52 protein-coding genes, 1 pseudogene and 1 riboswitch (1 of these 54 cut by a window edge) are annotated in these 55,690 nt (G+C 71.7%); of the genes and pseudogenes, 31 read left to right on the top strand and 22 right to left on the bottom strand.

Translation table 11 applies throughout. The features are described 5' to 3' along the window. A protein-coding gene (locus ACGFIW_RS23925; protein WP_393319622.1) for an enolase C-terminal domain-like protein crosses the window boundary here: on the bottom strand, window positions 1-1,307 show its 5' portion. Its footprint begins 88 nt before the window's first position; only the first 1,307 of its 1,395 coding nucleotides appear in the window; it begins with the start codon at window positions 1,305-1,307; its stop codon lies off the left edge, out of view. A gap of 559 nt (window positions 1,308-1,866) precedes the next feature. Beyond that, window positions 1,867-2,084, top strand: a riboswitch (cobalamin riboswitch). 194 nt (window positions 2,085-2,278) lie between these two features. Between ACGFIW_RS23925 and ACGFIW_RS23920 the strand changes: the two are divergent. Then, window positions 2,279-4,597, top strand: a pseudogene (locus ACGFIW_RS23920) (ribonucleoside-diphosphate reductase subunit alpha). A gap of 53 nt (window positions 4,598-4,650) precedes the next feature. Then, complete coding sequence (locus ACGFIW_RS23915) at window positions 4,651-5,646, top strand: ribonucleotide-diphosphate reductase subunit beta (RefSeq protein WP_357559711.1); 996 nt, start codon at window positions 4,651-4,653, stop codon at window positions 5,644-5,646. A gap of 86 nt (window positions 5,647-5,732) precedes the next feature. Here the strand turns inward: ACGFIW_RS23915 and ACGFIW_RS23910 are convergent, their stop codons facing one another. Then, window positions 5,733-6,674 (bottom strand): MerR family transcriptional regulator, encoded by a 942-nt coding sequence (locus ACGFIW_RS23910; RefSeq protein WP_393319619.1) that lies wholly within the window; start codon window positions 6,672-6,674, stop codon window positions 5,733-5,735. A 118-nt stretch (window positions 6,675-6,792) separates the two neighbouring features. On the opposite strand from ACGFIW_RS23910, the gene eno reads away from it, so the two are divergent. Beyond that, window positions 6,793-8,058 (top strand): phosphopyruvate hydratase, encoded by a 1,266-nt coding sequence (eno, locus tag ACGFIW_RS23905; RefSeq protein WP_393319617.1) that lies wholly within the window; start codon window positions 6,793-6,795, stop codon window positions 8,056-8,058. 201 nt (window positions 8,059-8,259) lie between these two features. Continuing rightward, the gene (locus ACGFIW_RS23900; protein ID WP_393319614.1) at window positions 8,260-8,757 is read left to right on the top strand and encodes a GNAT family N-acetyltransferase; all 498 of its coding nucleotides are present in this window, start codon (window positions 8,260-8,262) and stop codon (window positions 8,755-8,757) included. 223 nt (window positions 8,758-8,980) lie between these two features. Here the strand turns inward: ACGFIW_RS23900 and ACGFIW_RS23895 are convergent, their stop codons facing one another. After that, window positions 8,981-9,334: a TraR/DksA family transcriptional regulator gene (locus ACGFIW_RS23895; RefSeq protein WP_393319611.1), complete on the bottom strand. Its 354-nt coding sequence runs from the start codon at window positions 9,332-9,334 to the stop codon at window positions 8,981-8,983. A gap of 110 nt (window positions 9,335-9,444) precedes the next feature. Between ACGFIW_RS23895 and ACGFIW_RS23890 the strand changes: the two genes are divergently transcribed. Beyond that, a complete protein-coding gene (locus ACGFIW_RS23890) occupies window positions 9,445-10,035 on the top strand; it encodes a TetR/AcrR family transcriptional regulator (protein ID WP_393319608.1) in 591 nt (196 codons plus the stop codon). Window positions 10,036-10,159: 124 nt separating this feature from the next. Next, on the top strand, window positions 10,160-10,510 hold the full coding sequence (locus ACGFIW_RS23885; protein WP_393319605.1) for a DUF1330 domain-containing protein: 351 nt from the start codon (window positions 10,160-10,162) through the stop codon (window positions 10,508-10,510). Between the two features lie 227 nt (window positions 10,511-10,737). On the opposite strand, the gene ACGFIW_RS23880 is transcribed toward ACGFIW_RS23885, so the two are convergent. Both ACGFIW_RS23880 and ACGFIW_RS23875 read right to left on the bottom strand, forming a co-directional pair. After that, a complete protein-coding gene (locus ACGFIW_RS23880) occupies window positions 10,738-11,685 on the bottom strand; it encodes an ion transporter (RefSeq protein WP_393319603.1) in 948 nt (315 codons plus the stop codon). 293 nt (window positions 11,686-11,978) lie between these two features. Beyond that, window positions 11,979-12,941 (bottom strand): AraC family transcriptional regulator, encoded by a 963-nt coding sequence (locus ACGFIW_RS23875; RefSeq protein ID WP_393319600.1) that lies wholly within the window; start codon window positions 12,939-12,941, stop codon window positions 11,979-11,981. 413 nt (window positions 12,942-13,354) lie between these two features. Here ACGFIW_RS23875 and ACGFIW_RS23870 point away from each other — a divergent pair, with 413 nt between their 5' ends. From ACGFIW_RS23870 to ACGFIW_RS23860, 3 genes are all read left to right on the top strand, one after another. After that, a complete protein-coding gene (locus ACGFIW_RS23870; RefSeq protein WP_393319597.1) occupies window positions 13,355-14,017 on the top strand; it encodes a hypothetical protein in 663 nt (220 codons plus the stop codon). Between the two features lie 120 nt (window positions 14,018-14,137). Beyond that, a complete protein-coding gene (locus ACGFIW_RS23865; RefSeq protein WP_393319594.1) occupies window positions 14,138-16,135 on the top strand; it encodes a Xaa-Pro dipeptidyl-peptidase in 1,998 nt (665 codons plus the stop codon). Between the two features lie 175 nt (window positions 16,136-16,310). Continuing rightward, window positions 16,311-17,810 (top strand): phosphoesterase, encoded by a 1,500-nt coding sequence (locus ACGFIW_RS23860; RefSeq protein ID WP_393319592.1) that lies wholly within the window; start codon window positions 16,311-16,313, stop codon window positions 17,808-17,810. A gap of 112 nt (window positions 17,811-17,922) precedes the next feature. On the opposite strand, the gene ACGFIW_RS23855 is transcribed toward ACGFIW_RS23860, so the two are convergent. Next, complete coding sequence (locus ACGFIW_RS23855; protein ID WP_393319589.1) at window positions 17,923-18,486, bottom strand: MarR family winged helix-turn-helix transcriptional regulator; 564 nt, start codon at window positions 18,484-18,486, stop codon at window positions 17,923-17,925. Between the two features lie 115 nt (window positions 18,487-18,601). On the opposite strand from ACGFIW_RS23855, the gene ACGFIW_RS23850 reads away from it, so the two are divergent. The 3 genes from ACGFIW_RS23850 to ACGFIW_RS23840 all read left to right on the top strand — a co-directional run bounded on the left by ACGFIW_RS23850 (window position 18,602) and on the right by ACGFIW_RS23840 (window position 22,281). Further along, window positions 18,602-20,263 carry an LLM class flavin-dependent oxidoreductase gene (locus ACGFIW_RS23850; protein ID WP_393319586.1) on the top strand — a complete coding sequence of 554 codons (1,662 nt, stop codon included), beginning with the start codon at window positions 18,602-18,604 and terminating at the stop codon, window positions 20,261-20,263. Window positions 20,264-20,326: 63 nt separating this feature from the next. Beyond that, window positions 20,327-20,944 carry an ArsR/SmtB family transcription factor gene (locus tag ACGFIW_RS23845; RefSeq protein WP_393319584.1) on the top strand — a complete coding sequence of 206 codons (618 nt, stop codon included), beginning with the start codon at window positions 20,327-20,329 and terminating at the stop codon, window positions 20,942-20,944. After that, window positions 20,941-22,281, top strand: coding sequence for an MFS transporter (locus ACGFIW_RS23840; RefSeq protein WP_393319581.1), 1,341 nt, complete (start codon window positions 20,941-20,943; stop codon window positions 22,279-22,281). The genes ACGFIW_RS23845 and ACGFIW_RS23840 overlap by 4 nt, the downstream gene beginning before the upstream one ends. Before the next feature lie 37 nt (window positions 22,282-22,318). Here the strand turns inward: ACGFIW_RS23840 and ACGFIW_RS23835 are convergent, their stop codons facing one another. The 4 genes from ACGFIW_RS23835 to ACGFIW_RS23820 form a co-directional block, all read right to left on the bottom strand. Further along, window positions 22,319-23,014 carry an alpha/beta fold hydrolase gene (locus ACGFIW_RS23835; RefSeq protein ID WP_393319579.1) on the bottom strand — a complete coding sequence of 232 codons (696 nt, stop codon included), beginning with the start codon at window positions 23,012-23,014 and terminating at the stop codon, window positions 22,319-22,321. A 79-nt stretch (window positions 23,015-23,093) separates the two neighbouring features. After that, window positions 23,094-23,693, bottom strand: a complete 600-nt coding sequence (locus ACGFIW_RS23830) for a DUF4291 domain-containing protein (RefSeq protein WP_393319576.1) — start codon at window positions 23,691-23,693, stop codon at window positions 23,094-23,096. A gap of 90 nt (window positions 23,694-23,783) precedes the next feature. Beyond that, window positions 23,784-24,821, bottom strand: a complete 1,038-nt coding sequence (locus ACGFIW_RS23825; RefSeq protein ID WP_393319573.1) for an SMP-30/gluconolactonase/LRE family protein — start codon at window positions 24,819-24,821, stop codon at window positions 23,784-23,786. 208 nt (window positions 24,822-25,029) lie between these two features. Continuing rightward, window positions 25,030-25,452, bottom strand: a complete 423-nt coding sequence (locus ACGFIW_RS23820; protein WP_393319570.1) for an MmcQ/YjbR family DNA-binding protein — start codon at window positions 25,450-25,452, stop codon at window positions 25,030-25,032. A 153-nt stretch (window positions 25,453-25,605) separates the two neighbouring features. On the opposite strand from ACGFIW_RS23820, the gene ACGFIW_RS23815 reads away from it, so the two are divergent. Then, window positions 25,606-27,408, top strand: coding sequence for an acyl-CoA dehydrogenase (locus ACGFIW_RS23815; RefSeq protein ID WP_393319568.1), 1,803 nt, complete (start codon window positions 25,606-25,608; stop codon window positions 27,406-27,408). A gap of 12 nt (window positions 27,409-27,420) precedes the next feature. Here ACGFIW_RS23815 and ACGFIW_RS23810 read toward each other — a convergent pair whose 3' ends face one another. Together ACGFIW_RS23810 and ACGFIW_RS23805 are read right to left on the bottom strand one after the other, a co-directional pair. After that, on the bottom strand, window positions 27,421-27,594 hold the full coding sequence (locus ACGFIW_RS23810) for a hypothetical protein (protein ID WP_357076185.1): 174 nt from the start codon (window positions 27,592-27,594) through the stop codon (window positions 27,421-27,423). 197 nt (window positions 27,595-27,791) lie between these two features. Then, on the bottom strand, window positions 27,792-28,511 hold the full coding sequence (locus tag ACGFIW_RS23805; protein ID WP_393319565.1) for a spermidine synthase: 720 nt from the start codon (window positions 28,509-28,511) through the stop codon (window positions 27,792-27,794). Between the two features lie 126 nt (window positions 28,512-28,637). Here ACGFIW_RS23805 and eccB point away from each other — a divergent pair, with 126 nt between their 5' ends. After that, window positions 28,638-30,014 (top strand): type VII secretion protein EccB, encoded by a 1,377-nt coding sequence (gene eccB, locus ACGFIW_RS23800; protein WP_393319562.1) that lies wholly within the window; start codon window positions 28,638-28,640, stop codon window positions 30,012-30,014. Window positions 30,015-30,130: 116 nt separating this feature from the next. Here eccB and ACGFIW_RS23795 read toward each other — a convergent pair whose 3' ends face one another. From ACGFIW_RS23795 to ACGFIW_RS23780, 4 genes are read right to left on the bottom strand one after another with little or no spacing between them, the layout of a single operon-like run. Beyond that, window positions 30,131-30,736: a class I SAM-dependent methyltransferase gene (locus ACGFIW_RS23795; RefSeq protein ID WP_393319559.1), complete on the bottom strand. Its 606-nt coding sequence runs from the start codon at window positions 30,734-30,736 to the stop codon at window positions 30,131-30,133. A gap of 54 nt (window positions 30,737-30,790) precedes the next feature. After that, a complete protein-coding gene (locus tag ACGFIW_RS23790) occupies window positions 30,791-31,657 on the bottom strand; it encodes a carbohydrate ABC transporter permease (protein WP_393319556.1) in 867 nt (288 codons plus the stop codon). Then, window positions 31,657-32,616, bottom strand: coding sequence for a carbohydrate ABC transporter permease (locus tag ACGFIW_RS23785; RefSeq protein ID WP_393319552.1), 960 nt, complete (start codon window positions 32,614-32,616; stop codon window positions 31,657-31,659). The genes ACGFIW_RS23790 and ACGFIW_RS23785 overlap by 1 nt, the downstream gene beginning before the upstream one ends. Next, the gene (locus ACGFIW_RS23780) at window positions 32,613-34,007 is read right to left on the bottom strand and encodes an ABC transporter substrate-binding protein (RefSeq protein ID WP_393319549.1); all 1,395 of its coding nucleotides are present in this window, start codon (window positions 34,005-34,007) and stop codon (window positions 32,613-32,615) included. The genes ACGFIW_RS23785 and ACGFIW_RS23780 overlap by 4 nt, the downstream gene beginning before the upstream one ends. Window positions 34,008-34,122: 115 nt before the next feature. Between ACGFIW_RS23780 and ACGFIW_RS23775 the strand changes: the two genes are divergently transcribed. The 4 genes from ACGFIW_RS23775 to ACGFIW_RS23760 all read left to right on the top strand — a co-directional run bounded on the left by ACGFIW_RS23775 (window position 34,123) and on the right by ACGFIW_RS23760 (window position 38,288). Then, on the top strand, window positions 34,123-35,160 hold the full coding sequence (locus tag ACGFIW_RS23775) for a zinc-binding dehydrogenase (RefSeq protein ID WP_393319547.1): 1,038 nt from the start codon (window positions 34,123-34,125) through the stop codon (window positions 35,158-35,160). A gap of 1 nt (window position 35,161) precedes the next feature. After that, window positions 35,162-35,983 carry a TIM barrel protein gene (locus tag ACGFIW_RS23770; protein ID WP_393319544.1) on the top strand — a complete coding sequence of 274 codons (822 nt, stop codon included), beginning with the start codon at window positions 35,162-35,164 and terminating at the stop codon, window positions 35,981-35,983. Then, window positions 35,980-37,473, top strand: coding sequence for a hypothetical protein (locus ACGFIW_RS23765; RefSeq protein WP_393319541.1), 1,494 nt, complete (start codon window positions 35,980-35,982; stop codon window positions 37,471-37,473). The genes ACGFIW_RS23770 and ACGFIW_RS23765 overlap by 4 nt, the downstream gene beginning before the upstream one ends. Window positions 37,474-37,601: 128 nt before the next feature. Next, window positions 37,602-38,288 carry a DUF2267 domain-containing protein gene (locus tag ACGFIW_RS23760; protein ID WP_393319538.1) on the top strand — a complete coding sequence of 229 codons (687 nt, stop codon included), beginning with the start codon at window positions 37,602-37,604 and terminating at the stop codon, window positions 38,286-38,288. 240 nt (window positions 38,289-38,528) lie between these two features. Here ACGFIW_RS23760 and ACGFIW_RS23755 read toward each other — a convergent pair whose 3' ends face one another. Beyond that, the gene (locus ACGFIW_RS23755) at window positions 38,529-39,761 is read right to left on the bottom strand and encodes a hypothetical protein (RefSeq protein WP_393319536.1); all 1,233 of its coding nucleotides are present in this window, start codon (window positions 39,759-39,761) and stop codon (window positions 38,529-38,531) included. Window positions 39,762-39,787: 26 nt separating this feature from the next. Continuing rightward, window positions 39,788-40,303 (bottom strand): NUDIX hydrolase, encoded by a 516-nt coding sequence (locus ACGFIW_RS23750; RefSeq protein ID WP_393319533.1) that lies wholly within the window; start codon window positions 40,301-40,303, stop codon window positions 39,788-39,790. Window positions 40,304-40,353: 50 nt separating this feature from the next. Here ACGFIW_RS23750 and ACGFIW_RS23745 point away from each other — a divergent pair, with 50 nt between their 5' ends. Then, window positions 40,354-40,845, top strand: coding sequence for a type II toxin-antitoxin system PemK/MazF family toxin (locus tag ACGFIW_RS23745; protein WP_393319529.1), 492 nt, complete (start codon window positions 40,354-40,356; stop codon window positions 40,843-40,845). 57 nt (window positions 40,846-40,902) lie between these two features. Here ACGFIW_RS23745 and ACGFIW_RS23740 read toward each other — a convergent pair whose 3' ends face one another. Next, window positions 40,903-41,547: a flavodoxin family protein gene (locus ACGFIW_RS23740; protein WP_393319526.1), complete on the bottom strand. Its 645-nt coding sequence runs from the start codon at window positions 41,545-41,547 to the stop codon at window positions 40,903-40,905. Window positions 41,548-41,912: 365 nt separating this feature from the next. Here ACGFIW_RS23740 and rox point away from each other — a divergent pair, with 365 nt between their 5' ends. Then, entirely contained in the window at window positions 41,913-43,340 is a 1,428-nt protein-coding gene (gene rox, locus ACGFIW_RS23735) for a rifampin monooxygenase (protein WP_393319523.1), read from the top strand. Between the two features lie 4 nt (window positions 43,341-43,344). On the opposite strand, the gene ACGFIW_RS23730 is transcribed toward rox, so the two are convergent. Next, complete coding sequence (locus tag ACGFIW_RS23730) at window positions 43,345-43,995, bottom strand: GGDEF domain-containing protein (protein ID WP_393319520.1); 651 nt, start codon at window positions 43,993-43,995, stop codon at window positions 43,345-43,347. 267 nt (window positions 43,996-44,262) lie between these two features. Here ACGFIW_RS23730 and ACGFIW_RS23725 point away from each other — a divergent pair, with 267 nt between their 5' ends. The 8 genes from ACGFIW_RS23725 (at window position 44,263) to ACGFIW_RS23690 (ending at window position 51,146) form a co-directional block, all read left to right on the top strand. After that, entirely contained in the window at window positions 44,263-44,502 is a 240-nt protein-coding gene (locus ACGFIW_RS23725) for a DUF397 domain-containing protein (RefSeq protein WP_030490204.1), read from the top strand. A gap of 143 nt (window positions 44,503-44,645) precedes the next feature. After that, window positions 44,646-45,533: a helix-turn-helix domain-containing protein gene (locus ACGFIW_RS23720; RefSeq protein WP_393319517.1), complete on the top strand. Its 888-nt coding sequence runs from the start codon at window positions 44,646-44,648 to the stop codon at window positions 45,531-45,533. A gap of 89 nt (window positions 45,534-45,622) precedes the next feature. Further along, complete coding sequence (locus tag ACGFIW_RS23715; protein ID WP_393319515.1) at window positions 45,623-46,465, top strand: SAM-dependent methyltransferase; 843 nt, start codon at window positions 45,623-45,625, stop codon at window positions 46,463-46,465. A gap of 241 nt (window positions 46,466-46,706) precedes the next feature. Continuing rightward, a complete protein-coding gene (locus ACGFIW_RS23710; RefSeq protein ID WP_393319512.1) occupies window positions 46,707-47,771 on the top strand; it encodes a LacI family DNA-binding transcriptional regulator in 1,065 nt (354 codons plus the stop codon). A gap of 2 nt (window positions 47,772-47,773) precedes the next feature. Continuing rightward, the gene (locus ACGFIW_RS23705) at window positions 47,774-47,977 is read left to right on the top strand and encodes a hypothetical protein (RefSeq protein WP_393319510.1); all 204 of its coding nucleotides are present in this window, start codon (window positions 47,774-47,776) and stop codon (window positions 47,975-47,977) included. Window positions 47,978-48,076: 99 nt separating this feature from the next. Further along, window positions 48,077-49,531, top strand: coding sequence for a protein kinase (locus ACGFIW_RS23700; RefSeq protein WP_393319507.1), 1,455 nt, complete (start codon window positions 48,077-48,079; stop codon window positions 49,529-49,531). Window positions 49,532-49,564: 33 nt separating this feature from the next. After that, on the top strand, window positions 49,565-50,206 hold the full coding sequence (locus tag ACGFIW_RS23695; RefSeq protein ID WP_393319504.1) for a histidine phosphatase family protein: 642 nt from the start codon (window positions 49,565-49,567) through the stop codon (window positions 50,204-50,206). A gap of 64 nt (window positions 50,207-50,270) precedes the next feature. Further along, window positions 50,271-51,146 carry an alpha/beta fold hydrolase gene (locus ACGFIW_RS23690; RefSeq protein ID WP_393319501.1) on the top strand — a complete coding sequence of 292 codons (876 nt, stop codon included), beginning with the start codon at window positions 50,271-50,273 and terminating at the stop codon, window positions 51,144-51,146. A gap of 9 nt (window positions 51,147-51,155) precedes the next feature. On the opposite strand, the gene ACGFIW_RS23685 is transcribed toward ACGFIW_RS23690, so the two are convergent. After that, window positions 51,156-51,653, bottom strand: a complete 498-nt coding sequence (locus tag ACGFIW_RS23685; RefSeq protein ID WP_393319498.1) for a DinB family protein — start codon at window positions 51,651-51,653, stop codon at window positions 51,156-51,158. A 46-nt stretch (window positions 51,654-51,699) separates the two neighbouring features. After that, entirely contained in the window at window positions 51,700-52,482 is a 783-nt protein-coding gene (locus tag ACGFIW_RS23680; RefSeq protein ID WP_393319495.1) for a carbon-nitrogen hydrolase family protein, read from the bottom strand. Here ACGFIW_RS23680 and ACGFIW_RS23675 point away from each other — a divergent pair. The 3 genes from ACGFIW_RS23675 to ACGFIW_RS23665 all read left to right on the top strand — a co-directional run bounded on the left by ACGFIW_RS23675 (window position 52,481) and on the right by ACGFIW_RS23665 (window position 55,114). Further along, complete coding sequence (locus tag ACGFIW_RS23675) at window positions 52,481-53,269, top strand: DedA family protein (protein ID WP_393319492.1); 789 nt, start codon at window positions 52,481-52,483, stop codon at window positions 53,267-53,269. The genes ACGFIW_RS23680 and ACGFIW_RS23675 overlap by 2 nt on opposite strands. 61 nt (window positions 53,270-53,330) lie before the next feature. Continuing rightward, entirely contained in the window at window positions 53,331-54,479 is a 1,149-nt protein-coding gene (locus ACGFIW_RS23670; RefSeq protein ID WP_393320113.1) for a sensor histidine kinase, read from the top strand. Continuing rightward, window positions 54,470-55,114 (top strand): response regulator, encoded by a 645-nt coding sequence (locus ACGFIW_RS23665; protein WP_393319490.1) that lies wholly within the window; start codon window positions 54,470-54,472, stop codon window positions 55,112-55,114. Before ACGFIW_RS23670 ends, ACGFIW_RS23665 begins: the two co-directional genes overlap by 10 nt. Window positions 55,115-55,690: the final 576 nt, after the last annotated feature.

Here is a 55,690-nt window from a genome sequence, read left to right as displayed (position 1 = left end):
TCGCCGTCGGGGAACCGGTAGAGCTCGACCGACTCGGGGCGCATCCGGGTGGAGTAGCCGGGCTGGTGCGGCAGGACGTAACCGCTGCCCGTGCCGGTGTCCCGGATGACGCACGGATCGGTGAAGTGCTCGTGCAGGTGGTCGACGAACTCGGTGACCCGGTTGGTGAGATCGCCCGAGATCGCGACGTAGTCGAGCACCGACACGTGCTGGACCATCTCGCACAGGCCGACACCGCCGGCGTGGGGGCACACGGGGATGTCGAACTTCGCGGCGAGCAGCAGCACGGCGACGATCTCGTTGATGCTGGCCAACCTGCCGGTGTCCAGTTGGCAGAAGTCGATGGCCCCGGCCTGGAACAGCTGCTTGAACATCACCCGGTTGTGGCAGTGCTCGCCGGTGGCGACGCCGATGGGCGCGACCGCGCGACGGACGGCGGCGTGGCCCAGGATGTCGTCGGGGCTGGTCGGCTCCTCGATCCACAGTGGCTCGAACTGGGCCAGGGCCTTGACCCACTCGATGGCCTGACCGACGTCCCACACCTGGTTGGCGTCGATCATCAGGTTGCGGTCCGGGCCGAGGATCTCTCGGGCGATGGCGCAGCGGCGGATGTCGTCGTCGAGGTCGGCGCCCACCTTGAGCTTGACGTAGCCGTAGCCGCTGTCGACCGCCTCCTGGCACAGCCGGCGCAGCTTGTCGTCGCCGTAGCCGAGCCAGCCGGCCGAGGTGGTGTAGGCGGGGTAGCCCGTCCGGTCGAGCTCGGCGAGACGGGCGGCCTTGGTGCTCTCCTTGGCGCGCAGGATGGCCAGCGCCTCGTCCCGGGTCAGCGCGTCGGACAGGTAGCGCAGGTCCGCGATGTCGACGAGTTGCTCGGGGGACATGTCGACGAGCAGCCGCCACAGCGGCTTGTCGGCGAGCCGGGCGACCAGGTCCCACGACGCGTTCAGCACGGCGGCCAGCGACAGGTGGACGACGCCCTTCTCCGGGCCGAGCCACCGCAGTTGGGAGTCGGAGGTGAGCAGGCGGTAGACGGCGCCCATGTCCGCCGCCATCGTCGCGACGTCCACGCCGACGAGGCGCTGTGCCTGATGGACCGCCGCCGCGACGACGATGTCGTTGCCGCGACCGATGGTGAAGGTCAGACCGTGGCCCGCGAGTGGCGCGCCCGTGCTGTCGACGCCGTCGGTGTGCAGGACGACGTAGGCCGCCGAGTAGTCGCCGTCCTTGTTCATGGCGTCGGAGCCGTCAGCGGTCAGGGAGGTGGGGAAGCGGACGTCCTCGATGGTGACGGCAGTGATCTGCGGCATGCGCTCCTCGCCCGGCTAGGCTAAAGATCAGATGATCTCTGGGAGTATACGGAGGGCTAATCCGGCACGTCAACGACGTCGATCACCCACGAATCCAAGACATCTAATGTATCGGTCCCGATGCGAATGTGTCAGCGTGCTGTCGCCCCGGTCGTCGCACCCGGCCCGCGGGCCTCGGCGGCGGCTGTGGCGACATGTGTGGCGCTGGTAGGCACCCTGCCGCGCGGCGGCTCGTCGTCGTTGCCGGAGTGTCGATGTGCGACCGGCAGGATTGAGAAATTGCCGCGCGGAGCTGATGGGCGCCCCGGAAGATTGGATGTCCACTTCACATTCTGACATTGACGGTCGGAAATAAATAGGGATCCTTACGTCTGAAGACTTAATACATCACACCTTTCCGCATGTCGGCACCTGCTCGATGTCGCGTCCGCACGGGTGTGTGCCGCCGCGCGGGCCGCGTTCGGCACGGGTCGCGCGCGCCCGTGACGACCATCACCCGTCACGGCGGCGACACGCCCGGCACCGACATGTGGGGTGTGACAACCGCAGCGTCCCTATATATGGTGTCGACGCAGCTGGTTCGGCCGCTCAACCCGAGCGGTCGAGGCAAGAGGGAACCCGGTGGAAATCCGGGACTGTCCCGCAGCGGTGAGTGGGAACGACAGCCGTCATGAGCACTGGGCCACCAATCGGTCTGGGAAGCGACGGCCAGTAGGAGACCGGCGAACCCGGTCGTGCCCGTGAGTCCGAAGACCTGCCAGCGCGCCGTGCACCCACATCCGGGTGGGCGGCGGTCCGAGGCCGCGTGGGACGGCCGACGCCACCTGACCCGCGCCTGCCCGGCGTGGCGTCCGACGGTGTCTGTCTCCGCGCGTCCGAAGGCCACCAGGTCTCGAACTCGCGAGGAGTGAGTGGTGACAGTCACCGAGGTAGTCCCGGCACACGGCGACGCGGCCCTGCGGCGGACGCCGATGCAGGTCCGCAAACGCGACGGCAGCACCGAGTCCGTGGATGTCAACAAGATCGTCCGGGCGGTCGAGCGGTGGGCCGACGACCTGACCGACGTCGACCCGCTGCGCGTCGCCACCCGCACGATCAGCGGGCTGTACGACGGCGCGACGACTGCCGAGCTGGACCGGCTGTCCATCCAGACCGCCGCCGAGATGATCGGTGAGGAACCGCAGTACTCCCGTCTCGCGGCCCGGCTGCTGGCCGGCTACGTCGACAAGGAAGTGCGTCGGCAGGGCGTCACCTCGTTCAGCGCGGCGATCCGGGTCGGGCACGCCGAGGGCCTGATCGGGAACGACACCGCCGCGTTCGTCGCCGCACACGCCGCGGTACTCGACGACGCCATCGACGCCGACGGCGACCGGAGGTTCGAGTACTTCGGCCTGCGCACCGTGTACGACAGGTACCTGCTGCGCCACCCCACCAGCCGGCTGGTGCTGGAGACCCCGCAGTACTGGCTGCTGCGGGTGGCCTGCGGGCTGTCCCAGACGCCGGACGAGGCGGTCGGCTTCTACCGGCTGATGTCCAGCCTGGCCTATCTGCCCAGCTCACCGACGTTGTTCAACTCCGGCACCCGGCACACCCAGATGTCCTCCTGCTACCTGGTCGACTCACCGCGCGACGAGTTGGACTCGATCTACCAGCGGTACGCCCAGGTCGCCAACCTGTCCAAGTTCGCCGGCGGCATCGGCATCGCGTACTCCCGGGTGCGGTCCCGGGGCGCGCTGATCCGCGGCACCAACGGACAGTCCAACGGGATCGTGCCGTGGCTGCGCACGCTGGACGCGAGCGTCGCCGCGGTCAACCAGGGTGGCCGGCGCAAGGGCGCGGCCTGCGTCTACCTGGAGCCGTGGCACCCGGACGTCGAGGAGTTCCTGCAACTGCGGGACAACACCGGCGAGGACGCCCGGCGCACCCACAACCTCAACCTGGCCAACTGGGTCCCGGACGAGTTCATGCGCCGGGTCGAGGCCGACGAGCTGTGGTCGCTGTTCGACCCGCACGAGGTGCCCGAGCTGCCCGACCTGTGGGGGGAGCGGTTCGACGCCGCGTACCGGGAGGCCGAGGCGCAGGGCCGTTACGTGCGGTAGGTCCCGGCGCGGGAGCTGTACGGCAAGATGATGCGCACCCTCGCCCAGACCGGCAACGGGTGGATGACGTTCAAGGACGCCGCGAACCGGCTGTGCAACCAGACCGCCGAGGACGGCAACGTGGTGCACCTGTCCAACCTGTGCACCGAGATCATCGAAGTGTCCAGTGACGCCGAGACCGCCGTGTGCAACCTCGGCTCGGTGAACCTCGCCGCGCACCTCACCGACGGCGGCATCGACTGGGACCGGCTGCGCGCCACGGTCCGTACCGCGGTGACCTTCCTCGACCGGGTCATCGACATCAACCACTACCCGACCGCGCAGGCGGCGGCGAGCAACCCCCGCTGGCGGCCGGTCGGGCTGGGGCTGATGGGCCTACAGGACGTCTTCTTCGCGCTGCGGCTGCCGTTCGACTCGCCGGCCGCGCGGGAGTTGTCCACCCGGATCAGCGAGGAGTTGTACCTGACCGCGCTGGAGACCTCCGCCGACCTGGCGCGTCGCTTCGGCGCGCACCCGGCGTACGCGCAGACCCGGGCCGCGCGGGGCCAGCTCCAACCCGACCTGTGGGGTGTCGAGGGTACGCAGACCGCGCGCTGGGCGGCGCTGCGGGAACGGGTCGCGGCGGACGGGTTGCGCAACTCGCTGCTGGTGGCGGTCGCCCCGACCGCGACCATCGCCTCGATCGCCGGGTGCTACGAGTGCATCGAGCCGCAGGTGTCCAACCTGTTCAAGCGCGAGACCCTGTCGGGGGAGTTCCTCCAGGTCAACACGGCCCTGGTCGGCGAGCTGAAGGCCCGCGGTCTGTGGACCGACCGGATCCGCTCGTCGATCAGGCGGGCGGAGGGCTCGGTGCAGGACATCGCGGAGTTGCCGGCCGAGGTCCGGGAGCTGTTCCGTACCGCGTGGGAGCTGCCGCAGCGGGCGCTTATCGACCTGGCGGCCGCCCGCGCCCCGTTCATCGACCAGTCTCAGTCGCTGAACCTGTTCCTGGCCGCGCCGACCATCGGCAAGCTCTCGTCGATGTACCTGTACGCCTGGAAGACCGGGCTGAAGTCCACGTACTACCTGCGTTCGCGCCCCGCCACGCGGATCCAGCAGGCCACCGTCGCGGTCGTCGCCCCGGTGGCGGCCGACGCGGCGGCGCTGGCCTGCTCGCTGGAGAACCCCGAGTCGTGCGAGGCCTGCCAGTGACAGCCGCCGACCCCACCACCGATGCCGGCACCACCGACACGAGGACCACGCACATGTTGCTCGACCCCGGGATGGACCTCACGCTCCGCCCGATGCGCTACCCGCACTTCTTCGACAGGTTCCGCGACGCGATCCGCAACACCTGGACGGTGGAGGAGGTCGACCTGCACGCCGACCTCGCGGACCTGGACAAACTGTCGCCGGCCGAGCGGCACCTGGTCAGCCGGCTGGTGGCGTTCTTCGCCACCGGTGACACCATCGTCGCCAACAACCTGGTGCTCAACCTCTACCAGCACGTCAACAGCCCGGAGGGTCGCCTCTACCTGTCCCGGCAGTTGTTCGAGGAGGCGGTGCACGTCCAGTTCTACCTCAACCTGCTCGACACGTACGTGCCGGACGAGACCGAGCGGTTCGCCGCCTTCGCGGCCATCGAGAACATCCCGTCGATCCGCCGTAAGGCCGAGTTCTGTTTCCGCTGGATCGACTCGCTGAACGACCTGCGCGAGCTGCGGACCCGCGACGACCGGCGGACGTTCCTGCTCAACCTGATCTGTTTCGCCGCCTGCATCGAGGGGTTGTTCTTCTACGGCGCCTTCGCCTACGTCTACTTCCTGCGTTCCCGCGGCCTGCTGCACGGCCTCGCCTCCGGCACCAACTGGGTGTTCCGCGACGAGTCCATGCACATGGCGTTCGCGTTCGACGTCGTCGACACCGCCCGCGCGGAGGAACCCGACCTGTTCGACGACGACCTCGCCGACCAGGTCCGGCAGATGCTCACCGAGGCCGTGGAGTGTGAGGTGCAGTTCGCCGAGGACCTGGTGGGTCAGGGGGTGCCCGGTCTGACGTTGGCCGACATGCGGGAGTACCTCCAGCACGTGGCCGACCGTCGCCTCGCCCAGCTCGGCCTCGCCCCGCACTACGGGTCGAGCAACCCGTTCGCCTTCATGGAGTTGCAGGACGTGCAGGAGCTGTCCAACTTCTTCGAGCGGCGGGTGTCGGCGTACCAGGTCGGGGTGGCCGGCACCGTCGCCTTCGACGACGACTTCTGACGACCGCGGCCCCGCGCCGCCCCTGAGGAACGCCCCGTCCGCGCCGATCTTGCAGTTTCAGTCGCCGATATGCGCACAATGCTCTCTTATGTCGCGACAGGAAGTGCAAGATCGCGGGGACGGGGCGGTCCGGGGGCCCGGCGTCGCTTGGTGAGCCACCGCATGACGTGCAGGGGGTGCGACGCCGGGTCCGGGATCGGGTGGAAGACGTGTTCCACCACGCCGTCGGCGATGATCAGGGTCAGTCGCTCGTAGACGGTCATGTCACCGGCGGTGCTGGTGGGCAGGTGCAGTGCGGTGGCCAGGGTCAGCCTCGGGTCGGGGATCAGCGGGTAGGGCAACCGCAGCCGGTGCGCGAGCTCCCGCTGGTACCCGGTCGACTGCGCGGACAGGCCGTACACCCGGGCCGCGCCGGCCGCGCGGAGTTCCGCGTGGTGGTCGCGGAACCAGGCGGCCTGCTCGGTGCTGCCCCGGGCGCCGTGGACCTCCAGCAGCCCGTTGGGCAGGTCGACACCCGGCCGCCCGGTCAGGGGGTACACGAAGATGACGCTGCGTCCGGCCCCGAGCGCGCCGAGATCGACCGGGCGGCCGTCGGTGCCGTAGAAGGACAGCCGTGGCAGGCTGGTTCCGACCAGTGCGGCGGGGTCGGTGCCGACCGTCGCACTGCCGGGCACGACCTGGGTCGCGGCCGCGTCGAGGCGGGCGTCCAGGGCGTCCCGCTGGGCGGTCAACCGACCGATCCGCTCCTGGAGGCCGGTGATGGTGCTGCGGTACGTGGCCACCGCCGCCGCGCACACGTCGGCCTCGTCGGCGCCACCGGCGATCGACTCGACGAACGGGCGGGTCTCCTCCACGGTGAGGCCGAGCGCCATCAACTCGCGGATCTGGGCCACCAGCCGCACCGCGATCGGGTCGTACTCCCGGTAGCCGTTGCCCAGCCTCCGGGGCACGACCAGCCCGGCCGACTCGTAGTACCGCAGCGCCCGGACCGTGGTCCCGGTCCGTCGTGCCAGCTCACCCACCCGCATCCCGCGACCCTAAACCCGCACCCCGGGGTACGGGTCAACGTGTCCATCGTCGCGGTGCCACCGCCGCCGTTTCCTGCCAGTCTGGCTGCGAAAAGGCATCGTGAGCAGGGAGTGTGTGATGACGGCAATCAGCCGGGTACGCGGTCGGCAGATCCTCGACAGCCGGGGCAACCCGACGGTGGAGGCCGACGTGGTGCTCACCGACGGGTCGACCGGCCGGGCCGCCGTGCCGTCCGGGGCGTCGACGGGGGCGAACGAGGCGGTCGAGCTGCGCGACGGAGACCACACGCGTTTCCACGGCAGGGGCGTCACGACGGCGGTCGCCGCGGTGAACGGCGCGATCGCCGACGCGGTGCGCGGGCTCGACGCGGAGGACCAGGCGCTGATCGACGAGACGATGATCGCTCTCGACGGCTCGAAGGACAAGGGCCGACTGGGCGCCAACGCGATCCTCGCGGTGTCCCTGGCGACGGCCAAGGCGGCGGCGTCGGCACACCGGCAGCCGCTCTACCGCTACGTCGGTGGTGTCGGGGCCCGCCTGCTGCCGGTGCCGATGATGAACATCATCAACGGCGGCGCGCACGCCGACAACCCGCTCGACTTCCAGGAGTTCATGATCGCCCCGGTCGGGGCGCGGACGTTCGCCGAGGCGGTCCGGATGGGTTCGGAGGTCTTCCACACGCTCAGGGCGTCTCTCGCCGCGGCCGGGCACAGCACCAACGTCGGTGACGAGGGTGGCTTCGCGCCGACCGTCACGGACGCCGACGAGGCGCTGCGTTTCGTGTTGCGCGCCATCGAGGACGCCGGGTACGAGCCCGGCACCGACATCACGATCTGTCTCGACCCGGCCAGCTCGGAATTCTTCCGCGGTGGCGTCTACGACTACGTCGGCGAGGGGCGTCAGCGCACCGTCGAGGAGCACATCGACTACCTGTTGGACCTCATCGCCCGATACCCGATCAGCTCGATCGAGGACCCGATGGCCGAGGACGACTTCGCCGGGTGGAAGCGGCTGACCGCGTCGGCGGGGGAGCGGGTGCAGTTGGTCGGCGACGACGTCTTCTGCACCGACGTCGACCGGCTGCGCGACGGGATCGAGGGCGGTTACGCCAACGCGATCCTGGTCAAGGTCAACCAGATCGGCACGCTCACCGAGACCCTCGCCACCGTGGACGCCGCCCACAAGGCGGGCTACCGGGTGGTCCTGTCACACCGCTCCGGCGAGACCGAGGACACCACGATCGCCGACCTGGCCGTGGGCGTCGGCTGTGGCCAGATCAAGACCGGCTCGCTGTCGCGCTCCGACCGCACAGCCAAGTACAACCAGCTAATCCGCATCGAAGAGGAGCTGAGCGACCGAGCCGTCTACGCAGGCTGCCACTAAAACGCACCCCCCCACCCGCGCGATCTTGCACTTTCTGTCCCCATATAAAGCACATTCCAGGCGTTTCGGCGACACAAACTGCAAGATCGCGTGGGTGGGGGGCTTGAGGGGCGGATCTAGGTTCGAGAGTGCCACCGCTCGCCACCCGTAACGGTGATGGCGTCAGGACGGTCTCTGATCTCCTCCGAAGGGAACCTGCTGATGGCTGACATCACCGTGCGACCCATGACCGACGCCGACGCCGACCGGGTCCTGGCGATCTACCAGGTGGGCCTCGACACCGGCAACGCCAGCTTCGAGGTCACCGCCCCCACCTGGGCGGCCTTCGACGCGGCGCGGTTGCCCGGGCACCGCTTCGTGGCTGTCGACCGCGACGGCGGCACCGTCGGCTGGATCGCCGTCTCGCCGACCTCGACCCGCGCCGTCTACGCCGGCGTGGTCGAGCACTCCGTCTACGTCGACCCGGCCGCCCAGGGCCGTGGCGTCGCCCGCCTGCTGCTGGACGCACTGATCACCTCCACCGAGGCGGCCGGCATCTGGACCATCCAGTCCGGGATCTTCCCGGAGAACACCGCCAGCCTCACGCTGCACAAGCGGGCCGGGTTCCGCGTGATCGGCGTACGCGAGCGGGTCGGCCGTCACCACGACCGTTGGCGCGACGTCGTCCTGCTGGAACGCCGCAGTCCGGTCATCACCTGACGAACCCACGGCACTCCTGCCGGGCCACCACCAGGAGGAGTCACCCGATGAACGCGTCCGGCCCGAGGGGCGAAGCCGACGCGACGGCGTACCCGGAACACGCCCTGCGGGACGTGCTCGGCGCCGACCGGGACGGGTTCGTTGGTCGGCACACCCTTATGGTGGGCGCCGGTCACTCGGCCGCGAACACCCTGGCCACCGATTCCGCGGGGGACGAGCACCGTCACCGTCGGCGGGCGCAGGCGACACACGTCCGCGCCGACGGGCGGGCGACGAGCCGTTCGGCGGGGATCGGTCGGAAGCACCGTTCGCAGATGCCGTAGCTGCCCTCGTCGATCCGCCGCAGCGCGACGTCCAACTCGGCCAGGCGTCGGCGGGCCGCGTCCAGGACGGCGGTGAGCTGCGCGCGTTCGAAGGCGATCGTGCTGCCCTCGGGGTCGTGCTCGTCGTCGGCGTTCGACGACCGGGATGCCTCGAAGAGGCTGCGCAGGTCACCGTCCAGGGCGGTGGCCTGCGCCTCGGTCTCCTGGCGTAGTCGCAGCAGTGCCTCGCGAACCGCGCTGGAGTTGCTGGTCATGACCACTCACCGTACTGCGGAATGACCGTGGTCACATCGCTGGGCATTTCGAGACGACTGGTCATATCGTGATGGGGTCAGCCAGTACCCGAGCGAAGGAGCGTCACGACATGCCACGACCCAAGTCGCCGGCCTCCGCCGGGACCAGGCAGCGATTGTCCGACGCCGCGTTGGATCTGTTCCATCTGCGTGGCTACAACGGGACGAGCGTTCAGGACATCGTCGCCGCAGCCGGGGCGCCCAAGGGCACCTTCTACAACCACTTCGCCAGCAAGGAAGATCTCGCCCTCGACTCGGTGGCGAGATACTCGGCGGCGATGGGGCTGGAGATGCTGGACGAGAAGTGGGGCGGAACGCCGCGCGAGCGGATCGTCGGCCATCTCCGCTACATCACCGGCCTCGGCGACACCATGGGGGACCGCGGGTGTCTGCTCGGCAACTTCGCCAGTGAGATCCCGGCGCACAGCGACGTTCTGCGCGCCGCCGTGGACGCCGGCTTCGGCCGTTGGGTCGCCACGCTCGCCGGGGCGATCGAGCAGGCGCGCGCTGCCGGTGAGCTGCACGGTGACGAGCCCGCCGGTGACCTGGCCGGCTTCATCGTCTCCAGCTACGAGGGTGCGGCGGCGCGGGCGAAGGCCTCCGGTGACCTGACTGCCCTCCGCGAGTTCCTCACGATCACCACGACGCGGATCCTCACCTGATCCGCGTCGGTCCCCACCCACGCTGACGCGCGCCCCAGGCCAACCGCCGCAGCGCTTGTCAGTTACAAGACGACCGGTCGTACTTCTTCGACCGGATCCCATCACCCACGTTGAGGAGTGCGACATGAGCACGTACCTGATCAACCACCTGCGTATCCCCGGCGGTGTGCCGACCGAGGAGTCCCTGCGTTACCTGGAGCAGGTGCAGGCCACCACCGAGCCGTACGGCGCCAAGTGGCTCGTCATGGACGCCGAGGTGCAGGTCCTTGAGGGCAGTTGGCCCGGCTCGGTCGTGCTGATCGAGTTCCCGGACGCGGAGACCGCCAGGACCTGGTACAACTCGCCCGAGTACCAGGCCATCCTGTCGCTGCGCGTCGAGCACACCATCAACGACCTGATCCTGGTGGACTCCGTGGGCCCGGACTTCACGGTGGCCGGCTACGCGGGTCAGATCCGGACCCTGCTCGGCCAGTGACAGTCGCTCGCTGAACCGCCGTCCGGCGATCCCCGCGCATGCCGTGGCGTGCGCGGGGATCGCCCACCTGACGGTGCAGGTGTGCGGGGCGGAGAGCGCGGCGCCTCGTCGGGCCGGAGGCCCAGCCGTACCGGCCGGTCGCGCGGCAGCAGGTCGACGAAGCTGCCCTCACCGAGCACGGAGCCGTCGACACCATCCGAAAGGGAGTACGGAGCACGAGCATCGGATCACCGTCTGGTGCGGGTGCCCTCCCGGTGCGGCCGGCCGTGCCCGTCGTCCCGGTCGATCCGCAACTCGCGCTCCAACTCGGCGATGACCGCCCGCAGGTCGTCCAGCCGTTGGGTGAGCGCGATGCGGTCCACCTCGTCCGGTACGCCGTCGCCGTCCTCGTCGTAGTCGGGGGCCAGTCGTTCGGTCATCTCCAGCCGGCGTGCCTCCTCCATCGAGTTGACGATGACGGCGATGAGGATGTTGAGCAGCAGGTTGACGGTGATGACCACGTAGCTGACGTAGTAGAGCAGCGTCCACGGTGAGATGGCCATGCCCTGCTCGATGAGGTCCGGCAGCGTCTCCAGCGACAGCAGCACGAACAACGTCAGCAGCGACCTGCCGATGTCGCCGTACTCGTCCGGGTACCTGCTGCCGAAGATCAGCCAGCCGGCCATGCCGTAGACGTAGAGCGTCACCACGGCCAGGGCGAGGAACCCGGTGACGCCCGGCAGGCTGCGCCACAGCGCGGAGACGATGGTCCGCAGGCCCGGCGAGAACCGCACCAGCCGCACCATCCGGGCGACCCGCACGACCCGCAGCAGCGCGGGGTCGCCGTGCAGGCCCGGTATGAAGATCGCGGCGATCACCACGAAGTCGAAGACGTTCCAGCCGTGCCGGAAGAAGTCCTGTGGACGCCTGCCGTACGCCGCCAGCCGGACGCCGATCTCGACGACGAAGACGGCCCGGAAGAGCAGCTCCAGCCAGTGCAGTGCGGTACCCGCCGGAGTCAGGTCGTCGTACGTCTCCAGGCCGAGGACGACCCCGTTGGCGAGGATGACCACCACGATGGCGATCTCGAAGGGGCGTGAGCCGGCGAGCCGGGCGCAGTGCGCTGCCCAACGGGATCGATGCCGCTCGGGTGGGCCCGGCTCACGCCGCTGGGCGGGCATGGGGCTGGCGGGCATGCCCGCCAGCCTAGCCAAGATCAATGATCGCGGGCGACCGTGCGATCCACTCAGGCGTGGCTCGTCCGCTCCGGCGTCACCGGGGGCGGAGGGAAGAAAGCGGCCGTTCCCGATCGAGCATCAGCAGTCGCGGTACCCGTACACCCGCGGCGGTGCGGGCCGCACGGCTGATGGCGAACAGGTCCGCCCGCAGGAGGCTGCGCCGCGCAGCAGCCGGCTCGTTGCTGGATGCCGTCGCCCGGACGGGGCTCTCCGACGGTGTCCCGTGCCCGTGGGGGTGTGCCCTGCCCGCCTCAGGCATGCAGTGTCTCGCGGGGTGGCACGCCGTAGCTGGCGTGGTAGCGGGCGGTGAACCTGCTGTGGCTGGCGAATCCCCATCGGCTGGCGATGGCCGACACCGTCTCCTGCCGGGGGTCGGCGCGCAGCAGGTCGTGGTGCGCCCGAGCGAGCCGGATCCGACGCAGGTACGCCATCGGGGTGGTGCCACGATGACGACGGAAGGCCAGTTGCACCGCCCGCAGGGAGACGCCGGCGGCGGCGGCGACGTCGGCCGCGCTGATGTCCCGGTCGGCGTACTCCTCCATGAAGGTGATCGCTCGTCGCAACGTTGTGGTGCTGGCGTCGTGTCGGTCGGCGGCGGTCGGTTCGGTGAACGCGGTGTTCGGAAAGACCGCGAGCGCCGCCGCGGCGAGCATCCGCGCGGCGTTGCCGATCACCAGCGGTTGCGCGCTGGCGGTCGGGCTGTTCAACACGACATCGCTGACGAAGCTTGTGGTGTTTCGCCACTGCCGGGCGAGCGCCGCGTCGGCGGGACCCAGGTCGGTGAATCGGATCCGACCGGGCCGCCGCCCCGGCGCGGCGGTGGCGACCTGTTCCAGAACCGACAGATCGAGTACGCAGAGCTCCACCTCGCCGGGATGCCAGCGTACGGTGCAGGGCTCCTCCGGTTTGGTGACGAGGAAGACCTCACCGGGGCCGAACCGGTTGGCCGAGCCGGCACAGACGCGGTCGACGCGGGCGGTGCGGGTACGGCCGAGGACCAGCCCGTCGAGGGTGGTGGCGCCGATGTCGAGTTGCCCGGTCTGGCGGGTGGTCGCCAGGGCGAAGGGGCCGGCGTCGACGCGGTGATGAGTGAGTCGAAACCTGTTCCTGCTGTGCAGGCGCAGTCTCGGGTCGTACGTGGAGGACAGGAACTCGTGAATCGCCACCGGGTCACGGCTGTCGAACTGTCGGGTCTGCACGGGTGTTGACGTCATCCGCTGTCTCCGTCCGGTGGAGGTACCGCCGGGGGGTGAACTGGTGCCGAGGGCCGGGTCGGGACGTGCCGGGGTGTTCGGCGGTGACCCGGTGTGTGACTGGCCGGCGGTGCAGTGAGGTGGAACGTCGCGAGCGGGACGGCAGCGACCGGTGGAGGTGGCATCGGGTCAGGTCAATGGCGGGATATCTGTCGATGGGAATGTCACCATACGACAACCGCCGTCGGTCGTCTGACGAATCGCCGAGGTGTGTCGGCAGCCGGACTTCGCTTTCCGACTAACCCGTCGGCGGATTCTGCGTCTGCTGTCCTAGCCATCGTCGTGGGCGACAGCGAAATCTTGTTCATGATTCTCCGGGGCGCCGCCGGGCGATCGGGCCGCCGCCGGGTGACTGGCCTACGAAAGGGTGAGCCTTGGACAGTACCGATCCTGACCGCGTCGTTCGACTGGCCGTGGCGGAGGCGCTGGCGCGGGTGGCCGACGGGGACAGCCTGGGGCTGGGCGAGAGCGACGCGGTGGAGCGCCTCGGGGCCGATCTGCGCGAGGTGGTGCGCCGCGCGCTCGACAACCGGGTGCCGCTGACCACACCGGGCTTCGTCGACCTCTGCCGTGATCTTGGTCTGAGTCGTGAGGCGTTCGACCTGCTGGGGCACTACCTGATGACCGCGTTGCTGACCCACCACGTGGGGCCGGACGCCCTGATCCGCGTCGGCGTGCTGCTCGGCACCGTCGGGCGTTACCTGCCGGGTGCCCGCCCGGTCGCGCACCGCAACGGAGGCCCGGTGCCGCGCCGACGCGACGTGCGCGCGGACAACAGCGTCGTCGGCCGGTACCGCCGCTCGAAGCTGCCCGAGCACCTTCCCAGCCCACCGAGCTGGACCTGCACCGGATGTGGGCGTGAGTGGCCCTGCGCCACGAAGCAGAGCCAACTGCTGGCCGAGTTCGGTGGCGCTCGCACCGCCCTGGCGGTCTACCTGGGCTCCTGCCTCGTCGCCGCCGCCCAGGATCTGCCCACCGTGCCGCTGCCCCGGGTCCGGCTCCGGTTTCTCGGTTGGCTGCCCCGCGCCCGGCTCTGAGCAGGCCGCCCGGCCGCCTGGGGACCTCTTGTCCGGCACCGGGTCCGCCGCGGGCACTAGGCTGAACGAGCATCGATTCGACGGAGTCTGATGCGTGTGTCACTCCCCGGGAGGACATTGATGACATTAACGCCGCTGTCCGGTGGCACCCGCGCACGGGTCGCCGCCGTCCTGGTCGGCCTGCTGGTGGCGGCACTACCCGCGACCCCGGTGGTCGCGTCTGCCCGGGCAGCCGCCCCGGCGGCGGCCGAGACGGCGACCCGGCACCACCCCCGTCCGCCGCACGTGGTGGGCGACGAGACCGTTCCGGCCTACTCCTACGCCGACGCGATCCGGGAGAGCGTCTGGGTCCAGACCCGCGCCGACAGTGACGGCGACGGGGTGCCCGACCGGGTGGCGGTGGACCTCGTCCGGCCCCGGGAGGCCGCCGCCGCCGGGGTGCGGGTGCCGGTCATCATGGACGCCTCCCCGTACTACCTCTGCTGTGGTCGGGGCAACGAGGGCGAGCGTAAGACGTACGACGCGGCTGGCGTGATCGCCAAGGTCCCGCTCTTCTACGACAACTACTTCGTCCCACGCGGGTACGCTTTCGCCGCCGTGGACCTGGCCGGCACCGCCCGGTCGACCGGCTGTGAGGACGTCGGCGGCCCGGCCGAGGTGGGCAGCGCCACGGCGGTGATCGACTGGCTCAACGGGCGGGCTCTCGCGTACGACGCCGCAGGGCGGCCGGTAAGCGCCGCCTGGAGCACCGGGCAGGTCGGCATGATCGGCAAGTCGTGGGACGGTTCGGTCGCCAACGGCGTCGCCGCCACCGGCGTGCCGGGGCTGGCCACCATCGTGCCGGTCTCGGCGATCTCCAGCTGGTACGACTACATGCGCTACCAGGGGTCACTTGTCGCCACCGACTACCCCGGTTACCTGCACTCGGACGTCAGCGGGCGCCCCGAGGCGGCCTGCGCGCAGGTGCTGGCCCGCCTGCGCGCGGACAGCGCCGAGGAGACCGGTGACTACAACGGGTTCTGGGCGCGGCGCGACTACCGGCCCTCGGCCGACCGGGTCCGGGCCAGTGTCTTCCTGGCGCACGGCCTCAACGACCTGAACGTCACGACCAACCAGTTCGCCGGTTGGTGGCAGGAGTTGGCCGAGCAGGGTGTGCCCCGCAAGCTCTGGCTGCACCAGACCGGCCACCAGGACCCGTTCGACGTTCGACGCGCCGAGTGGGTGGCCGCCCTGCACCGCTGGTTCGACTACTGGTTGCAGGGGCTGCCCAACGGGGTGATGGACGAGCCGCGGGTCGACCTGGAGACCGCGCCGGGCACCTGGACGACCCAGCGCGACTGGCCCGCCCCCGGCACCCGGGACGTGCGGGTGCCCCTCGGCGTCGGCGACGGCGTGACCGGCACCCTCGGCGGGCGTGGTGCGCGGCCGGGTCAGGAGCGGGCGTACGTCGACGAGTCGCTGTTCGAGGACGAGCTGGTCGCCGCGCCGAGCACCGCGACCGCCGGGCGGTTGGTCTTCCTGTCCGGCGCGCTGACCAGCGCCTTGCGCATCTCCGGCAGCCCGTCGGTGCGGCTGCGGGTCCGGGTGGACCGGCCGACCACCCAGCTGACCGCCCGGCTTGTCGACTACGGCACCGCCGAGCGGGTGTCGCTCGCCGGTGCGGGGGGCGTGCGGACGCTGGACACCGAGTCCTGCTGGGGTGCCTCCACCGACGTCGACGACGCCTGTTACCGGGACACCGAGGAGGTCACCGAGGTCTCCGACCACGCCGTCTTGGCCCGGGGGTGGCTCGACGCCGCGCACCACCGTTCGCTGCGGTTCACCACGCCGCTGCGGCCGGACCGCTGGTACACGGTGACCATCCCGCTCAACGCGTACGACGCGGTGGTGCCCGCCGGGCACGTACTCGGTCTGGTGCTCGGTCAGAGCGACCCGCAGTTCACCGACACCACCGACCGCGACGCCACCGTTCGCGTCGACCTCGGCCGCAGTGCGCTGACCCTGCCGGTCGCCGGCCGGGCCGGACTGCCCGCCGTCGATGTCGCACCGCCGGTGGTGACCGCACCGGTCGACCCGTCGGCCGCCCGGAGGTCCCACGACACCCGGCAGGTGCCCTGACCGGCCGGGCACACCCTGCGGTCGAGGTGTGACCCGCTGCCATCGTCAACTGGTCCTTTGGCTGGTCAGGCCGGGGTGTTCATCGTGGGCCCGCTCTCCGTACGACGGATGTTCACGACGTTCTTCGAGGCTCCTTGATCGAAAGAGCATTCGCTTGATCGAGGAGAGGCCCCAGGTGCGAGACAAGCAACCCGAAGAGACCGAGCACACGCAGTTGTCCCGGCGCAAGCTGGTCAAGTACGCGGGCGTCGGCGCGACGCTGGCCGCGGCCAGCCCGCTGGTCGGTGCCGGCGCGGCGTGGGCCGACGAGGACCGTCGGCCCGGCGACGGCCGGGGCAACTCCACGAGCCGGGTGTGGCGTGCCGGTGACCACCACGTCCACTCCGAGTACAGCGGCGAGTTCGACACCACGAAGAGCCCGATCGTCTTCCACAAGGGCGCCGACGCGGTCTACCCGATCGTCACTAACGCCATCATGGCGAAGAACTTCGGCCTGACCTGGGCCATGTGCACCGACCATGGTGGACCGACGCACTCCAAGGTGAACATCGAGCAGGCCTACCCCGACCTGCTGCGGTCGCGCAAGCTGGTCCCCGAGGTGCTCCAGTTCTGGGGGATGGAGTTCGACGCGCCCTCGCTGGACCATCACACGCTGATGATCCCGCGCCACGACGACGAGGCGAAGCAGCTCTTCGAGTTGGAGAGCCGGTTCGCCAAGTACGATGCGTTCCCCACCGACCCGGCCCGCGACACCGAGGCCAAGATGGTGGAGTTCCTCAAGGTCGCCCGGGGCATGCCGCACAAGCCGTTGGTGATCGCCCACCACGCGTCCCGTTCGGCGCCCGGGCTCGGCGTCTACGGCCAGGACACCCCGCGGGAGTTCCGCAACGGCAACAACGCCGCACCGGACGTCTACATCGGCTTCGAGGGCGCACCCGGCCACCAGGCCGGCCCGCTCAACGGTGGCAAGCGGGGCGGGTACGGCAACCACCCCACCTACGGCGGCTTCGACCAGATGACCGCCCGGGTCGGCGGACTGTGGGACTCGCTGCTCGGTGAGGGGCGGCGTTGGTGGATCACCGCGACGTCCGACTCGCACGTGCACTGGACGCGCGGCGGCTCCGACTTCTGGCCGGGCGAGTACAGCAAGACGTACGTGCACGCCCGGCAGGACTACGGCGACATCATGGACGGTCTGCGCAACGGTCGGATCTTCGTCACCACCGGCGACCTGATCCGCAACCTCGACGTCACCGCCAGGTCCCAGGGCAGGACCGCCGAGGTGGGCGAGACCATCACGGTCAGCCGTCGTAGCCGCACCGATGTCGAGATCGAGGTCAGGTTCCGTCCGCCGGGCGGCCTGAACGCGAACGGGGACCGCCCCGAGGTCCGTCGGGTCGACCTGATCGTCGGTCAGATCACCGGCCCGAGCGCCAACCTGGACGCCGACACCAACCCCACCACGAAGGTGGTGGCCCGCTTCGGCCCGCGCGACTGGCGTCGCCAGGGCGAGGACTACGTCATCCGGCACACGCTGCGCAACGTCGAGTCCGACACCTACGCGCGGGTGCGGGGCACCAGCACCGACGAGGCCGAGCCGCTCGCCGACGGGCTGGAGAGCCCGTGGGACGACCTGTGGTTCTACTCGAACCCGGTGTTCGTGCACGTGCGCTGATCCCACGCGCCGGCGGCACCGCGGGTCCGGCCGGCTCCGCTCGACGTACCACGTCGGGGGAGCCGGCCGGGCCCGCGTCGCGTTCCCCTCCCGGGGGCGGCCGTTCCTGGTGTCAGTCGGCGCTGCGCCGACGGCCTCGGGCGGTGGCGGCCCGGGTGGCGGTCTGTGCCGGCGCGGGTTGCACCTGCGACACCACCTCGCACAGGTCACGCAGCGGGTCCATCGCCTGGGCCGAGCAGGCGACCCGCTGGAGCAGTGCCCGCAGCGTCTCCGACTCGGTCGGCGTGAGCGCCCCCAACAGGTGTGACTCGACGTGCCGCAGCGCCACGCGCCGTTGCTCCCAGGCGGCGCGGCCGACGTCGGTGACGTCGACCAGCCGGTTGCGCCGGTCGGCCGGGTCGGCCCGACGGGCGACGAACCCGGGCCGTTCCAGGTCGTCGATCAGGTACGTGAGGACGGTGCGGTCGATACCGAGCTCCTCCGCGATCGCACCCTGGTTTCGGGCCGGACCGGTGCTCGCCGCGGTGAGCACCTGGTAGCCGCGGGGGCCGCCGGGGAAGTCGCTGAGCGCGTGCTCGGCGGCCCGGACGTAGCCACGGAAGACGACCCCGAGCATCCAGCCCAGGTCGTCGTCGAGCGGATCGGGCCGGTCCGGTCGGTCAGGGGCACCCGTCATCCCCCGACAATAGCGCAGTGACGAAGACCTTGTTGGCAGAAGATGTTCTGCGTGACATAAGGTTGACGGCAGGCGCATCGTTCGAGGCGTCGCGTGACACTCGGGAGGCTCGCAGATGAGCGACTACGGCCACGACCTGCTCTTCGGATCGTTCGTCACCCCACGCGGTGACGACCCCGGCCGCACGGTCGACATCGCCGTCCTGGCCGAGCAGGTCGGCATGGACCTGGTCACCTTCCAGGACCACCCGTACCAGCCGGCATTCCTCGACACCTGGACGTTGCTGAGTTTCGTCGCGGCCCGCACCAACCGCGTCCACGTGGCGGCGAACGTCACGAACCTGCCACTGCGCCCACCGGCGGTGCTCGCCCGCAGCGTGGCCAGTCTGGACCTGCTCAGCGGTGGCCGGGTCGGTCTCGGCCTCGGCGCGGGCTCGTTCTGGGAGGCCATCGAGGCGATGGGTGGCCGGCGCCTGACCCCCGGGCAGGGCGTACGCGCGCTGGAGGAGGCCATCGAGGTCATCCACCAGATCTGGGACACCGAGGCGCGTGGCGGAGTGCGTGTCGACGGCGAGTTCTACCGGGTGCGAGGCGCCAAACGCGGGCCCGCCCCGGCCCACCCGGTGCCGATCTGGCTGGGCGCGTACAAGCCGCGGATGCTCCAGCTCACCGGCCGTCGGGCCGACGGCTGGCTGCCCTCGCTGAGCTATCTCCAGCCCGGTGACCTGGCCAAGGGCAATGCGATCATCGACGATGCCGCGCAGCAGGCGGGCCGTTCGCCGCAGGCCGTGCGGCGGCTGCTCAACATCGCCGGCCGGTTCTCGGCCGTCGGCCGGGGGTCGCTGGAGGGGCCGGCCGAGCAGTGGGTGCGGGAGTTGACCGAGCTGGCGCTGGGGGAGGGCGTCAGCGCGTTCATCCTCGCCAGCGACGACCCCGACGACCTGCGCCGGTTCGCCGGCGAGGTGGCTCCGGCGGTGCGCGAGTTGGTCGCGGCCGAGCGTGCGAGGGGTGCGGCACCAATGGGTACGCCGGAGCCGGAGCCGGAGCCGGAGCCGCAGTCGGAGCGGGAGCGTGCGTCGGAGTCGGGGCGTGCGCCGCAGTCGGAGCGGGGACGTGCGTCGGAGTCGGTGCGTGCGTCGGAGCCGGCGGCGCGGCCGAGCCGTGCGACGGTGACCGGCGGTGCGTTCGCCGTGGTGCCGACCCCCGACGACGGCGTGCGGCGCAGCGACCAGCAGGTCTGGGACGAGTCGACCCGCCCGAGCGGGCCGGTGCCCGACCCGGACCGCACGTACACCCCGCACGAGCAGGCCACCGGCGCGCACCTGGTGCAGGTGCACGACGGCCTGCGTGCCGAGTTGACCCAGATCCACGACCTGATCGAGCAGGTGGCGGCCGGTGAGATCGACGCCGGTGCGGCCCGGTCGCACATCAACACGATGACCATGCGGCAGAACCGGTGGACGCTCGGCGTCTACTGCGAGTCGTACTGTCGCATCGTCACCACCCACCACACCATCGAGGACCAGTCGTTCTTTCCCCGGCTGCGGGCGCGTGACCCCCGACTCGGCCCGGTCGTCGACCGGCTGGAGCAGGAGCATCACGTCATCCACGACGTGCTGGAGGGCGTGGACCGGGCGCTGGTCGCGTACGTCGGGTCTCCGGACGGTCTCGCCGAGCTGCGGGCGGCGGTGGACCTGCTGACCGACGCCCTGCTGTCGCACCTGAGCTACGAGGAGCGTGAGCTGGTCGAGCCGTTGGCGCGGTTGGGCATCGCCTGATCAACGCGCCGCGGCGGCGGCTCGGGGTTGCCCCGATCCAATCTGAGAGACTAATTTCGAAACATGTCTCTCAAGAATCCGTACGGGGATTTCGAGATCACCGAGCCGCAGGCGTTGCGGGCACTGGCCCATCCGGTACGGCTGGCGATCCTCGAACACCTTCAGCGGCACGGCCCCGCCACGGCGACCGGGCTCTCGCCGCACGTCGGCGCCACACCGTCGGTGGTCAGCTGGCACCTGCGGCACCTCGCGACGTTCGGTCTGGTCACCGACTGGGAGGGCGCCACCAGCAAGCGGGAACGCTGGTGGCAGGCGGTTGCCCGGGGCTTCCGTTTCACCCCTACCGACAGCGTCGAAGGGCAGTCCGCCAGCCACCAACTGCGCGGCGAGATGTTCGCCCGGAACGCCGACGCGCCCCAGCAGTGGCTGCTGCACGAGGAGCCCCGGCTGGACCCCGAGTGGCGTGCTCTGGCCGGCATCGCGGACACCCGGTTCGTGGCCACCGCCGACGAGCTGCGGCAGCTTGAGGAGTCGATCGAGGAACTGATCGCCCCGTACGTGCGGCGCAAGGAGGACTCGTCTCCGGACGGTGCGCGGATCGTCCGCATGCTGCGCTACCTCCTGCCCGAGGCCGGCGACGACGCCTCGGCCGAGTCCGGCGACGCGCCGGCCGCGTCGTGAACACCACCGGCACCGCGGGTGCCACCAGAGCCGAGGCCGTGCGTGGCCCCGGTGCCGAGGCGGTGCGTGCCCCGGGTGCCGAGGCCGTGGGTGTCGCCGTTGCCGTGCCCCCGCCGGCCCTGTTTCGCGACCGGCGGTTCCGCACCTTCTGGCTCGGTCAGACGATTTCCGACTTCGGTGATCGGATCAGCGAACTGGCCCTGCCGCTGATCGCCGTCACCCTGCTCGCCGCTACCCCCGTGCAGGTCAGCGTCCTCACCGCGTTGATCTGGCTGCCCAACCTGCTGGGCCTGTTCCTGGGCGCCTGGGTGGACCAGCGCACCCACAAACGGCGTCTCCTGATCATCGCGGACCTGGGCCGGGGCGCGGTGCTGCTCAGCCTGCCGGTGGCCTACCTGTTCGGTGCGGTCACCCTCAGTCAGCTCTACCTCGTGGCACTCCTCACCGGCTTCGGTGCGGTGCTGTTCGCGATGGCGCGTCAGGCGTTCTTCGTGGCCCTGGTGCCACGATCGGCGTACGTGGACGCGAACAGCAAGCTGAGCATGAGCCGATCGTTGTCGTTCATCGCCGGTCCGGCCGTCGGCGGCGGACTGGTCCAGGCGCTGAGCGCCCCGGTCGCGATAGTCGTCGACGCGGTGTCCTTCCTCGGCTCCGCGCTGCTGCTCAGCCGCATCCCGGTGACCGAGGTGCCTCCACCGCCGCGTCGGACGTCCACCCTCGGCCTGGTCCGCGACGGGCTCGTGCTGGTGCTGCGGCATCCGGTGCTGCGGGCCGCCCTCGGCTGCACCAGCACCGTCAACTTCTTCACCTTCATCGCCGGCGCGCTGCTGGTGCTCTACGCCAGCCGCGAACTCGACCTGTCAGCCGGCGCGATCGGCATCGCCCTCGGCTTCGGAGCGATCGGCGGATTCATCGGCGCGGCGCTCGCACCGCGGGTCTCACGCGCCATTGGACTGGGCCGTACCGCCATGATCGGCGCGGTGCTCTTCCCCGCGCCGCTGGCGCTGACCGCGCTGGTGTCCGGACCCACCTGGACGAAGGTGGCCATGCTGGCGGCCATCGAACTGGTCTCCAGCGTCGGGGTGATGCTGATGGACGTGAACCTCAACGCCCTCCTCATCGCCGTGACACCCGCCGACGCGCTGGGACGCCGGGCCGGTGCCTACAGCGCCGTCAACTACGGCATCCGACCGCTGGGCGCGCTGGTCGGCGGCGCGTTGGGCACCACTATCGGGCTGCGGCCCACCCTGGCCATCGCCGGCCTGGGTGGCGTGCTCGCCGTGCTGTGGCTGCTCGCGTCACCGGTGCGCCACATCCAGACCCTCGACACGGACTGAAGGCTACGGGCGTGCGGCTGGGCTGGGTCTGCGAAGGTCAGCCGGCCTCCGCCAACAGAATCCGGGCCAACTCGGCGGGCTGGGAGAACATCGGCCAGTGGCCGGTGTCCATGGTGACCAGTCGCCAGTGGTCGCTGGTCAGTAGTTTCGCCACCGTGTCGTTGGGCTCCGGCCCGTCGAGCAGGCACTTCACGTACGTCGCGGGCAGCTCACCCAACGGCCGGGTCAGCACGGCCGGCTCGGTAAGAGTGGCTCCCGGATGCGGCGTGGAGCCCTCGACCAGCCGGGCGACCTGCTCGTCGGTGAGGCCCTGACCGTCGAAGTCGGCCGCGCCGAGCGGAGCCCAGTAGCCGTTGTTGTCGGCGATCTGCGCCTCGAAGGCCGCCTGGCCCTGCCACCAGCCGGAGGCGAACGAACCACCGTCGACAGGCACCTCGGAATCCACGAAGACCACCCGACTCAACCGCCCGCCGATCCGCTCGGCGGCCTGACCCACCGGGATGCCCGAGTAGCTGTGCCCGACCAGCACCACGTCGTGCAGGTCGCCGCGCTCGATCTCGTCGACGATGTCCTGCACGTGGGTCTGCTGACCGGCGGGCACATCCCGCCGGTCGGCGAGGCCGGAGAGGGTCAACGCGTGGGTGCCGTGGCCGGCCGCCCGAAGTGGTGCCACCACCTCGTCCCACGCCCACGACCCCAGCCACGCACCCGCCACCAACACGAAATCAGCCATGGTGGGACCCTAGCGGCACCCCCCGACAGCCCCGACACGTCAGGACCAGGTGCGGGCCTGGGCCGACGACCGCGAAGGGTCAGCCGGTGGCGTCGAGGTGGGCCGCGATCTGCCTCGGCAGCGGATAGCTCCGTTCGGCCGGCAGGTGGTCCGTTGCCGCCCGCACGTCATGGGCCCGCACCAGTTCCCGTACGCGGTGGACGGTGGGGGTGATGTCCGTGACGCTGACCGTCCAGTCGTCGACGTACCGGGCGACAGCTTCGCCGGACAGTCCGACCTGCAACGACCGGTGGGGCAACGCGCTCAGGTGCAGTGTCCGTTCCGGATCCCACTGCACCCGTACCGGGCTGGCCTTGAGGTGCCGCGACCACGTCGCCCGGTCACCGTGCAGGCCCTGGTCGTAGTGACTCAGACAGGCTCGCGCCAGCGCCCACTCGAAGCCCTCCCGCGTGATGTCGATGGACAGCACACGTTCCTGCCCCGGCTTGGTGGCCCAACCGCAGCGGTACATCATCCACAGGAACGACGGCTTGATCCAGGTCATCCGGTCACGCTTGAAGGGGGCCACGAAGCGACCGGCGGCCACCGCCGGCAGCGCGATCTCCGGTGGGTACGCCTGGTACACGGTGATCGTGTCGGCCGAGAAACGAGCACGGATCTGACGGGCAGGAACGGACACCCTGCGATCTTCACCCATCGGGCCGCACCCTCTCCACCGGGTTTCGTACCCGGGGCGGGGGAGGCCCGGTCGGCTCGGCGGGTCGAGCACTCAGGCGTGGTCCCGGGCGGGCGGCCCGATCTCAACGGGGATCCGGTAGAGCTGGACCGGGTACTCGACGGCCGGGACCCCGCCGTTGAGCCCGGCGGTGAGGTGCAGCTGGGCCGCCGGCATCCAGAGCCGGGCCTCGGCGTCGAGCCACATCGCGTCCACCCAGGCCAGTCGGGGATCGGCGACGAGCGTCCGTACGCTGCGGTCGGGTGCGAGGACGAGGACGCGTCGCCGTTCCAGGTCGCTGAGGTAGATGGCGCCGGTGGCGTCGATGGCCGTGCCGCCGGTGCTGGGTGTGTCACACCAGCGTTCGACCCTCCGGGCCAGCTCGTCGGCGGACACCGAGGGGTCGTCCAACCAGCGGGTGGCGATCCGGGACATCCCGCCGGAGGCCGGCTGGTAGTAGAGCCAGCGACCGTCCGGCGACACCTCCAACTGGTCCACGTTCAGGCGTACCTCGGCGCCGTCCGGGTCACGCAGCACGCGACCGTCGGCGACCACCGGGCCGCCGGCCGTGCTCGGATGCCCGTCCAGCACCCGTCTCGACCGACCCGAGTCGAGGTCGAGCACGATGAGGCCGGCCGCCCCGGCGTCGCTGAGGTACGCCACCCTGCCGTTGAAACGGACGTCGTCGACGTAGCTACCCGGGTGCACCGCCTCGTCGAGGTGGTAGACCCGCTTCACGCGGTCATCGTCCGGGTCGACAACGATCAGCCGAGCGCCGCCCGGCACCTGCGCGCCGCCGATCCGCGGCGAACCCGAGTCGACAATCCACAACCAGCCGTCCGGGCCGACGCGCAACCCGTTGACGTGCACGAACGTCCCGCTCGGCGGCTGGTCGGCGCGGTTCCACGCGGCGTCGGGGTACGGGAGACGACGGCCGTCCGGCAGCGCCTCCACCACCTGCACGCCGGGCCGATCCGCCGACGGGTAGCTGAGGAACACCCGCCCGCGCACCGTGGTCACGCCCGTGCACACCCGGTCTTCCTGGAGCACCGGCGTCAACCGGTGATCTTCCTCGGTGGGCAGCGACGACATCGACCTGCTCCTCACCCGCCCGACGGCGCCTCGGCTTCCAGCCGCTGACGACGGCTACGGCCAACCGGCGCGGTATCCCCGGAGCGTCCCGACCGAAACCGCCAACTGGGAAAGGTCCAGGGCGTCGATCACCGGTCCGGTTTCGGTAAGCGCTGCTTCGCGCAGGCGGCCCAGGCCGGTGTCGTACTCCTCAGTGTGCCCTCGGCGCTCAGCCGGTCGGCGGTGCCGGGGGGCCGACCCGGGCGGCGAGCCGCTTCGGGGCCATGACGCAGTAGCTCTCGGTGAGCAACTCACCCACCTCCTCCCAGTCGGTGTGCTCGTCCAGGACCATGCCCATCACGTTCGGACTCCAGTCCGGTTTGTAGAAGGGGTGCCCGGTGGCCAGGAGCCCGGCGATCTCGTCCAGTGGCGACCGGAAGGTCAGCAGGCAGGCGGGCTGGTCGAGTGCGGCGGCCCGCGCGTGCACCGGCTGGCGATCGGGGTCGACGGTGAGCACGTGGGCGATGGTTCGCTTGCGGATCCGCCAGCGAATGCCCACCCAGGCGGGCTCCTCGTAGGTCTCCGGCAGCCCGAGGCAGATCGGCCGCAGCCGGTCGAGGACCTCGGGCGGGACGTCTCCGGGTTCGGTCACGGGCAGCGACACTAGTCGGATGGTGTGACAGGTTCCGCTCGTCGACGGCCTCCCCGCCCGGTGGTGCGCGCCCCGTCGATCCGCGAGGATGGGCGTGGTGATCCTGGGCCGTCGTCCGGGCCCGCCCCACCCCCGTGCCCGTTGAGGAGTGCCGTGCCGTCCATCCTGCTCTCCCGCCGTGACCTCGACTTCCTGCTGCACGACTGGCTGAAGGTGGGGCAACTCGTCGAGCGGCCCCGCTACGCCGAGCACTCCCGGGAGACCTTCGACGACGCCCTGGACCTCGCCGAGCGGGTGGCCACCGAACAGTTCGCCCCGCACAACCGGGCCGCCGACCTCGCCGAGCCCACCTTCGACGGGCAGCGGGTGCGGCTCATCCCGCAGGTCCGCGCGGCGCTGGACAGCTTCGCCCTAACGGGCCTGCTCAGCGCCGGCCTGGACGCCTCGGTCGGCGGCCTGCAACTGCCGCACGTCGTCGCGGCGGCCTGCTTCACCTGGTTCCAGGCCGCGAACGTGGCCACCTCGGCGTACCCGTTCCTCACGCTGGGCAACGCCAACCTGCTGCTGGCGCACGGCAGCGCCGAGCAGGTGGACACCTACGTCCGGCCCATGCTGGACGGCCGGTTCTTCGGCACCATGTGCCTGTCCGAGCCGCACGCCGGCAGCTCACTTGCCGACATCACCACCCGCGCCGAGCCCCAGCCGGACGGCACGTACCGGCTCTTCGGCACCAAGATGTGGATCTCCGGCGGCGACCACGAGCTGGCCGAGAACATCGTCCACCTGGTGCTGGCGCGGATCCCCGGCGGGCCGCCCGGGGTGAAGGGCATCTCGCTGTTCATCGTGCCCAAGGTGCTGGTCGGCGCGGACGGGTCACTCGGCGACCGCAACGACGTGGTGCTGGCCGGGCTCAACCACAAGATGGGTTTCCGGGGCACCACCAACACCCTGCTCAGCTTCGGCGACGGCGTGCACACCCCGGGCGGTCGCGCCGGTGCGGTCGGCCACCTGGTCGGCCCGCCGCACCAGGGCCTGGCGCAGATGTTCCACATGATGAACGAGGCCCGGATCGGGGTCGGGGCCGGCGCCACCGCGCTGGGTTACACCGGCTACCTCAAGAGCCTCGCGTACGCCAGGGAGAGACCGCAGGGTCGGCCGGTCGGTGCGAAGGACCCGGCCGCGGCGCAGGTGCCGATCATCGACCACCCCGACGTACGCCGGATGCTGCTGGCCCAGAAGAGCTACGTGGAGGGGGCGCTGGCGCTGGTGCTCTACTGCGCCCGGTTGCTCGACGAGCAGCAGACCGCCCCCGCCGACGCCGACCGCGAGCGCGCGCACCTGCTGCTGGACGTGCTCACGCCGATCACCAAGAGTTGGCCGTCGCAGTGGTGCCTGGCCGCCAACGACCTGGCGATCCAGGTGCTCGGCGGTGCCGGCTACACCCGCGATCACGACGTGGAGCAGCACTACCGGGACAACCGGCTCAACCCGATCCACGAGGGCACCCACGGCATCCAGGCATTGGACCTGCTGGGCCGAAAGATGACCATGCGGGGCGGTGCCGGTCTCACCGTGTTGACCGCGACGATCGACGACGCCGTCGAGCGGGGCCGGAAGGCCGGCGGCGAGGCGGCCGAACTGGCGGACCGGCTGGCGGGTGCGGTGGATCGCGTCACCGAGGTCACCCGTCGACTCTGGGCCGACGGCGATCCGGTGCTCGCGCTGGCCAACGCCAGCGCGTACCTGGAGGCGGTCGGGCACGTGGTGATCGCGTGGATATGGCTGGAGCAGGTGCTGGCCCTGCCACCGGAGGAGGCCGGCGACGCGTTCCACGCGGGCAAGCGGCAGGCCGCACGCTACTTCTTCAGGGTCGAGTTGCCCCGTACCGGCCCGCAGTTCGACCTGCTGGGCAACCGGGACCGGACGACCCTCGACATGCGCCCGGACTGGTTCTGACCGGGCCGGCCGTCATCGTCGGCCTTGGTGTCGCATCGCCTGCCGCCCCTTGACCACGCCCAGGATGATCACGATCACCAGCGCGATCAGACCGATGATGATCAGCCAGCGGACGGCCTCGAGGATCAGCCCGAGCAGGATCAGCACGCCGGCGACCACGCCGACGACCCAGAGCAGCGCACGCATGTCCACCTCCGGTAACCGGCCGCGCCAGGTGCGGCGGGCACGGGGTCACCTTTCCCGATCCGGCCGCCACCATGCCCGCCTGAGGTGAGAAGACACCTCTGATCGACTCGGGTTCCTTGATGTCGAGGTGTCCGGGACGCGGGGATGGCCCGATCTCCGGAAAATCGAGTCGATCAAGGGCGGAGGGCCCGGGCGGCTCAGCCGTCGGTGCGCGCCACGTAGACCGTGTTCGCGGACTCACCGCCGGTCAGCGGGTTGGCGAACGGCACGACGTGTGCCCGTACGTCCACGAACACCTCGGTGAGCGCCGCGGTGAACTCGGTGTCCGGCGGGTCGTCCGACCAGAGCGCGAACACTCCCGCGGGGCGGAGCAGGGCGGCCAGCCGGCGCAACCCGGCCGGCGGGTAGAACGCCGCGTGGCTGGGGTGCAGGACGTTGCGCGGGGAGTGGTCGACGTCGAGCAGCACGGCATCGAACCGCCGTCCGGGCATCTCGGTGTCGAAGCCTGTCGTACCGGCCACCGCCGCGAAGAAGTCGGCCTGCACGAACCGGGTACGCGGGTCCTCGGCGAGCCCCGCCGCGAACGGCAGCAGACCCCGGCGGTGCCAGTCGATCACGTCCTCGATCGCCTCCACGACCAGCAGCGACCGCACCCGGGGGTCGCCCAGCGCCGCGCAGGCGGTGTAGCCCAGCCCGAGACCGCCGACCACCACATCGAGCGAGTCGCCGGTCACCTCGGCGAGACCGAGCCGCGCCAGCTCGATCTCCGCGACCGGGAACAGGCTGGACATCAGGTACTCGTCGTCGAGCTTGACCTCGTACACCTCGACCTGGAGGGCCGGATCCCGGCGTCGGCGCAGGCTGATCGCGCCGATCGGGGTCTCCCGCCAGGCCAGCTCCTCGAAACGCGCGCCCACGGGTGCCCTCTCGCCGCCGGATTCGTCCCCGGATGGTACCGGTTGCCCCGGGCCGGCCACGCAGGGTCCACGCGACATCGACGCAACGCATATCCTGTGCCCGGCCGATCCACCGGAGGGACTCTCATGCCGTCGCGGCAGGACCAGCTGCACTCCTACCAGTTCAGCGTGCAGCGGGCGGTTGCCGCCCTGGTCATGCGCGAGACCGACCCGGCGCAGTCACCGTTTCGGCGGCTGGCCGGCGCCGGCCTGGCCAGCGTCCTGGTCGCGGCGATCGCGCTCGGCGGCTTCGCGCTCTACGGCCTGTTCGCCGGCGGCGGCAACGGCTGGCGCGACCCGGGTGCGGTGATCGTGGAGAAGGAGTCCGGTGCCCGGTTCGTCTATCGCGAGCAGCGGCTGCACCCGGTGCTCAACTACGCCTCGGCGCTGCTGATCGTCGGCGCGGAGCAGTCGAAGACCGTGCTGGTCTCGCGACGCACGATCGACGGCGTGCCGCGCGGGCTGCCGCTGGGCATCGCCGACGCGCCCGATTCGCTGCCCGCCCCCGGCCGGCTGGCCACTGCGGCGTGGACCGTCTGCTCAACGGCCCCGGCGGGTGAGGCACCCCGCTCCGCGCTGCTGATCGGCACCGAGCCCGGCGGCGGCCGAGTGCTGGGTGACGAGGCGTTGCTGCTGCGTCACCCCGACGGCGGGTTGCACCTGGTCTGGCACCAGCGGCGTTACCTCGTCCGCGATCCCAGCAGGGTGCTCGCCGCACTCGCCACCACCCGCGCGCAGGCGGTGGCGGTGGCGCCCGCCCTGCTCAACTCACTGCCCACCGGCGCCGACCTCGCCCCGCTGGACCTTCCCGGGCTGGGTCAGCCCGCGACGCGGGTGGCGGGTGCCACGGTCGGCACGGTCTACCTGGTGAGCAACTCCGGTGGCGGCCGGCAGTACGCGGTGGCCGTCGACGCCGGCCTGGCCGGCATCACCGAGTTGCAGGCCGGGCTGTTGCTGGCTCGCACCGGGCAGGGCGAACCGCTGCCGATGACACTGGGCCGTTTCGCCGCGCTGCCCACGGTGCCCGACCTCGCCCCGAGCGGCGCCACCGCCCCGCCGCCGGCCCCGCCCCGGCTCGCGGCCGGCGACGACGGCGCCCTCTGCACCCGCGTCGCCGACGACGGTGGGGTTGCCGAGGTGCGCTGGGGCGTACCGCTGCGGGACCTGGCGGCCACGCCACGCACCGCGCCCGGCGGCGACGCGGTGCTGGCCGACCACGTGGTGGTCGAGCCGGGTCGCGGCGCGGTGGTCGAGGCCGCCGCGGCGCCCGGCGCGACCGGAGGCGCGGTGTCCGTGGTCACCGACCTGGGCCGACGGTACGTGTTGGCGGACCGGGAGGTGCTCCCGATGCTCGGCTATCGCAACGTGCGCCCGTTGCGGCTGCCGGCCGGGCTGGTCAGCCTGGTGCCCGCCGGGGCCACCCTGGATCCGGCCGCCGCACGGGCCGTCGCCGCCGGAGACTGAGGGCGACCCGGCCCTGCGACGTCGCGGCGGTGCTCAAGAGGTTCGCGTCAGGACTTGGCGCGAGCCTGACGCAAACCTCTTGGATCAACGGCGGAGCAGCGCGCGGCAGACGGTGCTCAGTCGGCCGGACGGCGCAGAATCGTCACCGCGAACGCCGCGTCGTCGCGCCACGGGCGCAGGTCCCAGGTGGCGAAGCGCTGCTCCACCCGCAGGCCGGCGGCCACCGCGTCGGCGTCGAAGGCGGTCAGCGGGTAACCGCGCTCGGTGCCGAAGCCCACGGTCAGCACGCCGTCGGGCCGCAGGTGCGTGGCGACCCGGTGCAGCACCTCCGGCTCGGTGCCGACGGCGACGAAGGCGAGGACGTTGCCGGCGAGCACCGCCGCGTCGAACGGCTCCGCCTCACCCATCGCCGGCAGGTCCAGCTCGGCGAGGTCAGCCACCAGCCAGGTCGGGCCGGGGTAGTCGGCGCGGGCGGCAGCCACCAGCGCGGGGTCGGCGTCCACCCCGACCACTGTGTGCCCGCGCTGGGCCAGCGCGGCACCCACCCGGCCGGTGCCGCTGCCGGCGTCGAGAATCCGTGAGCCGGGCGCGACCAGAGTGTCCACCAGGCGGGCCTCGCCGGCCAGGTCCGCGCCCTCGGCCGCGAGTTTCCGGAACCGATCGATATACCACTGCGAGTGCTCGGGGCCGGTGTCGGTCGCCCAGCGGGTCGGGTTGGCCATGTGGCCACCGTAACCGGGCCGGCGGGGGTGCGGCGGGGGACCCGGGGGAGACGATCATCCCTTCTCCGCGCCGCTGGTCAGCCCCTCGGTGAGCAGCCGCTCGCTGGCGAAGAAGAGGATCACGATGGGCAGGGTGAGCACCACCGAGCCGGCCATCAGCACCGTCTTGGGCACCTCCACCCCGTCGGCGAGCAGGGACAACCCCAGCGACACCGTCCACCTGTTGGGTTTGTCGACGAGGAACAGCAGGGCGAAGAGGAACTCGTTCCAGGCGATCATGAAGTCGTAGAGCGCGACCGCCATGATCGACGGCATGGCGAGGGGCAGGCTGACGCGGCGGATGACGCCGAGCCGACCGGCGCCGTCGATGGCGGCGGACTCCTCCAGACTGACCGGAATCGTCTCGAAGTAGTTCCTCAGCATGTAGACCGACACCGGCAGCGTCTGCGAGATGTAGACCAGCACCAGGCCGAACAGCGAGCCGCGCAGCTCGGCGAGGCTGAACACCACGAACAGCGGAATCGCGATGACGATCGACGGAAACAGGTAGACCGCCAGGAACAGGAAGTCGACCTGCCGCCGGCCGAAGAACCGCAGTCGGGCCACCGCGTACGCGCCGGGGATCGCCACCACCAGGGTGAGCACTGTCGCCGCGACCGCGACCAGACCGCTGTTGCGAATGAAGGTCAGGAAACCCTGGCCGCCGTCATCGGTGGACTTGAGGACCTCGGCGTACGTGGCCACCGTCAGCTCGCCGAAGCCGACGAGCAGCGCACCCGGGTCGAGCAGCAGCCGCTCGATGGGGCGCACCGAGAGCACCAGCATGTAGTAGAAGGGGAAGACGGTGACCACCAGGAACACGGCGATCACCAGGCGGCGCAGCCAACGCAGGCTCACCGTCTCGACCACGTCCCGGTCCATCAGCCCACCCTCCGTCCGAAGAAGCGCAGATAGATCAGCACGAACACGATGAGCACCACGGCCAGCACGACCGCCTGCGCGGAGGCCGCGCCGATGTCGGTACGCGCGGTGAGGAACTCGTACACCCGCACGCTGACCACCTCGGTGCCGGCGGCGCCACCGGTGAGCAGGTAGACGTCGTCGAACTTGTTGAACGTCATGATGAAGCGCAGCACGCCCAGCAGGGCGATCACCGGCAGCAGTTGCGGCAGCAGGATGTGCCGGAAGCGTTGGGTGGGTGTGGCGCCGTCGACCCGGGCGGCCTCCTTCAGCTCGCCGGGCACCGCCTGGAGCCGGGCCAGCAGGAACAGGAACGCGAACGGGAAGTACCGCCACGCCTCGAAGACGATCACCGTGGTCAGCGCGGTCGACTCCTGGGACAGGAACGGCACCGGGGCGTCCCAGCCGAGCAGGCGTTGACCCCAGGCGTTGACGATGCCGAGCTGTGGGTCGAGCATCACCTGCCACACGAACGTCACCGCGACCACCGGCGCCACGTACGGCAGCAGCATGGACGCCCGCACCAGCGTGCGGCCCCGGAACGGTCGGCGGACCACCAGGGCGGCCACCAGACCGAGCAGGATCGACCCGACCGTGCCGCCGATGCTGTAGACCAGCGTGACCCACAGTGTCTCGGCGAAGCCGGGGGTGTGCAGCACCCGGTCGATGTTGTCCATCGTGAAGTCGCCGAACAGGCCGGTCTTGCGCAACGTGGCGAGCCGGACCCGCTGGAAGGCGAGCACCACGGTCCACACGATCGGGATGCCGATGACCGCGATGGTGACGAGCAGGGTCGGTGCGACAAGCGCGAGCCCGGCACGGGACTCGCGGCGGCGCAGGGTCAGGGGGCGACGGCGGCCGGGCCGCCCCGGCCGGTCCCGGGTGGGGGAGCGGCCGGTCTCCGGCGCGGTGGTGGTCAATTGACGCCCGCCTTGATGGCCTCGACGTCCTTCTTGGCCCGGCCGGCGGCGGCTGCGGCGTCGGACTTGCCGGAGTAGACGTCACTCAACGCCTTGGGCACCGGTAGCTCACCGAGCATGGCGCCGACAAGCTTGCCCTGCCCCTGGGTGAGCCCCCAGCGCTGGAAGGTGTCCGGGCTGCGGCGCAGGTTGGCGAGCACCTCGTCGCCGAACACGTCCGCGAGCGGTTTCTTCGCGTCCACACCGGCCTGGCTCGTGTTCCAGGCCGTCAGGTACGCCTCGGGCTCGGCCGGGGTGCCCTTGCGCACCGGGAAACGGCCCTCGGGGGACATGCCGAACCAGCGCGGGTAGCCGTCGCCGAGCATGAACTCCACGAAGGACTTCGCCGGGTCGGCTACCGCGCCATCGAGCACGGCCCACGAGCTGATCTCGCCGTACTGTGCCGGCTCGGTGCCGTTCGGGCCCTTGATCGCGGTGACGAACCCGCTGTTCTTCGCGAGGAACGCCGGGTCGGACTGGCACTGCGGACAGGTCGGCTTGGCGTCGTTGCGCAGCCCGGCCAGCTCGTCGAGGATGAACGGCGACCAGATGACCATGGCCGCCTTGCCCGCGAAGTAGGTGGCCCGGGTGGTGTCCACGTCCTGCGCGCCCTTCACCGAGCTGGTGCGGATCAGGTCGCCGTAGAAGCGAAACGCCTCGACGCACTGGGGTGAGTCGAGGGTGACCTTTCCGGAGTCGTCGGTGAGCTGGCAACCGTTGGCCAGGGCCAGGTGCTCGAAGGTCTGCTGGGTGAACACGTCGCTGGACGAGGTCGCCGCGGTGATCCCGGCGACGCCTCCGGTGTTGAGTTTCGCCGCGGCGTCGGTGATCCGCTCGTACGTGTCGGGGGCGGGCAGGCCGGCGGCGGCGAACAGGTCCTTGCGGTAGACGAGTAGTTGCCCCCACCCGTCGCTGGGGACAGAGAGTTGTTTGCCCTCGTCGGAGGTGAGCTCCAGCGCCCGGGGGGAGAACGTCTGCTTGCCCAGCTTGTCGACGACCTCCGCGTTCGCCGAGGCGTGCAGCAGCTCGTTGCCGGCGAGCGTACGGATGCCTGCCAGCGAGACCGAGCCGACCACGTCGGGCAGGTCGCCGGCGGCGGCGTTGGCGGCGATCAGGGAGGGGAACTGGTCCTCGTTGACGGTCACGAGGTCGACCTGGATCCCGGTCTTCGCGGTGAAGTCGGCGATGATCGCCTTGGTGGCGGTGACCCGGTCGGCGACGTCCTCCAGGCTCCAGACGGTGATCTTTTTGCTGTTGCTGTCGGATCCGTCGTCGCCGCAGGCCAGCAGGGTGGACGCGGACAGTGCCATGATCAGGGTGGTGGCGAGTATCCGCCTCGGAGGTGCTGACATCGGTGGCACTCCTCTCGAAGGGTACATGACGGATTCAACACCTTCGATAGATCAATAACAAGACATATTGCGATTTTTTGCTATCCTGGAGCCCAGTGCTACCGGGATGTGACGCATGGGCAACTGGGTTGTCTCTCTCGCCGGGCCTCGACGGATCAGCCTCGAGCCCTGCCCGCCGGATCCGCTCGGCCCCGGCCAGGTCCGGGTCCGCACCTGCTACTCGGGCATCTCCGCCGGCACCGAGCTGACCCTCTACCGGGGCAGCAATCCCCGGCTCAGCAAGGACTGGGACGACGCCGCCCGGATGTTCGTCCCTCGACAGACGCCGGTGCCCTACCCGCTGATCGGCTTCGGCTACGAAGAGGTCGGCGAGATCGTCGAGGTGGCGCCGCAGGTCACCGACCGGCAGCCGGGGCAGCTCGTCTGGGGCATCTGGGGGCACCGGGCCGAGGCGGTCCTCGCCGCCGACGCGGTCCGTCCGCTCCCGGCCGGGCTGGACCCGCTCGCCGCGGTCTTCGCCCGACCCGGCGCCATCGCGCTGACCGCCGTGCTCGCCGGTGACCTGCACCTCGGCGACTGGGTCGGCGTCTTCGGGCAGGGCGTCATCGGGTTGCTCGCCACCCGCCTCGCCGTGCTGTCCGGAGCGCGGGTGGTGGCCGTCGACCAGATGCCCGACCGGCTCGCGCACGCCGCCCGCTACGGCGCCCGCTGCACCGTGGACGTCGGCGTCGAGTCCGCCGCCACCGTGCTGCGGCACCTCACCGCCGGCCGGGGCGCGGACGTCTGCCTGGAGCTGTCCGGCGCGTACCCGGCGCTGCACGAGGCGATCCGCTCCACCGCGCACGCCGGCCGGGTCGTGGCCGCCGGCTTCTACCAGGGCCAGGCCGACGCGCTCGGTCTCGGCGAGGAGTTCCACCACAACCGCATCCAGTTGGTGGCCGCCCAGGTCTCCGGTCCCACCCCCGCGCCGAGCATGGCCGGCCGGTGGACCGGTGACCGGGTCGCGCAGACCTTCATGGATCTGGTGGCTGAGCACAGCCTCGACCCGATGCCGCTGGTCAGCCACATCGTCGACGCCAGCGCCGTCGCCGACGCCCTCGCGCTGCTCGACCGCGGCGCCGGTGACGTCCTCCAAGTGGTGTTGAGGTTCTGAGATGACCACCATCGCGCTGGCCTGCCAGGAACAACTCCTGCCCGGCACCGACCTGATCCAGAAGTACGCCCTCGCCACCTCCCTCGGCTACCAGGGCATCGAGCTACGCGGGCGCGGCGACCTGGCGTTCGCCCGTCGCCTGCCCGAGCTGCGCCGAGCCCGCGCCGCCGGGGTGGTGATGCCCACCGTCTGCGTCGAGATGGACCACTTCATCGGCGACTTCGACCCCGCCCGCTCCGGCGACGCCGTCGACAACCTGCGCTCGCAGCTCTCGGTGATCGCCGAGCTGGGCGGCGTCGGGGTGATGACCCCGGCGGCCTGGGGGATGTTCTCCCGGCGGCTACCGCCGTTCGAGCCGCCGCGTCCGCCGGCCGGCGACCGGCAGGTCCTCCTCGACGCCCTGGGCGAGCTGGGCGAGCACGCCAGGGCCGAGGGGGTCAGCCTGTTCCTCGAACCCCTCAACCGGTACGAGGATCACATGGTCAACCGTCTCGACGAGGCGGTCGCGCTCTGCGCCGCGCTCGGGCTGCCGTCGGTGCGGGTCGTCGCGGACACCTTCCACATGAACATCGAGGAGGACGACATGCACCGCGCCCTGCGTGCCGCCGCGCCGTACCTCGGGCACGTGCAGGTCAGCGACTCGAACAGGTTCCAGCCCGGTGCCGGGCACCTGGACTGGCCGGCGCTGGTGCGCACCCTGCTGGAGCTGGACTACCGGGGCTGGCTGGCCCTGGAGTGCCGGCTGCGCGGCGACCCGGTCCGGGCCCTGCAACAGGCCGCCACGGTCCTGCGACACGCGCTGCCCCGGAGGGCCGCCGCATGACCTCCGGCGCGAACCCGACGCACGTCGACGAGACGGTCGACGACGACCCGACGCGTGTCGACGACGCGGCCGACCCGGCCCGCGACGCCGCCGACCCAACCGCCGTCGGCCCGGCCCGCACCGCCGCCGACCCGGCCGCCGCCGTCGGCCCGGCCGCTGCCGTCGGCCCGGCCCGCGCCGGCGGGTCGACCGACCCGGCCGGGCTGCGCCGGCTCGCCGTCGACACCCTCGACGCCAACTGGGAACACGACCACACCGTGCCCTCGCGCACCCTCTACCCGCACCAGTGGAGTTGGGACTCCGCGTTCATCGCGATCGGGCTGGCCCAGTTTCGCCCCGCGCGCGCCTGGCAGGAGCTGGCCAGCCTCTTTCGGGCGCAGTGGTCCGACGGGCGGGTGCCGCACATCGTGTTCAACCCGGCGATGCGGGTCGGCGCGTACTTCCCCGGCCCGGAGCTGTGGCGCTCGGCAAGCGTCGAGGGCGCACCCTCCGTGGACACCTCCGGCCTGGTCCAGCCACCCGTGCACGCGCTCGCCGCGGTGCTGGCGTACCGGCGGGCACCCGACCCCGCCGGCCGGGCCGCGCTGCGGCGGCTCTATCCCGCGCTGGTCGCCCAGCAGCGCTACCTGGCGACGCGGCGGGACGTGGCCGGTGACGGGCTGGTCTGCATCGTGCACCCGTGGGAGTCCGGGTTGGACAACAGCCCGGCCTGGGACGAGCCGATGGCCGCCGTGCCGGCGGAGGCGGCCGTCATGCGCGCGTACCGTCGGCACGACACCGCGCACGCCGACGCCGCGCACCGCCCCACGGACCTGGACTACGCGCGCTACCTGGCGATCGTCGCGGCCTACCGGGCCCACGGCTACGCCGACCGCCCGCTGGCCGACGAGCACCCCTTCCTGGTGGAGTGCCCGCTGTTCAACGCGGCGTTCGGGTCCGCCGAACACGCCCTCGCCGAGATCGCCGTGCTGGTCGGCGCCGATCCGGGGCCGCACCGGGCTCGCGCGGCCCAGATCACCGAGGCGCTGCTACGACGGCTCTACGACCACGACACCGGGACGTTCCAGCCCCGTGACCTGCGCACCGGCCGGCTCATCAGCGCCCGTACCGTGCTCGGGCTGACGCCGCTGATCCTGCCCGACCTGCCCGCGCGGCAGGCCGGCGCGTTGGTCGTCGAGGCCCGGTCGGCGCGGTTCGGGGTGGCCCGCCGGATGGACCGGCCGTTGCCCACCCACGACCGGACCGCACCCGACTTCGAGCCCCTGCGCTACTGGCGCGGGCCGAGTTGGCTGAACATCGGCTGGCTGGTCCACCGCGGGCTGCTCGCGCACGGGCACCCGGAGCTGGCCGCCGGGCTGCGTCGCTCCATGATCGACCTGGTCGGCGGGGCCGGCTGCCACGAGTACTTCCATCCGGACACCGGCGCCGGGCTGGGCTCACCGGCGTTCAGTTGGACCGCCGCGCTGCTGCTCGACCTGCTGGCCGACTGAGTCCGCTCGCGGCGCGTACCAGGTGGGGTCCCGGCGGCCCCGCCGGCCGGCACCGCACCTCAACGGTCGACGTCCTGCCGCGCTGGCGGCGCAGTTTGTCGCGTCCGGACGGGGGTAACCGCCCGGACGTGACCGACCGCGACGGGTTCCCGTACTTCATCGACGCGGTGTCCCGCCGGTCCGGTCTGCCGACCGAGCAGGCCGCCGCACTCGCCCGCGCCGTACTCCAGACGTTGGCCGAGCGGGTGACCGGCGGCGCGCCCGACGACCTCGTCGCGCACCTCCCGAACGACGTAGACGGCTACCTGGCCGGCCCGGCCTCGGACCTGGCCGGCCCGGCCTCGGACCTGGCCGGCCCGGCCTCGGACCTGGCCGGCCCGGCCTCGGACCTGGCCGGCCCGGCCCCGGACCTGGTTGGCCCGGACGTGGCTGGTCCGGCTCCGGACCTGGTTGGCCCGGACCTGGCTGGTCCGGCTCCGGACCTGGCCGGGGCGGTCGGTCCTGTCCTGGACCCGGCCGGTTCGGCTCTGGATCCCGCCGGGGTGGTCGGCCCGGACGCTGGCGTGGACGGGCTGGACACCGGCGTGGGCCTGGATGTGGGCGGCGCCGCTGCGGCTCCTGCGCCGGCGGGTGCCGGTCCGGCGGAGTTCCTGCGCCGGGTGGGTGAGCGCGCCGGAGTGGATCCGGCCACCGCCCGAGCGGGAACCGGTGCCGTCTTCGGCACGTTGCGCTCGGCGATGACCGTGCGGGAATTCCGGCAGCTGGTGGCGCGACTGCCGCGCGACGGCGAAGGCGGGGTCGCGTACCGGCCCTGACCCGAGACGGTGCCCACCGGTTCGGTGCGGCCAGATCCACTCGTGTTTGGTGAAGTCGCGGTGTCGCGGCGACCGGGACACCGCAGGTTCCTGAAACCCGAGTCGATCATGGCGGATCGAGTGGCCGTGGATGTGTGGCGACGCGGTGGTGACCCAGTTGCGTACCGCTGCCAGCGACCTCCTGCGTGCCACCGGCCGCGACCCGACCTTGGCCGACGACGAGGGTACGGAAGGCGGCGCTCACGTCGCGGAGTCGTCCACGTCCTCCGGGTCGGTGATCCAGGCGGAGAACACCGGCACCCCGTGCCACGGCCCGGTGGTGCCGTCGGCCCGGGTGTCGGTGGCGACGGCCAGCACGGCGTACGGATGGCCGAAGCGCAGCTCGGCGGTGCGGGCGACGCCCTCCGGTGGCAGGCTGACCAGCCCGAACATTCCGGTCACCGCGGCCGCCTCGAAGCCGTACCGGTCATAGCGGGCCACCGCCGTCTGTCGTGCCTCGAAGCCCCGTACCGGTCGGGCCAGCGTCTTCGCCAGCGCCAGCGTGGCCGCCGGAAAGCCCAGTGCCGGTGCGCTCAGGTCGTGGTCGCTCCGGGCCGACCAGCAGGGGAGTATCGCCTGGTGTCGCTCCTCGCGGCCGTCGGGGGCCCGGGTCCGGACCCGTTCCTCGCGCACCGTCCACAGCGTGGTCTCGCCCAGCGGCAGGTCGAACAGGGAGCGGCTGCTGGCCGGTGGCGAGCCGTCGGCCGCGCCGGCACCGAGGTCGTACGCGACGGCCAGCACCTCGGCCGGCGACACCTGCGGTGCGGCGGCCACCGAGAGGACGACCAGCCCCGCGCCGTGAGTGCTCTGGGCCGGCGCGGCGTGCACGATCACGTCACCGATGCGCGTGTCGGACACGATGGCGCACCGGTGGCCCTGGCTCGGGCTGCGCAACACCCGGCGTAGCCCGTGCGCCCAGGCGCTGCCCGCACCGAGCGCGCGGGCGTCGGTGTGGTCGAACGGGGTCGCCCAGGAGATGCGGGTGGCCAGCGCGCTGGCCAGGGCGAAGACCACATCCGGGCTGACCTTCAGGGGAAACGTGTCGATCAGGCCGTTGGTGTGCTCGCGCGCCCAGGCGTCCGACCCGGCCTGGTCGGGCAGCGCACCCACCTCGGTCGTCGCGGGCAGCGCGGCCCGCCACCCGGTCGACCCGCCGTCGTCCTGGCCCGGCTGGTGCCAGAGCGCGGTCGCCGAGGCGACAAGCGGATGCGGCGCGTCCAGCAGCGTCCGGGCGACCTCTGCCGCGCTGGCCAGGTCGGTGCCCAGGGCGCGAGCCAACTCCTCGGCGGCGGGGTCGGAGTCCTCGGCCCCGGTGGCGCAGACTGCGAGCAGCAGCCAGGCGCCGAGCGGGGAGGCGACGTGGTGCCGGTCGCCGATCGTGGCGTGCAACCGCGCGGCGTACGCGGAGAGCGGCCCGTGCAGATCGGTCGTCATGCCCCTACTCTGCCCGCCTGCTCGGCTCACGACCACAGCTCGAACGGCTCGTCGATCTCCTCGCCGGCCAGGAAGGGCGTGAGCAGCCGGGGGAGTTGCCCGGGGTAGAACCGGTCCCGGCTGGCCACCACCTCCGCGAGCGGCCACCAGCGGAAGGCGAAGTAGTCCTCCCGCTCGTAGTCGAGCCGGTGCGCCTCGTCCACGTCCGGGCCGGGGCCCGCCAGCCGTACGGTGACGACCTCCTCGTCCTGGAGGTGCCGCACCTGACGGTGCAGGAAGCTGGCCCGTCGTCGCCAGGTCGGCGTGCCCACCTGGTCGGCGGTGACCACGATGCCGGTCTCCTCGCGTAGCTCTCGCACCGCCGTGTCGCGATAGGTCTCCCCGGGGTCCATGCCGCCGCCGGGCAGTTCCCACCAGGTGCCCAGCCGGGGATGGTCCGGGTCGTGGGTGTGGAACAGCAACACCCGATCGGTGTGGTCGACGACCACCACCCGCACCGCGCGTCTCCGCAGGATCGGTAGGTCGCGGGGAAGATCGTCCATCGGCCCAGTCTGTCGCACCCCCCGCCGCGGCGGCGGGTAGGCTGCCCGCCGTGGCTGGTCTGTTGAGGAATGTCGCGGCTCGCATCACCCGGGTGGGCGCGGTGCTCCCGTCGCCCCGGCGTACCGGGCCGGCGCCCGCGCAGGTGGCCCGCCGCCGTCAGGTGAGCGCGTTGCAGCGACGGGAGCTGACCTACGCCCCGGAGCGGGACGGTCAGGCCGATCCCGGCGAGATCGTCTGGACGTGGGTGCCGTACGAGGACGACCCCCGGCAGGGCAAGGACCGGCCGGTGCTTGTCGTCGGGCGGCACAGTCGGACGCTGTTCGGGCTGATGCTGTCCAGTCAGAGCGAGCGGGACGGGCAGCGGCACTGGTTCGCGCTCGGGCCGGGCGAGTGGGACCGCGACAACCGGCCGAGTTGGGTCCGGCTGGACCGGGTCCTCACCATGCGGGAGGACAGCATCCGCCGCGAGGGTGCCGTGTTGGACCGGCCCCGGTTCGACCGGGTCGGGCAGGCACTGCGCGCGGGCTACGGCTGGCGCTGACCGCGCGCCCGGTGCGGCTGCCCGGCCCCGGGGAAGTGACGCACCCGGTGGTCGTGCCTACTCTCGGCTCGGGCCGACCGCGGCGCCCCGCGCGTCCGGCGGCGGGTACGGCTGGTCGGCGAGCAGTCGGGCCAGGTGCGCCGTGTTGAGCGCCAGGGCCTTCGTGGTGCGGCCGGTCGTGTCCGGCTTGGGGCCGACGTCGCGGTAGTCCACCGTGTGCAGTGCCTCGCCCACCCAGTAGGTGGCGGCAGCCGCGGCGAGGGTGAACCCGACCTCGTTGAGCGCCTGCTGCACCTGACCGATGGTGTGGTGCGCACCGTCCTCGTTGCCGACGACTGCGACACCGGCGACCTTGCCGTAGGTGAGGAGCCGACCCTCGGCGTCGGTCTCGGACAGTTCGGCGTCGAGGCGTTCGAGGACCATCTTGCAGACGCTTGCCGGCTGACCCAGCCAGATCGGTGTGGCGATGACGAGCACCTGGGCGGCCAGCAGTTTGGCGCGGATCGCCGGCCAGCCGTCACCGCTGCCCTCGTCCGTGGACACCCCGAAGCGCACGTCGTGGTCGACGACCCGGACCAGTTCGCCCTCGACGCCCTGCGCGGCCAACTCGGCGAGCACCTCCCGACCGAGTTGTTCGGAACTCGACGGCGCCGGTGAGGGCTTGAGGGTGCAGTTGAGCACGAGGGCGCGAATGGTCGCCACGACGGTTCCTTCCGGCGGTTGTCTGGGGTGCCGCTGTCGCATACCCGGCAGCGAGGCCCGAACACCCGTGGCCGTGACGGCGAAGCCGTTGACGAGACGCACCGACTGGACCCGCCAGGCGGTGGACCCGGACGCCGAGGACCCCGATCGGGATCGGGCGGCCCGGATCGTGCGCGGACTGGTGTCGCCGGTGGGTCTGGTCACCGACCTCGGTGCGCGGCGCTGGCGGGCAAAAAGAACGGCAAGGAGGTCATCCCCTCCCTGCCACTCCCAAGATATAGCGCACCGGGGGCCTTGCGGCAAGACCCGGGTGGTGCAGCAGAATCACCAGTCCAAGCCCAAATTCGGGAAAATCGGGGGATTCTGTGCTTGATGTGATCATTGCTGGCGGTGGACCGACCGGGCTGTGGTTGGCCAGCGAGTTGCGGCTGCACGGGCTGCGTCCCCTCGTGGTGGAGAAGGAGGCCGAGCCGACCAGGTATGTCCGGGCGCTCGGCCTGCACGCGCGCAGCATCGAGGTGCTGGACCAGCGCGGCCTGCTGGAGCGGTTCCTCGCGCTCGGCACGCGGCACCCCGTCGGTGGTTTCTTCGCCGCCATCCCCAAACCGTCGCCGGGTGGGCTGGACACCGCACACGCGTACGTCCTCGGCATTCCGCAGACCAGCACCGACCGCCTGTTGGCCGAGCACGCCAGCGACGTCGGCGTCGAGATCCGGCGCGGCAGCGAGCTGGTCGGGCTCAGCCAGGACGACCACGGGGTGACCGTGGAGCTGGCCGATGGCACGCGGTTGGGCGGGCGTTACCTCGTCGGCTGCGACGGTGGCCGCAGCACCGTACGCAAACTGCTCGGCGTCGGCTTCCCGGGTGAGCCGTCGACGGTGGAGACGCTGCTGGGCGAGATGGAGGTGGGGGTGCCGCCGGAGGCGGTGGCGGAGGTCGTGGCCGAGGTCCGCAAGACCCACCTCCGGTTCGGTCTCGGGCCAATCGGTGACGGGGTCTACCGCGTCGTCGTCCCCGCCGAGGGGGTGGCCGAGGACCGCGCGGTCCCGCCGACCATCGGTGACTTCAAAGACCAACTGCGGGTGTACGCGGGCACCGACTTCGGCGTCCACTCACCGCGCTGGCTCTCCCGCTTCGGCGACGCCACGCGGCTGGTCGAGCGTTACCGGGTCGGCCGGGTGTTGCTGGCCGGGGACGCGGCGCACGTCCATCCGCCGACCGGCGGGCAGGGTCTCAACCTCGGTATCCAGGACGCGTCAAACCTTGGCTGGAAGTTGGCCGCCGAGATCAGTGGCTGGGCGCCGGAGGGGCTGCTGGACACCTACCACACCGAACGGCACCCGGTGGCCGCCGACGTGTTGACCAACACCCGCGCGCAGATGGAGCTGCTGTCGCCCCAGCCCGGCCCTCGGGCGGTGCGCCAGTTGTTGTCGGAGCTGTTGGACTTCGAGGACGTCAACCGGTACCTGATCGAGAAGATCACCGCGATCGGTGTCCGCTACGACCTCGGCGAGGGCCACGACCTGCTCGGCCGACACCTGCGCGACGTGCGGCTGCGGCGGGGGCGCCTCTACGAGCTGATGCACGGCGGTCGGGGACTGCTGCTCGACCAGACCGGTCGGCTCTCGGTCGCCGGGTGGGCGGATCGGGTCGACCACGTCGTCGACACCAGCGAGGAACTGGACGTGCCCGCGGTGCTGCTCCGGCCGGACGGCCACGTGGCGTGGGTCGGCGACGACCAGAACGACCTGCTCGGTCAGCTGCCCCGGTGGTTCGGCACGCCCGCCACCTGAACGATCAGCGCTCCACCAGTCGGGCGCTGTCGACCAACTGCCGCGGCGACCTGGCGCCGGCGAGGCTCTTCGCCTGGTACATGGCGGCGTCGGCGCGGCTGAGCGCGTCGGTGAGCTGAGCCGGGCCGGTCACCGGGGCGAGCCCGACGGACGCGGTGACCCGGACGCTGCAACTGCTGAGCCGAATGGGCGCGGCGACGGTCTCGCTGAGGCGGCGGGTGGCGTGGTCGATCCAGCGCCGGTCGACGGTGGGGGTGGAGAGCAGCCCGGCGAACTCGTCGCCGCCGAGGCGGGCGATGAGGTTGTCCCCGGCGAAGCCGGCGAGCCGCTCGGCCACGCTGATCAACACCTGGTCGCCGGCGGCGTGCCCGTACTGGTCGTTGATCTGCTTGAAGTCGTTGAGGTCGAGCACGACGGCGATCAGGGGCTGGCCGGCCGCGTCGGTGAGCAGGGCGGCTGCCAGGCGGTAGAAGGCGCGGCGGTTGGGCAGCCCGGTGAGCGGGTCGTGGCTCGCGGCGTGCCGCTCGGCGGCCAGCTCGGCCTGGAGGTGCCCGATCTCGACCTCGGCGCGCAGTGCCCGCCGACGCAGTTGCCAGGAGGAGAGGAGCGCACCGGCGGCACAGACGCCGGAGGCGACACTCATCGGATCCGGCACGAACCCTCCCATCGCCTCGACCGCCTCCAGCCTCCGGTCAACGCGGCGTGCCGCGTCGGGGCCACGTTTTGCCTGATGGCTGCCCCTGTGGGGGTAACTCAAAGTGAACGGATGGCCACCGGTCACGTGCGTTATCATGCTCGCCGTCCGGTGCAGATGCAATAGCAGATGCACGTGCATGACCGTCCAATGTCGATATGGCACCCCCCTCGCCGTCACCGCTCCTCCCACGGCCACCGGCGGGCTCGTGAGCAGAAAGACGCCTCCATGCAGCAGCCACCCAATGGCGTACCGATCCACCAGTTGCCCCCGTTGAGCTGGCAGAAGAGCCGCCGCAGCAACCCCAGCGGCAACTGTGTCGAACTCGCCGAACTGCCCGGAGGAGCGGGCATCGCGGTCCGCAACTCGCGGCACCCGGAGGGCCCGGCACTGATCTACACGGTGGACGAGATCACCGCCTTCGTGCTCGGTGCCCGCGACGGCGACTTCGACCATCTGATCAACTGACCGTTCGTCGTCCGCAGCGTCCCGGCGACGAGACCGAATCGCCGGTGCGGAGGAGTTCACCTCACTGTCGGTCCATGGCATGCTTACACGTCGGCCGGGCCGGGGCGCCCGGTCACCGTGGGTTGGTGTCCGGAGGTCCGCACGTGTCGATGGTTCCTGCCGAGGGTGGCCCGACGACCGGGCCGACCGTGCTTCGGATGCTGCTCGGCGCCCAGTTGCGCCGCCTGCGGGAGTCCAGCGGGGTGACCCGGGAGGGCGCCGGCTGGGAGATCCGTTCCTCCGAATCCAAGATCAGCCGGATGGAGCTGGGCCGGGTCAGCTTCAAGGAACGCGACGTGTCCGACCTGCTGACCCTCTACGGCGTCACGGAGGAACACGAGCGTGACGCCCTGCTCAAGCTCGCCCGTGACGCCAACAGTCCCGGCTGGTGGCACCGCTACGGTGACGTGTTGCCGACCTGGTTCCAGTCGTACCTGGGCCTGGAGGCCGCGGCCGCACTGATCCGCAGCTACGAGGTGCAGTTCGTGCCCGGCCTCCTCCAGACCCGGGAGTACGCCAAGGCGGTCGTGCTGCTCGGGCACGGCGCGGCCGGTCCGGGCGAGATCGACCGACGTGTCGGCCTGCGGATGCAGCGTCAGCAACTGCTTCGCCGGGACGGCCCGCCGCAGCTCTGGGCCGTGGTGGACGAGGCGGCGTTGCGTCGGCCGATCGGTGGCCCCGAGGTCATGCGTGGCCAGCTCACCGCGCTCATCGAGGCGACCAAATCCCCGAACATCCGGCTCCAGGTGATCCCGTTTGCCGCCGGGGGTCACGCCGCCGCCGGGGGTGCCTTCACCATCCTGCGTTTCGGTGACCAGGAGTTGCCCGACATCGTCTACATCGAACAACTCACCAGCGCGATCTATCTCGACAAGCGTGACGACCTGGATTACTACGCGGTGGCCATGGAACGGCTCTGTGTCGAGGCCGAGCCACCGGAGCGTACGGCGGAGATTCTCGGCCGGCTGCTGGACGACCTGTATCCCGCCTGATCGCCGACCGGGGCCGTTGCCCCGCCTGCCGTGGCGCTAGCATGGTCCACGATCCACGACAGTGGACAGACGTCATAGCGGGAGCTGCCTTGACCACCGACGCCACGGGCACGACGGCCGGCTCGCCCAGCGACCGGATCGACACCTCGGTGGCGCACCCCGCCCGCCGCTACAACTACTGGCTGGGTGGCAAGGACAACTTCCAGGCCGATCGGGAGTCCGGCGACGCGGTGGCCGAGGCGTTCCCGACCATTCGCACCGCCGCCCTGGAAAACCGCCGATTCCTGCGGCGCGCGGTGGACCACCTGGCCCGCGAGGCCGGCGTCCGGCAGTTCCTCGACATCGGCACCGGCATCCCGACCGCCAACAACACCCACGAGGTCGCCCAGGCCATCGCGCCGGAGGCCCGGGTGGTCTATGTGGACAACGACCCGATCGTGCTGGCCCATGCCCGCGCGCTGCTGACCAGCTCGACGGCGGGCGCCACCGCCTACATCGACGCCGACCTGCGCGACCCACGACGGATCATCACCGACCCGGAGCTGGGCCGCACCATCGACCTGTCGCAGCCGGTCGCCCTCATGCTGGTCGCGGTCCTGCACTTCATCCCCGACGAGGCCGACCCGTACGAGCTGGTGCGGCAGTTGCTCGACGCGCTGCCGGCGGGCAGTTTCCTGGCCGCGTCACACGCCACCCACGACTACCTGCCACCGGAGATCGCCCCGCAGGCCAGGGCGGGGGCCCGCAACGGCGGCCCGCACGGGATGATCAGCCTGCGCACCCGGGATGAGTTCACCCGCTTCTTCGCCGGCCTCGACCTGGTCGAGCCGGGGGTCACCTCGGTCGCCGAGTGGCGGGCGCAGAGCGAGCCAGGGCCGCGGCCCTCGGCCGCCGAGGTGAGCATGTACGGCGGGGTCGCCCGCCTGCCCTGATCCGGCCGGGCGACCGCCGAACGAGAGCGTTCGGCTCGCCGGGATCTGCTGACCTGCCCCGGCCGCAGGACGGGCCGGTTCGCCGTGCCGTCACGGCTGTCCGCCAGCGTTTGCGGGCGCGTCTGGTGCGGGAGCCCCGAGGCGTCGCCGTTGCCTGGGGCGGATCCACGTATTGACCGACGCCGACTGGTCGAGCTAGTCTCTGTATCGATACAGACTGGATCGATACAGAGAGGTGCCGGTGAAGCCAACACTGCAAGCCGTGGCCGACGCCGTCGGCGTCTCCCGCAGCACCGTCTCCAACGCCTACAGCCGCCCCGACCAGCTCTCGGCCACCCTGCGCGAGCGGATCCTGGACGCCGCCCGGCAACTCGGCTACCCCGGCCCCAACCCCACCGCGCGTTCCCTGCGCCGGGGATTCGTCGGGTCGATCGGCGTGCTGTTCACCTCGCACCTGTCGTACGCCTTCACCGACCCGTTCGCGGTCCGCTTCCTCGCCGGGGTCGGCGGGGCCGCCGAGCGGCACGGCACCAGCATGCTGCTGGTGCCGCTGCCGCCGGCCGTGACCGACGCCCGGCGGGCTGTGGAAAACGCCGCGGTCGACGGGTTCTGCGTCTACTGCGTGGCCGACGAAGAATGGGCGTTGGACGTGATCCGCGCCCGCGGCCTGCCATTCGTCAGCACCGCCGCCCGCGACGATGCCGGCCCGGACGAGCGGTTCGTCGGCATCGACGAGCGGGCCGCCGCGCACAGTGCCGCCGCGCACGTCGCCGGGCTGGGCCACCGTCGGGTGGCGCTGCTCGCCGATTCCGTCGTCCCCAACGCCCCCGCCGGTCCGCTCCGCCTGTCCGGCGTGCACGAGGCGGGGCACCCCACCACGCGGGGCCGGCTCGCCGGATTCGCCGACGCGTTCGCCGAGGTCGGCGTCGAGTGGGCCGAGCTGACCCTGCTCAACGCCCCGGGCAACAGCCGCCAGGCGGCAGCCGCCGCCGTCGCCGGCCTGTTCGACTCACCGACGCCGCCGACCGCCGTGCTGGCCGGCTCCGACGTGCTTGCCCTCGGTGTGCTGGACGCCCTCGAACGGCAGCCGGGCAGCACCCGGCCGGCCGTCTCGGTGACCGGTTTCGACGACGTCCCCGAGGCCGCCGCGGCCGGCCTCACCACGGTCCGGCAGCCAGCCGAGGAGAAGGGGCGGATCGCCGCCGAACTCCTGCTCGACCCGCCCGCGGACGCCGCGGCCGGCCACGTGTTGTTGCCCACCGCACTCGTCGTCCGGGACTCCACCGGACCTGTCCCGAGGAGTTGACCATGGAACTTCCCACCGGGTACGTCACCGCGCTCGACGCCATGAACCGGCACGTCAACTCGGCCCGACCGGACGCCCCGGTCCAGGTCGAACGCGTCCGTCCGGCCCTGCTCGTGCCGACCCGGCAGGCCGCCGCCGTCGCCCTGCGCCGGCTCGCCGACCGCATCCAGCCGCGACCGATGCCCGCCTCCCCGCCCTGCTCCTGATCCGATCGAAACTCATTCCGGTACGCACGGGACGAACAGTGTGGGTCCGGGCACGCAGGGTGGTCGAGGAGGGCGCCGGCCAGGCAGACTGGTGAAGCCATGTCACCCTTCACGCCCACCCTCCGTCTGCACGACCGCTACGTACTGCACGAGCGGATCGGCCTCGGTGGCATGTCCGAGGTGTGGCGGGCCGACGACGACGTGCTCGGCCGACCGGTCGCCATCAAGGTCCTCGCCGGGCAGCTCGCCGCCGACCCGCAACTGCGGGCCACCATCCAACGCGAGGCCCGCGCGGCCGCCCGGCTGACCCACCCCCACGTGACCCAGGTGTACGACTACGCCGAGGCGACCCTGGCCGGCGGCGTCGTGGTCCCGTACCTGGTGATGGAGCTCGTCGACGGCCACAACCTGGCCGACCGGCTGCGGGCCGGGCCGCTGCCCTGGCCGGAGGCGGTCCGGGTGGCCGGGCAGATCGCCGCCGCGCTCGCCGCCGCGCACCGCATCGGCGTCGTGCACCGCGACGTCAAGCCGGGCAACGTCATGCTCACCGACACCGGCGCCAAGGTGCTCGACTTCGGCATCGCGGCGCTCGGCAGCCTCGACAGCCAGTCCGGCGAGCCGCTGATGGGCACACCCGCCTACTTCGCCCCGGAGCGGCTGGCCGCCGGCCCGCCCGATCCGGCCAGTGACGTGTACGCCCTCGGTGCGCTGCTCTACCGCACCCTCACCGGGCAGGCGCCGCTGCCGGTGCAGAGCTGGGAGGACGCCCTGGAGGTGCACCGCCGCGGCACGCCGGTGCCGCCGCTGCGGGTGCCCGGCCTCCCCGCCGACATCGCCGCGTTGACCCTCGCCTGCCTGGCCGCCAACCCGGCCGACCGGCCGAGCGCCGCGCACCTGGCCCGCCGCTTCGGCGCCGGCCAGCCGGTCGAGCCGCCCACCGAGCTGCTGCGCGTCCCACCGGCGGCGCACCCGCCCACCCTGATCGACCGCTCGGCGGCCCGCCCCGCCCCGGTCGCCGCCGAGCCGCCCCGCCGCCGGTCACGCCGCCCTCTCGCCGTGCTTGTCGCCGCCGGCCTCGCCGTGCTCGTCGGCGTCGGCGCGCTGCTCGCCGAGGGCCCCCTCGGCACACCGGGCGGGCCCACCTCGCCGCAGGTGGCCGCCCCGCCGTCGACCTCCGCCCCGAAACCCACGCCCACGACACACTCGCCGACGCCGGCGGCACCCTCCTCGCCCCGACCCAGCGCCAGCACCGCGCCGCCGACCGCCGGGCAGCAACTGCCGGTCAGCCTCCGGGAGGTGACGAGCGAGTTCGCCGCCGTCCTCGCCGGGGCGGTCGCCCGCGGCGACGTGGACCGCAAGACCGCCGACGATCTGCGCGACGACCTCGCCGACCTGAACCGGCACACCCGGGACCGGTCCCGGCGCGTCGCCGACCTGCGCGGACGCATCGCCGAGTTGGTGGACCGCGACCGCCTACCAGCGCAGACGGGCGCCCAACTGGACGCTCTGCTGACCCGGGCCAGCAGCTTCTCCGTCGGCCGTACGGACGACTGATAACGCTGTCGATGCCGCTGGCATGATGTGCCGATGCGGACACGTCTGATCTTCGTGCGACATGGCGAGTCGCTCCACCAGCTCGAAGGAATCGTGGGCGGGCCACGCGGCTGCCGGGGCCTGACCGCCCTTGGCCACGAGCAGGCACACGACCTGGCCAACCGGCTCACCCGTGACGTCGCTGCCGACGGGCCGGTGGCGGTCTACTCGTCCGTGCTGCGCCGAGCCGTCGAGACCGCGCAACCGATCGGGGCGGCGTTCGGCGTCCGACCGGTGGCCGACTGCGGCCTGTGCACCTGGCACACACCCCCGTACGCCGACGGCCTGCCGACCGCCCGCTTCCGCACCGAACACGCGGTGGCCGGTGGCGGTGTGTTCCGGCCGTTCGAGGAGGGCAACGAGAGCTGGGCCGAACTGGTGGTCCGCGTCAGCCGCGCGATCATGGAGATCGCCCATCGGCACCGGGGCGCCACAGTGGTGCTGGTCGGCCACAGCGAGACCGTCGAGGGCGCGTTCCACGCCCTCGCCGCGCAGCCGATCTTCCGGGCGTTCGACCTCGACGTTCCCCCGGCCTCGGTCACCGAGTGGACAAGCGACCACGACCCGGGCGGTTGGCCGCCGGCCCGCTGGACACTGCGTCGCTTCGGCGATGTCGGCGGGTGGGCCAGAGCGTGATCCAAGGCCGTCGCCGGCACGGCGTCGTCACCCGCCGCTTCGCGACGGCCGTAGTCTCAGCGGCATGACGACAACGCAGACGCGCACCCTCGCCGTACCCGGCGTCGACCTGGTCTACGACGTCCGCGGCCCGCTGCCGCCGTCCGACGGGCGCCCCGTCCTGCTCATGATCGGTCAACCGATGACGGCGGAGGGCTTCACCGCGCTAGCCCCGCACTTCACCGACCGCACCGTGGTCACCTACGACCCGCGCGGTCTCGGCCGGAGCGTCCGCACCGACGGTCGCACCGACCACACGCCGCAGCAGCAGGCGGTCGACCTGCACCACCTGATCGAGGCGCTCGACGCTGGCCCGGTCGACCTGTTCGCCAGCAGCGGCGGTGCGGTGACGGCGCTCGAACTCGTCGCGGCCCACCCGGGCGACGTCGTCACGGTGGTGGCGCACGAGCCGCCGATCAACGCGGTGCTGCCCGACGCCGGGGCCGCCGAGCGCGCTCGGGCCGACTTCTACCAGGCGTACCAGACGAAGGGCGCCGGTGCGGGCATGGCCGCGTTCATCGCGATGACGTCGTGGCAGGGCGAGTTCACCGACGCCTACTTCGCCCGGCCCGCGGCCGACCCGGCGACGTTCGGTCTGTCCACCGAGGACGACGGCAGCCGCGACGATCCGCTGCTGTCGGACCTTTCCTGGGCGATCAGCGACTACCGCCCGGACGTGAGCCGGCTCGCCGCGGCACCGACGCGGATCGTCATCGCCGTCGGCGAGGAGTCGACGGGCACGTACACCGCGCGTACGGCTCTCGGCCTGGCGGCCCTGCTCGGCCAGGAGGCCGTGGTGTTCCCGAGTCACCACGGCGGTTTCCTCGGTGGCGAGTTCGGCTATGCGGGCAAGCCCGAGGAGTTCGCGGCACGCCTGCGGGAGGTGTTGGACGCCGCCTGAGCGCCCGCGTCACTCGGCCAGGAGCTGCTCACGCAGGATCTCGGCGTGCCCGCAGTGCTGGGCCAGCTCGCGCAGCACGTGCAGGTACACCCAGCGCAGCGGCAGCGGGCCGCGCCGGTTGCCGCGGAGCACGTCGTCCAGGCCCAGCGAGGATGTCGCGCGGCGGGAGGCTGCACAGGCTTCGCGGTGTGCTCGCTGGACGCTGGCGATCGTGTCGTCGTCGTCGAGGATGAACGACTCGTCCGGCGTGGCCGGGATGCCGATCTCGGCGCGGGACCGGCACGTGACGGCCTCGTCGAACCAGACCATCTCCACGAAGGTGGCGTGCTTCACCAGACCCAGCAGCGTGGTCCGGGACGGCACCAGGGAGCGGCGCGCCTGCTCCTCGGTCAGCCCGTCCAGGCAGCCGTTGAGTGCCCTGCGGTGCTCGTCGATGAACGTCTCGATCTGCGTCTGCGCCGGCTGGTCGATCACATCGTCGGCGAAGGTGCCCGGATAGGAAGTCACCGGTGCAGCATTCCAAGATCATGGACGGGGCGCAAACACCAGCCACTCACGCGGTGCTGGCGCTGACCAGCTCGCCCGGTGTCGTGCCCGCCCGCGCGCACACCGTGCCCCGCGGTGCCCAGATCCCCGACCACCCGGCCGCCTCGGTGTAGCCACCGCCGGTCGAGCCGGCGAAGCTCGCCACCGCCACCCAGACCCGCTGGGCGGTCGCGATCCGCTGCGCCCGCTGGTCGATCACGGCGGCGTCGTGCGCGGACTCCACGACACCCGCCGCGTACACGTCGATGCCGAGCGCCGCGGTCCGCTCCGCGTGCGCGGCGACGCCGGTGTCCTTGCAGACCGCCAGCCCCACCCGCCACCCGTCCACGGTGAGCACGGCGGGCGTGTCGCCCGGCCGGAACCGGCGGGCCTCGGCGTCACCCAGCCACATCTTGCGGTACGCCACAGTCACCCCGTCGCCGGTCACCGCCAGCACCGCGATGTGGTCGCCCGCGACCGGCGCGCCGGCCAGGGCCACCGTGCCGGTCTCGGCGCACGCCTCGACCAGCGGCACCAACCGCGGGTCGTCGACCGACACGACCGGCGCGCCCAACTCGTACCCGGTCAGGGACAGCTCCGGAAAGACCACCACCCGGGCGTCGGCCGCCCGGACCGCGGCGGCGTGTGCCCGCGCGTTCTCCGCGACGTCCCGGGGTACGCACAGTGGCTGCGCCACCGCGAGCCGCAGTGGGCTGTGGTTTTCCGCACCCCCACCGGTGTGGTCGACCCGCGGGGCCGGGCGGTCAACCGCATGGTCCGCTCTCAGGATCACTTCGTACGGTGGCTTCATGATTCGAACGTCCCACGCCGTGCTCGCCACCGGAACCCCCACCGCCGCAGCGGAACCGCCGGAGGGCGGGATCGTCGGCTACGTCACTGACCTGGTGGAACGGCTCGGCGGGCCGGGCGCGGGTCTGGCCGTGGCACTGGAGAACCTGTTCCCGCCGATCCCCAGCGAGGTGATCCTGCCCCTGGCCGGGTTCGTCGCGGCGCAGGGCCGGATGAGTCTGGTCGGCGCGATCTTCTGGACCACGCTGGGCTCGGCGGTGGGCGCGCTGGCGCTCTACCTGGTCGGCGCGTCGCTGGGGCGCGACCGGATGCGCGCCATCGTGGCCCGGCTGCCGCTGGTGAAGCTCAGCGACGTGGACCGGACCGAGGCGTGGTTCCTCCGGCACGGCGTGAAGGCCGTCTTCTTCGGCCGGATGATCCCGATCTTCCGAAGCCTGATCTCCATCCCGGCCGGGGTGGAGCGCATGCCGATGGGCACGTTCCTGCTCTACACCACACTGGGTAGCCTGATCTGGAACACCACCTTCGTGCTCGCCGGCTACTTCCTCGGCGACAACTGGCACCTCGTCGAGGGGTACGCGGGCATGCTGCAGAAAATGGTGATCGTGGTCTGCGCGGCGGCGGCCGCCTGGTTCGTCGGGTCCCGCGTGCGGCGAGCCCGTCGTGCCGCCCGCGACCCCGAGCGGGCCGACGCCGACGGTTACGGCGAGCCGACGCTCGGGGTGCCCGATCCGGGTGGGCGCGGCACCCTCTACCGCAGCGGTTCGTGGACCTCGGACGAGCGCTAGCGACGCCCCGGTCACCGCGGGGGTGCGGGCGACGGACTCGGCACGGGAGGGGCGGCAGGTGATGGTGCAGCGTCGCGTCGGCTCGCGCCTGCGGCTGCCGGTTCTCGTCGCCGCCGGCAGCGCGACCGGTGCTGTCGAGCTTGCCTTCCTGGTCGTCGCGGCCGTCACGCTCGCCGTGTCCGCGCCCCTGCCTCCGGCCGCTCGCGGGGTCGCCCGGCTCACCCAGCGGTACGCCGGCCGGCTCGTCCGCCTGGAACGCGGCCGGCTCGATCGACTGCTCCCCGGCAGCGAACTGCCCGCGGTCGACGCGGTGGCGACCCGGCGGCAGGTCGGCTACCTGGCGGCCCGACTCCTGCCCGCTGCGCTCGGCCTCCTGGCGTACGCGATGCTGGGCGTCGGTCTGGTGCTGGCCGGGATCGTGCTGCGCGCGGCGGTACGCGGCGAGCTGTCCCTTCTCGACACCCTGGCGCAGGTCGGCGTCGGGCTCGTGCTGCTGCTGCTCAACGTCCAAGCGCTCGCCAGCGTCGCCGCGCTGGACGTCCGGCTGGCGCGGCGGCTCCTCGGCCCGGGCAGTCGGGCCGAGCTGGCGCGGCGGGTCGACGAGCTGACCAGCAGCCGGGCCGGGGTCATCGCCGCCGTCGACGCCGAACGGCAGCGCATCGAACGCGACCTGCACGACGGCCTCCAGCAGCGCCTGGTCGCCCTCGGCATGCTGCTCGGCCGGGCTCGGCGTGCCCGCGACGCCGACCGCACCGCCGCCCTGCTCACCCAGGCACACGAGGACGTGCAGCGGGCCATCACGGAACTACGCGAGGTGGCGTGGCGGGTCTACCCGTCGGCGCTGGACGGCAGCGACCTCGGCGAGGTGCTCGCCATGGTGGCCCGTCGCTCCGAGGTGCCGGTGCGGATCCGCTGCGATCTGCCGGTCCGCCCCGATCGGCAGATCGAGACGGTGCTGTACTTCGTGGCCTGCGAAGCGCTCACCAACGCCGCGAAGCACGCCGCCGCTACGCTGGTCGCGGTCGAGATCGGGGTACGGGAGGGGTGGGTCCGGATGCGCGTACACGATGATGGCGTCGGCGGCGCGGACCCCAGCGGGCGCGGTTTGTCCGGCCTGGCCCGGCGGGTCGCCGCACTGGACGGCCGGCTGCGGGTGACCAGCCCGGACGGCGGTCCGACCACCGTGCTGGTGGAGTTGCCGTGCGGCTAGTCCTCGCCGAAGACTCGTCGCTGCTCCGGGAGGGCCTGACGCGCCTGCTCGCCGAGGAGGAGCACGAGGTGGTCGCCGCGGTCGGCACCGCCGACGAACTGGTCGAGGCGGTCGGACGGACCCGTCCGGAAGTGGTCGTCACCGACGTCCGGATGCCGCCCACCCACACCGACGACGGGCTGCGTGCCGCCCTGGAGATCCGTCGACGCTGGCCCGCCACCGGCGTCCTGGTGCTCTCCCAGTACGTGGAGCGGCGCTTCGCCGGCCGGTTGCTCGCGGACCGTCCCGAGGGGGTCGGCTACCTGCTGAAGGACCGGGTCGCCCAGGTGGACGACTTTCTCGACGCACTCGACCGGGTTGCCGCCGGGGGCACCGCGCTCGACCCGGAGGTGGTGCGTCAGGTCGTGGCCGGCTCGCAACTGCCCGACCCGTTCGAACGGCTCACACCACGCGAACGGGATGTCCTGCACGAGATGGCCCAAGGCCACACGAACAACGCTATCGCGCACCGTCTGCACGTGTCGCAGAGCGCGGTGGAGAAGCACGTCAACGCCATCTTCGACAAGCTCGATCTCGCTGAGGCGACCGGCTACAGCCGAAGGATCCTCGCCATCCTGCGCTACCTGGACACCTGACCCCCGTGCGCAGCACGCCCCGGGCGTGCGGGTGGTTCTGGCGAGGCGGGTGGGTCTGGGTGTGTCGGTGGGGTATGGGCGTGCCGGTGGGTCTAGGCGTGAGGGTGGGTCTGGGCGTGAGGGTGGGGTCTGACCGTGCCGGGTGGGTCTGGGCGTGAGGGTGGGGTCTGACCGTGCCGGGTGGGTCTGGGCGTGCGGGCGGTCCCGTTCGCCTGCGACCGGGCGTGTGTCCGAGGCCGGGCGTGTGTCCGAGGCCGGGCATGTGCCCGCGACCGGGCATGTGCCCGCGACCGGGCATGTGCCCGCGACCGGGCATGATCGACTCGGTTTTCTTGAGATCGGGGTGTCCGGGCGTTCGGGATGCCCCGATTTTCATGAACGCGAGTGGATCATGCCCGGTGGGGGTGGTTCGGGGACGCCGGTGCGGGGGTTGTGGGTGGTTTGTTCGCCCGGGGGCTCTGCGGCCTGTGACCGGTCGCATCCGTGGGCCGGAATCGTGGCCGGGCCGGGGTCGTTACACACCCTGACGATCGCAGCACGACCTGCCGCGCGCCCGACCCGCAGGGGTTTGGGAGG

Origin of the sequence: Micromonospora sp. NPDC048935, assembly GCF_043197875.1 — a bacterium.
In the GTDB taxonomy this organism is placed as follows: domain Bacteria; phylum Actinomycetota; class Actinomycetes; order Mycobacteriales; family Micromonosporaceae; genus Micromonospora.
The sequence above is the reverse complement of the archived record's forward strand: the minus strand, read 5'-3'. Positions and strand labels throughout refer to the sequence as shown.

Bases quoted from the DNA above. Each gene is read 5' to 3' on its own strand.
- ACGFIW_RS23680 (WP_393319495.1), bottom strand. From the start codon at position 52,482: ATGAAGCCACCGTACGAAGTGATCCTGAGAGCGGACCATGCGGTTGAC.
- ACGFIW_RS23890 (WP_393319608.1), top strand. From the start codon at position 9,445: ATGCCACGACCCAAGTCGCCGGCCTCCGCCGGGACCAGGCAGCGATTG.
- ACGFIW_RS23675 (WP_393319492.1), top strand. From the start codon at position 52,481: ATGATTCGAACGTCCCACGCCGTGCTCGCCACCGGAACCCCCACCGCC.
- ACGFIW_RS23895 (WP_393319611.1), bottom strand. From the start codon at position 9,334: ATGACCAGCAACTCCAGCGCGGTTCGCGAGGCACTGCTGCGACTACGC.
- ACGFIW_RS23755 (WP_393319536.1), bottom strand. From the start codon at position 39,761: ATGACGACCGATCTGCACGGGCCGCTCTCCGCGTACGCCGCGCGGTTG.
- ACGFIW_RS23825 (WP_393319573.1), bottom strand. From the start codon at position 24,821: ATGTCGTCGCTGCCCACCGAGGAAGATCACCGGTTGACGCCGGTGCTC.
- ACGFIW_RS23670 (WP_393320113.1), top strand. From the start codon at position 53,331: ATGGTGCAGCGTCGCGTCGGCTCGCGCCTGCGGCTGCCGGTTCTCGTC.
- ACGFIW_RS23915 (WP_357559711.1), top strand. From the start codon at position 4,651: ATGTTGCTCGACCCCGGGATGGACCTCACGCTCCGCCCGATGCGCTAC.
- ACGFIW_RS23850 (WP_393319586.1), top strand. From the start codon at position 18,602: ATGAGCGACTACGGCCACGACCTGCTCTTCGGATCGTTCGTCACCCCA.
- ACGFIW_RS23725 (WP_030490204.1), top strand. From the start codon at position 44,263: ATGCAGCAGCCACCCAATGGCGTACCGATCCACCAGTTGCCCCCGTTG.
- ACGFIW_RS23835 (WP_393319579.1), bottom strand. From the start codon at position 23,014: ATGGCTGATTTCGTGTTGGTGGCGGGTGCGTGGCTGGGGTCGTGGGCG.
- ACGFIW_RS23750 (WP_393319533.1), bottom strand. From the start codon at position 40,303: ATGGACGATCTTCCCCGCGACCTACCGATCCTGCGGAGACGCGCGGTG.
- eno (WP_393319617.1), top strand. From the start codon at position 6,793: ATGACGGCAATCAGCCGGGTACGCGGTCGGCAGATCCTCGACAGCCGG.
- ACGFIW_RS23865 (WP_393319594.1), top strand. From the start codon at position 14,138: ATGACATTAACGCCGCTGTCCGGTGGCACCCGCGCACGGGTCGCCGCC.
- ACGFIW_RS23885 (WP_393319605.1), top strand. From the start codon at position 10,160: ATGAGCACGTACCTGATCAACCACCTGCGTATCCCCGGCGGTGTGCCG.
- ACGFIW_RS23690 (WP_393319501.1), top strand. From the start codon at position 50,271: ATGACGACAACGCAGACGCGCACCCTCGCCGTACCCGGCGTCGACCTG.
- ACGFIW_RS23765 (WP_393319541.1), top strand. From the start codon at position 35,980: ATGACCTCCGGCGCGAACCCGACGCACGTCGACGAGACGGTCGACGAC.
- ACGFIW_RS23770 (WP_393319544.1), top strand. From the start codon at position 35,162: ATGACCACCATCGCGCTGGCCTGCCAGGAACAACTCCTGCCCGGCACC.
- ACGFIW_RS23795 (WP_393319559.1), bottom strand. From the start codon at position 30,736: ATGGCCAACCCGACCCGCTGGGCGACCGACACCGGCCCCGAGCACTCG.
- ACGFIW_RS23705 (WP_393319510.1), top strand. From the start codon at position 47,774: ATGGAACTTCCCACCGGGTACGTCACCGCGCTCGACGCCATGAACCGG.
- ACGFIW_RS23900 (WP_393319614.1), top strand. From the start codon at position 8,260: ATGGCTGACATCACCGTGCGACCCATGACCGACGCCGACGCCGACCGG.
- ACGFIW_RS23810 (WP_357076185.1), bottom strand. From the start codon at position 27,594: ATGCGTGCGCTGCTCTGGGTCGTCGGCGTGGTCGCCGGCGTGCTGATC.
- ACGFIW_RS23845 (WP_393319584.1), top strand. From the start codon at position 20,327: ATGTCTCTCAAGAATCCGTACGGGGATTTCGAGATCACCGAGCCGCAG.
- ACGFIW_RS23775 (WP_393319547.1), top strand. From the start codon at position 34,123: ATGGGCAACTGGGTTGTCTCTCTCGCCGGGCCTCGACGGATCAGCCTC.
- ACGFIW_RS23855 (WP_393319589.1), bottom strand. From the start codon at position 18,486: ATGACGGGTGCCCCTGACCGACCGGACCGGCCCGATCCGCTCGACGAC.
- ACGFIW_RS23695 (WP_393319504.1), top strand. From the start codon at position 49,565: ATGCGGACACGTCTGATCTTCGTGCGACATGGCGAGTCGCTCCACCAG.
- ACGFIW_RS23875 (WP_393319600.1), bottom strand. From the start codon at position 12,941: ATGACGTCAACACCCGTGCAGACCCGACAGTTCGACAGCCGTGACCCG.
- ACGFIW_RS23700 (WP_393319507.1), top strand. From the start codon at position 48,077: ATGTCACCCTTCACGCCCACCCTCCGTCTGCACGACCGCTACGTACTG.
- ACGFIW_RS23880 (WP_393319603.1), bottom strand. From the start codon at position 11,685: ATGCCCGCCAGCCCCATGCCCGCCCAGCGGCGTGAGCCGGGCCCACCC.
- ACGFIW_RS23910 (WP_393319619.1), bottom strand. From the start codon at position 6,674: ATGCGGGTGGGTGAGCTGGCACGACGGACCGGGACCACGGTCCGGGCG.
- eccB (WP_393319562.1), top strand. From the start codon at position 28,638: ATGCCGTCGCGGCAGGACCAGCTGCACTCCTACCAGTTCAGCGTGCAG.
- ACGFIW_RS23790 (WP_393319556.1), bottom strand. From the start codon at position 31,657: ATGGACCGGGACGTGGTCGAGACGGTGAGCCTGCGTTGGCTGCGCCGC.
- ACGFIW_RS23780 (WP_393319549.1), bottom strand. From the start codon at position 34,007: ATGTCAGCACCTCCGAGGCGGATACTCGCCACCACCCTGATCATGGCA.